The sequence below is a fragment of the Pseudomonas sp. DE0010 genome, from assembly GCF_007680745.1.
Taxonomy (GTDB): Bacteria; Pseudomonadota; Gammaproteobacteria; order Pseudomonadales; family Pseudomonadaceae; genus Aquipseudomonas; species Aquipseudomonas parafulva_B.
The window spans coordinates 50334-106459 of record NZ_VEJQ01000008.1 but is presented as its reverse complement, the minus strand read 5'-3'; the positions used below and the strand labels follow the sequence as shown (position 1 = coordinate 106459).

Genomic DNA, 56126 nt, shown 5'->3' with positions numbered 1-56126 from the left:
GAGATCCTCAAGGTCATGCCGCAGTTACACGGCCCTGTTGGCCGCATGCAACGCCTGGGCGGCGGCGACAAGCCCCTGGTGGTGGTCGACTACGCGCACACGCCCGATGCCCTGGAAAAAGTGCTCCAGGCCCTACGCCCCCATGCCCACGGCCAACTGCTGTGCCTGTTCGGCTGTGGCGGCGACCGTGACCGGGGCAAGCGCCCGCTGATGGCAGAAGTGGCCGAACGTCTGGCCGACCGGGTGCTGGTGACCGACGACAACCCGCGGACCGAAGATCCAATGCGCATCTTCGACGATATTCGGCCCGGCTTTAAGGCGCCGGTCGAGGTGGCGTTCGTGGCCGGTCGCGGTAAGGCCATCGCCCAGCTGATCGCCGGTGCCGCTGCCGACGACGTCATCGTGCTGGCCGGCAAGGGACACGAGGACTATCAGGAGATCAACGCGCAGCGCCATGCGTTTTCCGATTTGACCGAGGCCGAAAAGGCACTCGCAGCCTGGGAGGCCCCCAATGCTTGAGGCGATGACGCTTAGCCAGGTGAGCGCCACCTTGAAGGGTCGCCTGACCGGCGCCGATGCCCGCTTCGATGGCGTCAGCATCGACAGCCGCAGCGTCGCGCCGGGGCAGCTCTTCGTCGCCCTGGCCGGCCCGCGCTTTGACGGTCATGACTACCTGATGGACGTCAAGGCCAAGGGCGCCGTGGCGGCGCTGGTCGAACGCGAAGTGCAGGGCGTCGACCTGCCGCAATTGGTGGTCACCGATTGCCGCCTGGCCCTTGGCCAGCTCGGTGCACTCAACCGGGCGGCCTTCGACAAGCCCGTGGTAGCCATTACCGGGTCCAGCGGCAAGACCACAGTCAAGGAAATGCTCGCCAGCATCCTGCGCACGCGCGGCCTGGTGCATGCCACACGTGGCAACCTGAACAATGACCTGGGCGCGCCACTGACCTTGTTGGAAATCGCCCCCGAGCACAGCGCCGCTGTCATCGAGCTGGGCGCCTCGCGCATCGGCGAAATTCGCTACACCGTGGGTTTGACTCAGCCCCAAGTGGTCATCATCAACAATGCCGGCACCGCGCACGTGGGTGAATTCGGCGGCCCGGAGAAGATCGTCGAGGCCAAGGGCGAAATCCTCGAAGGACTGGGTGAGGGCGGTACCGCCATTCTCAACCTGGCCGACAAGGCCTTCGTCACTTGGCGAACGCGTGCCGGCGATCACCGGGTCGTGAGCTTTGCGCTCGACGATACCCGTGCCGACTTCCATGCCAGTGACATTGGCCGTGACCCCCGCGGCTGCCCGTCCTTCACCCTGCATGGGGCCAGCGAGCAGGCGCAGGTGCAACTCAACGTGCTGGGCGTGCACAACGTCAGGAACGCCTTGGCCGCCGCCGCCGCCGCCCATGCCGTGGGCATCAGCCTGCAGGGCATTGCTGCCGGCCTGGCTGCGGTCCAGCCGGTCAAGGGCCGCACCGTGGCGCAGGTTACCCCGAGCGGCGCTCGCGTGATCGACGACAGTTACAACGCAAATCCCACCTCCATGTGTGCCGCCATTGATATACTCGCCGGCTTTTCCGGACGCACCGTCCTGGTGCTTGGAGAAATCGGCGAGTTGGGTCAGTGGGCGCAGGAAGGTCACCGTCAGGTGGGTGACTACGCCCGCGGCAAGGTCGACGCCTTGTATGCGGTGGGTGCCAACATGGCGCACGCCGTCGAGGCGTTCGGTACCCATGGCCACCATTACGCTACGCAGGCCGCGCTGATCGAAGCAGTCAGTGCCGAAAATGCCGGCGATACCACTATCTTGATCAAGGGCTCGCGCAGCGCTGCGATGGAAAATGTCGTGGCTGCACTGTGCGGTGCCAGCGGGGAGAAACATTAATGCTGCTGCTGTTGGCCGAGTATCTGCAACAGTTCCACAAAGGCTTCGCGGTCTTCCAGTACCTCTCCCTGCGCGGGATTCTCGGGGTGCTTACCGCGTTGTCGCTGGCGCTGTGGCTGGGGCCGTGGATGATCCGTACCCTGCAAATTCGCCAGATCGGCCAGGCCGTTCGCAATGACGGGCCGCAGTCGCACCTGTCCAAGTCCGGTACGCCGACCATGGGCGGGGCATTGATCCTGTCTGCCATTGCCGTCAGTACCTTGCTGTGGGCTGACCTGACCAACCGTTATGTCTGGGTGGTGCTGATCGTTACCCTGGCCTTCGGTGCCATCGGCTGGGTCGACGACTACCGCAAGGTCATCGAGAAGAACTCCCGCGGCCTGCCAAGTCGCTGGAAGTACTTCTGGCAGTCGGTGTTCGGCCTGGCTGCGGCGGTGTTCCTCTACAAGACGGCCCCGACCAGTGTCGAGACCACCCTGATACTGCCGTTCATCAAGGACGTTACCATCCCCCTGGGCATCGGTTTCGTGGTGCTGACTTACTTCGTCATCGTCGGCTCCAGCAACGCCGTGAACCTGACCGACGGCCTGGATGGCCTTGCCATCATGCCGACCGTGATGGTCGGCGGGGCGCTGGGCATCTTCTGCTACTTGTCGGGCAACGTGAAATTCGCCGAGTACCTGTTGATCCCGTACGTACCCGGCTCTGGTGAGCTGATCGTGTTCTGCGGCGCACTGATCGGTGCCGGCCTGGGCTTTCTGTGGTTCAACACCTACCCGGCACAAGTGTTCATGGGCGACGTGGGCGCACTGGCGCTGGGCGCGGCGCTGGGCACCATCGCCGTGATCGTGCGCCAGGAGATCGTGCTGTTCATCATGGGCGGTGTGTTCGTGATGGAAACCCTGTCCGTGGTCATCCAGGTCGCTTCCTTCAAGCTGACCGGCAAGCGCGTGTTCCGCATGGCGCCGATTCACCACCACTTTGAACTCAAGGGCTGGCCAGAGCCACGCGTGATCGTCCGCTTCTGGATTATCACCGTGATCCTGGTGCTGATTGGCCTTGCCACCCTGAAACTGAGGTAGATGCGCGTGTCACTGATCGCTTCCGACCAATTCCGCATCGTTGTCGGCCTCGGCAAGAGCGGCATGTCCCTGGTTCGCTTCCTGGCGAGCCGGGGCATTGCCTTTGCGGTCGCCGATACCCGCGAGCAACCGCCGGAACTGGAAACCCTGCGCCGAGATTACCCGCAGGTGGAAGTACGCTGTGGCGAGCTTGACGTGGACTTCCTGTGCCGCGCCAGCGAGCTTTATGTCAGCCCAGGCCTGGCCTTGGCTACGCCGGCGCTGCAACAAGCCGCTGCCCGCGGGGTCAAGCTGTCCGGCGACATTGAACTGTTTGCGCGCAACGCCAAGGCACCGATCATCGCCATCAGTGGATCGAATGCCAAGAGCACCGTCACCACCCTGGTCGGCGAAATGGCCGCCAGGGCGGGCAAGCGCGTAGCGGTTGGCGGCAACCTCGGCACCCCGGCCCTCGACTTGTTGGCCGATGACATCGAGCTGTACGTGATGGAGCTGTCCAGCTTCCAACTGGAAACCACCGACCAGCTCAATGCCGAAGTCGCCACGGTGCTGAACATTAGCGAAGACCACATGGACCGCTACAGTGGCCTGCCGGCTTACCACCTGGCCAAGCACCGCATCTTCCGTGGTGCACGGCAGGTGGTGGTCAATCGCCAGGACGCGCTCAGCCGTCCCCTGCCGGTCGAAGGCCGCCCCTGCTGGACCTTTGGCCTGGGCGAGCCCGACTTCAAGGCCTTCGGCCTGCGCGAGGTGGACGGCGAGAAGTACCTTGCCTTCGCGTTCCAGGCCCTGATGCCGGTGCGCGAACTCAAGGTGCGCGGTGCTCATAACCAAAGCAATGCGCTGGCCGCACTGGCCCTGGGCCATGCGGCGGGGCTGCCTTTCGAGCCGATGCTGCAAGCGCTGCGTGAATTCACGGGGCTCGCTCACCGCTGCCAGTGGGTACGTGAGCGCAACGGGGTGAACTGGTACGACGACTCCAAGGCCACCAACGTGGGCGCCGCACTGGCAGCCATCGAAGGCCTGGGTGCCGATACAACAGGCAAGCTGGTGCTGATTGCCGGAGGCGACGGCAAGGGCGCCGATTTTGCCGCGCTGCGCGAACCGATCCGGCGCTATTGCCGCGCCGTGGTGTTGCTCGGCCGTGATGCTGGACGCCTGGGGCAGGCCCTCGGCGATGCTGCGCCGCTGGTGCGGGTAGCCTCCCTGGACGACGCTGTGCAGCGCTGCGCCGAATTGGCACAGCCCGGTGATGCCGTGCTGCTGTCGCCAGCCTGCGCCAGCCTCGACATGTTCAAGAACTTCGAAGAACGCGGGCGCCTGTTTGCCCAGGCAGCGGGAGCACTGGCATGATCTTCGGCATCCTCAAGCCCTACCCGTCGCCGCTGATCAGCGGCCGTGGCATCGACCTGGACTTCCCTCTGCTGGCCGGTTGCCTGGCGCTGCTGGGCCTTGGCCTGGTGATGATCACCTCCGCCTCCTCGGAAGTGGCCGCCGTCCAGTCCGGCAACCCGCTTTACCACATGTACCGGCACCTGGTTTACGTCTTCCTCGGGCTGGTTGCCTGTGGCGCGACCATGATGGTGCCGATCGCCACTTGGCAGCGCATGGGTTTCATGATGCTGCTCGGTGCCTTTGGCCTGCTGGTCATGGTGCTGGTGCCCGGCATCGGGCGCGAGGTCAACGGTTCGATGCGCTGGATCGGCTTTAGCTTCTTCAACGTCCAGCCTTCAGAAATCGCCAAGGTATTCGTGGTCATCTACCTTGCCGGCTACCTGGTACGCCGGCAGACCGAGGTACGTGAGAGCTGGATGGGCTTTTTCAAGCCGTTCATCGTGTTGCTGCCCATGGCCGGTTTGCTGCTGATGGAGCCTGACTTTGGCGCCACCGTGGTGATGATGGGGGCCGCGGCTGCCATGCTGTTCCTGGGTGGGGTGGGGCTGTTCCGCTTCAGCCTGATGGTGGTGCTGGCGGTCGTGGCGGTGTTTGTGCTGGTGCAGGCGCAGCCCTATCGAATGGCGCGACTGATCACCTTCACCGACCCCTGGTCCGATCAGTTTGGCTCCGGCTACCAGTTGACCCAGGCCCTGATCGCATTCGGGCGGGGCGAGTGGCTGGGCGTGGGCCTGGGCAACAGCGTGCAGAAGCAGTTCTACCTGCCTGAAGCGCACACCGACTTCGTGTTCTCGGTGCTGGCCGAAGAGCTGGGTGTGGTTGGCTCGCTGGTCACCATCGCGCTATTCGTCTTCGTCACCATTCGCGCGCTTTACATCGGGCTGTGGGCCGAGAAAGCCAAACAGTTCTTCGCCGCGTACATGGCTTTTGGCCTGGCCTTCCTGTGGATTGGTCAGTTCCTGATCAACATTGGCGTGAACGTCGGCCTGCTGCCGACCAAGGGCCTGACCCTGCCGTTCCTCAGCTATGGCGGCAGCTCGCTGGTCATCTGCTGCGCGTGCGTGGGGCTGCTGCTGCGCATCGAATGGGAAAGCCGTACCCATCTGGGCAGCGAAGAACATGAATTCAGCGAGAGCGACTTTGCCGAGGAGCCTGCCCATGGCCGCTGAAGACAAGAACGTATTGATCATGGCTGGCGGAACCGGCGGTCACGTGTTCCCGGCGCTGGCTTGTGCGCGCGAGTTCCAGGCGCGTGGCTACACCGTGCACTGGCTGGGCACCCCGCGAGGGATCGAGAATGAACTGGTGCCCCAGGCCGGGCTTACCCTGCATCGGATCCAAGTCAGCGGCCTGCGTGGCAAGGGCAAGCTATCGCTGCTCAAGGCCCCTTTGACCCTGGTCAAGGCCGTGCTGCAGGCCCGGCGCATCATCCACACGCTCAAGCCTGCCTGTGTGCTGGGCTTCGGCGGGTATGTCACAGGCCCCGGCGGCGTGGCGGCGCGCCTTTGCGGGGTACCGCTGATCATTCATGAGCAAAATGCCCGCGCCGGCACCGCCAACCGCTCGCTGGTACCCCTGGCCGCACGGGTATGTGAAGCCTTCCCCGACACCTTCCCGGCCAGTGAAAAGCGCCGCACCACAGGCAATCCGGTGCGTGCCGAACTGTTCATGGATGCCGAGCGTCCTGCGCTTGGCCAGCGTCAACCGCACCTGCTGGTGCTCGGCGGTAGCCTGGGCGCGGAACCCTTGAACACATTGTTGCCTAAAGCGCTGGCCGAAGTGCCCGAAGCCGTGCGGCCCCAGGTGTTCCACCAGGCTGGTAAGCAACATGCGTCGATCACCGCCGAGCGGTACCGCCAAGCCGGTGTCCAGGCGCAGGTCGAGCCCTTCATCAAGGACATGGCCCAAGCCTATGGCTGGGCCGACCTGGTGGTGTGCCGTGCCGGGGCCCTGACCGTCAGCGAGCTGGCGGCAGCGGGCCTGCCCTCGATGCTGGTGCCCTTGCCCCATGCGATCGACGACCACCAGACCCATAACGCCCATTATCTGGCCCGCGAAGGCGCTGCCTTCCTGATGCCACAAGCGACAACTGGCGCAGCGCAGCTCGCTGAACGCCTGAACGAGGTGCTGATGCAACCCGAGAAACTGACTGTCATGGCCGGTACCGCAAGGCGACTGGCCAAACCTGCTGCAACCAGCACCGTCGTCGATATCTGCCTGGAGGTGGCCCGTGGTTGAGAGCCAGAAAGCCATGCCCCAGCCCAAGATGGGCCGTATTCGTCGTATCCATTTCGTGGGTATCGGCGGTGTCGGCATGTGCGGTATCGCCGAGGTATTGCTGAACCTGGGCTACGAGGTATCCGGTTCGGACCTCAAGGTCTCGCCTGTGACCGAGCGCCTGGAGTCGTTCGGCGCGCAGATCTTCGTTGGCCATCGTGCAGAGAACGCTGCGACCGCTGACGTGCTGGTGGTGTCCAGCGCCATCAACCCGGCCAACCCTGAAGTGGCCACTGCCCTGGAACGTCGCATTCCCGTGGTGCCACGGGCAGAGATGCTGGCCGAACTCATGCGCTACCGCCATGGCGTGGCCGTGGCCGGCACCCACGGCAAGACCACCACCACCAGCCTGCTGGCCTCGGTATTCGCCGCCGGTGGGCTGGACCCCACGTTCGTTATCGGTGGCCGCTTGACTGCAGCGGGCACCAACGCCCAGCTAGGCACCAGCCGTTACCTGATTGCCGAAGCCGATGAAAGCGACGCCAGCTTCCTGCACCTGCAACCGATGGTCGCCGTAGTCACCAACATCGACGCCGACCACATGGCCACCTACGAAGGGGACTTCAACAAACTGAAGAAGACCTTCGTCGAGTTCCTGCACAACCTGCCGTTCTATGGCCTGGCCGTGATGTGCCTGGATGATCCGGTGGTGCGCGAGATCCTGCCCCAGGTCAAGCGCCCGACGGTCACCTACGGCTTCAGCGAAGAAGCCGATATCCGCGCCATCAATGTTCGTCAGCAAGGCATGCAGACGCATTTCACCGTCTTGCGCCGCGACTGCGAGCCGCTGGAGGTTTCGGTGAACATGCCGGGCAACCACAATGTGCTCAATGCACTGGCGACCATCGCCATCGCCACCGACGAAGGCATTCCCGACCAGGCCATTCTCCAGGGGCTCTCCGGGTTTCAGGGCGTGGGCCGTCGGTTCCAGGTGTACGGTGAGCTGCCCGTGGAGGGCGGCAGCGTGATGCTGGTGGACGATTACGGTCATCACCCCACTGAAGTGGCCGCCGTGATCAAGGCCGTGCGTGGCGGCTGGCCAAGCCGCCGGCTGGTGATCGTCTACCAGCCGCACCGCTACAGCCGCACCCGCGACCTGTACGACGACTTCGTCCAGGTGCTCGGTGATGCCAACGTGCTGCTGCTGATGGAAGTCTACCCGGCCGGCGAAGAGCCGATCCCGGGGGCCGATAGCCGCCAGCTGTGCCACAGCATTCGCCAGCGCGGCAAGCTGGACCCGATCTACATCGAGCGCGGCGCCGAGCTGGCGCCGCTGGTCCAGCCGTTGCTGCGTGCCGGCGACATCCTGATCTGCCAAGGTGCCGGCGATGTCGGCGGCCTGGCTCCGCAATTGATGAAAAGCCCGCTGTTTGCCGGCGCCGTGCAGGAGACGTCGAAATGACCAGCGCCTACGACACATTGCCCAGCACCCTGGACGTCAAGGCGTTCGGTCGCGTCGCTGTGCTCTATGGGGGCAAGAGCGCCGAGCGGGAAGTCTCGCTCAAGTCCGGCGCCGCCGTGATTGGCGCGCTCACAGAAGCCGGTGTGGACGTCGTCGCCATCGACGTGGGCGATGACCTGCTTGCGCGTCTGCAAAGCGAAAAAATCGACCGTGCCTTCATCATCCTGCACGGCCGCGGTGGTGAAGACGGCAGCATGCAAGGGCTGCTCGAGTGCCTGGGCATTCCTTACACCGGCAGCAGCATCCTGGCTTCTGCCTTGGCGATGGACAAGCTGCGCACCAAGCAGGTGTGGCAGAGCCTGGGTATTCCTACCCCGCGGCATGCTGTATTGGCCAGCGAAAGCGATTGTTTGCGTGCCAGTACGGAACTGGGCTTCCCGCTTATCGTCAAACCTGCCCATGAAGGCTCCAGCATCGGCATGGCCAAGGTGAACAGCGAGCAGGAACTGGTCGCCGCCTGGCAAGAGGCCGCCAAATACGATTCTCAGGTACTCGTGGAACAGTGGATTCACGGCCCGGAGTTCACCATTGCGGTGTTGCGCGGGCAGGTGCTGCCGCCGATTGCCCTGGGAACGCCCCACGTGTTCTACGACTACGACGCCAAATACATCGCCAACGATACCCAGTACCGCATTCCCTGTGGGCTCGATAGCGCCAAGGAGCAGGAACTGATCGATCTGACCGCCCGCGCTTGCGATGCCATTGGCATCGAAGGCTGGGGGCGGCTGGACGTGATGCAGGACGAGCAGGGCCGGTTCTGGCTGCTCGAAGTAAACACCGCCCCAGGCATGACTGATCATAGCCTGGTGCCCATGGCGGCCCGCGCGGCCGGCTTGGACTTCCAGCAACTGGTGCTGGCGATCCTGGCCGACAGCGTGGCGACGCGAGGTTAATCATCATGCAGGGCGCAATGGTACGTCAGCAGCAACCCGTTACCGGCCGCAGCAAGCCGGTGCCGCGTGGTGCCAGCCGGCTGGTGGCCGACGAGCCCGTATCGGCGCGCCTGCCGCGTCCAAGCCTGGGCGGCCTCAAGCGCCTGCTGTGGCCGGTGCTGCTGGTAGCCGCAGGCTTCGGCGCCTACGAGGGTGCCATACGGCTCATGCCGTATGCCGACCGGCCGATCACCAAGATCGACGTGCAGGGCGACCTGACCTACATCAGCCAGCAGTCGGTGCAGCAGCGCATCGCACCCTATGTGGCCGCAAGCTTCTTCACCGTCGACCTGCCGGCGATGCGCAAGGAGCTCGAGCAGATGCCCTGGATCGCCCATGCCGAAGTGCGCCGGGTATGGCCGGATGAAGTGGTGATTCGCCTCGAGGAACAACTGCCGGTGGCGCGCTGGGGCGATGCCGCCTTGCTCAACAACCAGGGCCAGGCCTTCACGCCGCGCGAACTGGCCAACTACGAGCACCTGCCACAACTGGCCGGCCCCCAGCGGGCCCAGCAGCAGGTCATGCAGCAGTATCAGATATTGAGCCAGATGCTGCGCCCCTTAGGCTTCTCCATCGCGCGCCTGGAGCTGCGCGAGCGAGGCAGCTGGTTCCTGACCACGGGCGCGAGCAGCGCAGGGCCCGGTATCGAGCTGCTGCTGGGGCGCGACCATCTGGTCGAAAAGATGCGCCGTTTCATTGCCATTTACGACAAGACGCTTAAAGAGCAGATCGCCAACATCGCCCGCATCGATCTGCGATATGCCAACGGGCTTGCCGTTGGCTGGCGGGAACCGATTGCACCGACGACGGCCCAACCCGCCGTTGCGAAGAATTAGAGAGAGGCAGGACCATGGCAAACGCGCATAGCGGCAAAATGATCGTCGGGCTGGACATCGGTACCTCCAAGGTAGTGGCCTTGGTAGGTGAGGTGGGCGAAGACGGCACGCTGGAAATCGTCGGGATCGGCACTCACCCGTCCCGCGGCCTGAAAAAAGGCGTGGTGGTGAACATCGAGTCCACCGTGCAATCGATCCAGCGCGCCGTCGAAGAAGCACAGCTGATGGCGGGTTGCCGCATTCACTCGGCCTTCGTGGGCGTCGCTGGCAATCACATCCGCAGCCTGAACTCCCATGGCATCGTCGCCATTCGCGATCGCGAAGTCAGCCTGGCCGACCTTGAGCGTGTGCTCGATGCGGCCCAGGCGGTGGCCATTCCGGCGGACCAGCGGGTGCTGCACACGCTGCCCCAGGACTATGTGATCGATAACCAGGAAGGGGTGCGCGAACCGCTCGGCATGTCGGGCGTTCGCCTGGAAGCCAAGGTTCACGTGGTGACCTGCGCCGTCAATGCTGCGCAGAACATCGAGAAGTGCGTACGCCGCTGCGGCCTTGAAATCGACGACATCATTCTCGAGCAACTGGCATCGGCCTATTCGGTACTGACCGACGACGAAAAAGAGCTGGGCGTGTGCCTGGTCGACATCGGCGGCGGCACCACCGACATCGCGATCTTCACCGAAGGCGCGATTCGCCACACCGCGGTCATCCCGATTGCCGGGGACCAGGTGACCAATGACATTGCCATGGCCCTGCGTACGCCCACACAGTATGCCGAGGAAATCAAGATTCGGTATGCCTGCGCCCTGGCCAAGCTGGCAGGTGCGGGTGAAACCATCAAGGTGCCAAGCGTTGGCGACCGTCCTCCGCGCGAACTGTCGCGTCAGGCGTTGGCCGAAGTGGTCGAGCCGCGTTACGACGAACTCTTCACCCTGATCCAGGCTGAACTTCGTCGCAGCGGTTACGAGGACCTGGTGCCTGCCGGCATCGTCCTGACCGGCGGCACCGCCAAGATGGAAGGCGCGGTCGAGCTGGCCGAGGAAATTTTCCACATGCCGGTACGCCTGGGCGTACCGCACAGCGTGCGCGGCCTGAGCGACGTGGTACGCAACCCGATTTATTCCACCGGTGTGGGCTTGCTTACCTACGGGCTGCACAAGCAGACCGAAGACCTGCCCTTGACCGGCAACAGCAGCAGCAACAACAGCTATGGCGATGAACCGAAGGCCCCAGTGCTTGAGCGCTTCAAGCGGTGGGTACAAGGCAACTTCTAAGTTTCAAAGCAGTAGTGGTAGGCGCGACAACTAGAGAACTGTAAGGAGAGGGAAAATGTTCGAGCTCGTAGACAACGTCCCGCAAAGCCCGGTCATCAAGGTGATCGGCGTCGGTGGTGGTGGTGGTAACGCCGTCAATCACATGGTCAAGAGCAGCATCGAGGGCGTGGAGTTCATCTGCGCCAACACCGATGCCCAGGCGCTCAAGAACATTGGTGCGCGCACCATCCTGCAACTGGGCACTGGCGTGACCAAGGGCCTGGGTGCTGGCGCCAATCCGGAAGTCGGTCGTCAGGCCGCGCTGGAAGACCGTGAGCGCATCGCCGAAGTGCTGCAAGGCACCAACATGGTGTTCATCACCACAGGCATGGGCGGCGGTACCGGTACCGGTGCAGCGCCGATCATTGCCGAAGTGGCCAAGGAAATGGGCATCCTCACCGTTGCAGTGGTGACCCGTCCGTTCCCGTTCGAAGGTCGCAAACGCATGCAGATCGCCGATGAAGGCATCCGCATGCTGGCCGAAAGCGTCGACTCGCTGATCACTATCCCCAACGAGAAGCTGCTGACCATCCTGGGCAAGGACGCAAGCCTGCTGTCCGCGTTCGCCAAGGCCGATGACGTGTTGGCCGGAGCCGTTCGCGGTATCTCCGACATCATCAAGCGCCCGGGCATGATCAACGTCGACTTTGCCGACGTGCGTACCGTGATGGGTGAAATGGGCATGGCCATGATGGGTACTGGCTGCGCCAGCGGCCCGAACCGTGCTCGCGAGGCGACCGAGGCGGCGATCCGCAACCCGCTGCTCGAAGACGTCAACCTGCAGGGCGCCCGTGGCATCCTGGTCAACATCACCGCAGGTCCGGACCTTTCCCTGGGTGAGTACTCCGACGTGGGTAGCATCATCGAGGCGTTCGCCTCCGACCATGCCATGGTCAAGGTCGGTACCGTGATCGACCCGGACATGCGCGACGAGCTGCATGTCACCGTCGTGGCCACCGGTCTGGGTGCGCGCATCGAGAAGCCGGTCAAGGTGGTGGACAACACCCTGCAGACTGCCCAGCAGGCCTACGAGGCATCCAACCCTGCCCCTGCGCGTCAGGAGCAGCCAGCGGTCAACTACCGTGATCTGGAGCGCCCGACCGTCATGCGCAACCAGGCGCACGCGGGTGCGGCAGCTGCGGCCAAGCTGAACCCTCAGGATGACCTGGATTATCTCGATATTCCGGCCTTCCTGCGTCGTCAGGCTGATTAATGAAATTTATCAGGGCTATGAAGGTGATTGGTATTCATCAAAGGTTGGGTCTGGTATTATCGCCAGCCTTTGTTGATAACTGTTCGCAATTTGCGCTGAAGCGGCCAATGCCATGATTAAACAACGCACCCTGAAGAATACCATCCGTGCCACAGGTGTCGGTCTGCACTCTGGGGAGAAGGTCTACCTGACCCTCAAGCCTGCGCCTGTTGACACCGGCATCGTCTTCCGCCGCGCCGACCTCGACCCTGTGGTCGAGATCCCGGCGCGTGCGGCCAATGTCGGCGAGACAACCATGTCCACGACGCTGGTCAACGGTGACGTCAAGGTCGATACGGTCGAGCATCTGCTCTCCGCCATGGCGGGCCTGGGCATCGATAACGCCTACGTCGAGCTCTCCGCCTCGGAAGTACCGATCATGGATGGCAGCGCCGGACCTTTCGTATTCCTGATTCAGTCTGCCGGCCTGGAAGAACAGGACGCAGCCAAGAAGTTCATCCGCATCCTGCGTGAGGTGACAGTGCAAGAGGGCGACAAGCGCGCCACCTTCCTGCCTTTCGAGGGGTTCAAGGTGAGCTTCGAGATCGACTTCGATCACCCGGTGCTTCGCAACCGGACCCAGAGCGCAAGCGTCGACTTCTCCAGCACCTCGTTCGTGAAGGAAGTCAGCCGCGCCCGCACCTTTGGCTTCATGCGTGACATCGAATACCTGCGCAAGCACAACCTTGCGCTGGGCGGCAGTGTGGAGAACGCCATTGTGGTCGACGAGGAAGGCGTGTTGAACGAAGACGGTCTTCGCTACGAAGACGAGTTCGTCAAACACAAGATTCTCGACGCCATTGGCGACCTGTACCTGCTGGGCAACAGCCTGATTGGCGAGTTCAAGGGCTTCAAGTCCGGCCACGCGCTGAACAACCAGCTGTTGCGCAAGCTGATTGCCGAAACCGATGCCTGGGAAGTGGTCACTTTCGAAGATGCCAGCACGGCGCCGATCTCGTATATGCGTCCTGTCGCGGCTGTGTAAGCTCGAACACTCTCTAGTTCATTGAGGCCACCTTCGGGTGGCCTTTTTTATGGGCGGCTTCGTGCAGCAATTGCCAGGTCGTTAGTTGGTAGGGCGCCTGACCAAGCTTCGCAGTCCTTCTGCCTGCTGTCTTGGGCATCGTCTGGCCTGGCCTGCTCCGCACGCCAGAACTGGCGCTCAGTCCTTGGCCTGCGCATGCGCCGCCAGGCGCTCCAGTGCTGCCCGCAGTTTCGCGTCAGTGATGCCTTCGGCCGTCTGCATCAGGCTCTGGGCTGCGCTGTTGGACAATTCGGCCGCATGCCCGCCGCGCTTGGCGGGTACCAGGGGTGGCTGCACCTTGAAAAGAATACGCCTGAGATTGCCGAACGCATCGGTTGCCTGCAATGCCGCCATCAGGCGTTTTTGCTGGTAACGCAGGCGCGTGGCCCAGTGCCCGTCGGTGACCACAAGCAGCAGGGTACCGTCGCGCCATGACGCCACGTGGCAGTGCTCACGTGCAGCCGGTTGCAACTGGCCTTCGACCAGGCGTTGCAGGTGCTCCAGGCGCTCGGCCTGGTTGAGCAGCAGGCGCAGCGGGCGAACCTGGCGCAGCAACGCCGATGGCGGCTGGGCGGGGGAGGGTTTGTAGGCCATGGGTGTACGCATGAGGTTACAAGTAGGGCAGTCTAACACTTCAGCGTCAGTCCCGATCACCTGGCGGTTGAGCCCACTGGCCGAGCGCAGGGCTCGACGTACAGGCGCCAGGCCCTGCAAGGTACCCGGCACAGGCGAGTGTTGAACGCTTTCATCTTTTCAGGTCTTGAACTCAGGGGAAATGCCCCTATCTAAGACACGCCCCTGTAAAAGCGCTGTGCCAGCATCGTGGAATCCACCACTTTCATCACCATCGTTTCCGGGTAGAATGCTCGTTCGCATGCGGCCTTAGGGCTGCACGGGCGACTCATGGGGCCGCCCTCCATCCCTACGTGTGGAAGATCCTGCCAATATGTTTGCGCCTTTGTTAAAGAAACTTTTTGGAAGCAAGAACGAGCGTGAAGTCAAACGCATGCTCAAGACGGTGAGTATCGTCAATGCCTTCGAAGAGAAGATGGTGGCCCTCTCCGACGAGCAGCTGCGTGGCAAGACTGCCGAGTTCAAGGAGCGTTTGGCCAAAGGCGAAACACTGGACCAACTCCTGCCCGAAGCCTTCGCCGTCGCCCGTGAGGCCGGCAAGCGCGTGATGGGCATGCGTCACTTCGACGTTCAGCTCATTGGCGGCATGACCCTGCACGAGGGCATGATCGCGGAGATGCGCACCGGTGAGGGCAAGACCCTAGTCGGTACCTTGGCCGTCTACCTCAATGCGTTGTCCGGCAAGGGCGTGCACGTGGTCACCGTCAACGACTACCTTGCTCGTCGTGACGCCAACTGGATGCGCCCGCTGTACGAATTCCTCGGCCTGTCGGTCGGTATCGTCTCTGCGTTCCAGCCGCCCGAAGAAAAGCGCGCAGCCTACGCTGCCGACATCACGTACGGCACCAACAACGAATTCGGCTTCGACTACCTGCGCGACAACATGGCGTTCAGCCAGGACGAGAAGTTCCAGCGTGAACTGAACTTCGCCGTGATCGACGAAGTGGACTCGATCCTCATCGACGAAGCCCGTACGCCGTTGATCATTTCCGGCCAGGCCGAGGACAGCTCCAAGCTGTACATCGAGATCAACCGCCTGATCCCTCGCCTGACCCAGCACATCGAGGAAGTCGAAGGCCAGGTCACCCAGGAAGGCCACTTCACCATCGACGAGAAGACCCGCCAGGTCGAGCTCAACGAAGCCGGTCACCAGTTCATCGAGGAAATGCTCACCCAGGTCGGTCTGCTGGCCGAGGGCGAGAGCCTGTACTCGGCGCACAACCTGGGCCTGCTGACGCACGTCTATGCCGGTCTGCGCGCGCACAAGCTGTTCCATCGCAACGTCGAATACATCGTGCAGGACGGCCAGGTGCTGCTGATCGACGAGCACACTGGGCGTACCATGCCGGGTCGCCGTCTGTCCGAAGGCCTGCACCAAGCCATCGAGGCCAAGGAAAACCTCAACATCCAGGCCGAGAGCCAGACCCTGGCCTCCACCACGTTCCAGAACTACTTCCGTCTGTACTCGAAACTGTCGGGCATGACCGGCACCGCCGATACCGAGGCTTTCGAGTTCGCCCAGATCTACGCCCTGAACGTGATGGTCATTCCGCCGAACAAGCCCCTGGCGCGCAAGGACCACAACGACCTGGTGTACCTGACCGCCGAAGAGAAGTACGCCGCGATCATCGCCGACATCAAGGAAACCCTGAAGCAGGGTCGGCCGGTGCTGGTGGGTACGGCGACCATCGAAACCTCCGAGCACATGTCCAACCTGCTGCACAAGGAAGGCATCGAACACAAGGTACTGAACGCCAAGTACCACGAGAAGGAAGCCGAGATCATCGCCCAGGCCGGCGCGCCAGGCGCGCTGACCATTGCCACCAACATGGCCGGTCGTGGTACCGACATCCTGTTGGGCGGTAACTGGGAAGCTGAAGTGGCCGCACTGGAAAACCCCACGGACGAGCAGATCGCGCACATCAAGGCCGACTGGCAGAAGCGTCACCAGCAGGTGATCGAGTCCGGTGGCCTGCACGTCATCGCCTCCGAGCGTCACGAATCGCGTCGTATCGACAACCAGCTGCGCGGTCGTTCCGGTCGCCAGGGTGACCCGGGTTCCAGCCGCTTCTACCTCTCGCTCGAAGACAGCCTGATGCGCATCTTCGCCTCTGATCGGGTGAAGAACTTCATGAAGGCGCTGGGCATGCAGTCGGGCGAAGCCATCGAACACCGCATGGTCACCAACGCCATCGAGAAGGCCCAGCGCAAGGTCGAAGGCCGCAACTTCGATATCCGCAAGCAATTGCTCGAATACGACGACGTGGCCAACGAGCAGCGCAAGGTCATCTACCACATGCGCAACAGCCTGCTGGCCGCAGAGAACGTCGGCGACACCATTGCCGAATTCCGCAAGGAAGTGCTCGATGCCACCATCAGCCAGCACATCCCGCCGCAGTCGCTGCCTGAGCAGTGGGACGTGGCCGGCCTGGAAGCCTCGCTGTCCAGTGACTTTGCCATGAAGTTGCCGATCCAGCAGTGGCTCGACGAAGACGACCACCTCTACGAAGAAACCCTGCGCGAGAAACTGCTGCACGAAATCACCACGGCCTACACCGAGAAAGAGGACCAGGCCGGGATGGAAGCACTGCGCACCTTCGAGAAGCAGATCCTGCTGCGCGTGCTGGACGACCTGTGGAAGGACCACCTGTCGACCATGGACCACCTGCGTCATGGTATCCACCTGCGCGGCTACGCCCAGAAGAACCCGAAGCAGGAGTACAAGCGCGAGTCGTTCACCCTGTTCCAGGAGCTGCTCGAGTCGATCAAACGCGACGCCATCCGTGTGCTCTCGCACGTTCAGGTTCGCCGCGAAGACCCTGCCGAGGAAGAAGCACGCCTGCGCCGCGACGCCGAAGAGCTGGCCAGCCGCATGCAGTTCGAGCACGCGCCAGCACCTGGTCTTGAAAGCGAGCAGTTGGCCGAGGAGGGCGCTGAGGTAGCCGTGGCTGCCGAGCCTGTGCGCAATGAGCAGAAACTGGGTCGCAACGAGCCGTGCTGGTGTGGTTCGGGCAAGAAGTTCAAGCACTGCCACGGCCAGATCGAGTGATCTGACCGCTGGGCCGTCACAAGGCGCACGCCGTCTTGTGGGCCGCTCAATGCCAAGGGGCTACTGCGCAGCTCATCGCCGGCACGCCACTGCCGGACTGGGTTGCGCCGATTCAAGCCATACGGTGTGCCTGGTTCGGCCGGGCTTGCCAGAGATGGGCCGCACCGCGGCCCTTTTTTTCACCAAACGTATCTTCTAGGAGCGCTCCAATGGCTGTTGGTCTTGGTCCTTTGCCTACGCTGCACCCTGTCCCGGGTTTCGAACTCGGCATTGCCTCTGCCGGCATCAAGCGCCCGGGGCGCAAGGATGTGGTGGTCATGCGCTGCGCCGAGGGTTCGAGTGTGGCCGGTGTGTTCACCCTCAACGCCTTTTGCGCCGCCCCCGTGATCCTGGCCAAGCAGCGGGTACAGGGCACCGTGCGCTACCTGTTGACCAACACGGGCAATGCCAATGCCGGCACGGGCGCCCCTGGCCTGGAAGCGGCGCAGCGAACCTGCGCAAAACTCGCCGAGCTTGCCGGTGTGCCCGCCGAGTCGGTTTTGCCGTTCTCCACCGGCGTGATTGGTGAGCCCCTGCCGGTCGAGAAGATCGAAGGCGCCTTGCAAGCTGCCCTGGATAACTTGTCGGAAAACAACTGGGCTGAAGCGGCCACAGGCATCATGACCACCGACACCTTGCCCAAGGGCGCGAGCCGTCAGTTCCAGCACGACGGCGTGACCGTGACCGTAACCGGTATCAGCAAGGGTGCGGGCATGATCCGCCCGAACATGGCAACCATGCTGGGCTACATCGCCACCGACGCCAAGGTCGCGCCAGGGGTACTCAAGGACTTGATGCTGGACGGGGCCAACAAATCGTTCAACCGCATCACCATCGACGGCGATACCTCGACCAACGACTGCTGCATGCTCATCGCCACCGGTCAGGCCGACCTGCCGGAAGTCACCCAGGCCAGCGGAGCCCTGTTCGAAGCCCTGAAAAAGGCAGTCTTCGAGGTTTGCATGGAGGTGGCCCAGGCCATTGTCCGTGACGGTGAAGGGGCGACCAAGTTCGTGACCGTGCAGGTCAACGGCGGTGGCAATCATCAGGAATGCCTGGACGTTGGCTACGCCGTGGCGCACTCGCCGCTGATCAAGACCGCACTGTTCGCCTCCGATCCGAACTGGGGCCGCATCCTTGCAGCGGTTGGGCGTGCCGGCGTGCCCGCGCTGGATGTGAGCCTGATCGATGTGTACCTGGATGAGGTGTGCATTGCCAGCCAGGGCGGCCGCAGCCCAAGCTACACCGAAGACCAGGGCGCCCGGGTGATGGCCCAGGAAGAAATCACCATCCGTATCGACCTTGGCCGTGGTCAGTGCAGTGAAACCATCTGGACCACCGACCTTTCTCACGAATACGTGAAGATCAACGCCGAGTACCGCACCTGATGCCGCCGGGGCCGTTCGCGGTCCCGATGTTTCAATGCCAAGGGAGCAAAACCATGAGCTTTATGCCAACCCCATCGTCCATGGTCGGCGTGACAGAGCGTGACCGATGAAACGGGTTCACGTCGTTGCAGCCGTGATTCGGGGTATGGACGGGCGGATACTCATCGCCCGTCGCGCCGACACCCAACACCAGGGCGGCCTCTGGGAGTTTCCGGGAGGCAAGGTGGAGCCAGGGGAAAGCGTCGAGGCCGCGCTGGCGCGTGAGCTCGACGAGGAGCTGGGCATCCAGGTAACCCGCTCGCGGCCCTTGATCAAGGTCAGTCACGATTACCCCGACAAACACGTACTGCTTGAGGTACGCGAGGTCGAGGCCTTCACCGGTGAGCCCCATGGCGCGGAGGGGCAACCGCTGGCCTGGGTCGCGCCGCGCGAGCTGCCGGACCATGCGTTTCCCGAGGCCAACAAGCCCATCGTCACCGCTGCCCGGCTGCCGGATCAGTACCTGATCACACCGGACGGCCTGGACGTGCCTGACATGCTCAAGGGGATCCAGAAGGCCGTGGCCAATGGCATCCGGCTGATCCAGTTGCGTGCACCGGACATGTACGACCCCAAGTATCGGGATGTGGCGGTGGATGCGGTGGGGTTATGCGCTGGCAAGGCCCAGCTGATGCTCAAGGGGCCGCTGGAATGGCTGGGCGACTTCCCGTCGGCAGGCTGGCACCTGACCGCGGCGCAGTTGCGCAAGTATGCCGACAAGGGCAGGCCGTTCCCGGTCCAGCGTTGGCTTGCCGCCTCCTGCCACAACGCCGAGGAGCTTGCCCTGGCCAAACAAATGGGGGTGGACTTCGTCACCCTGTCGCCGGTCCAGCCTACCGAAAGCCATCCACAGGCCGCGCCGCTTGGCTGGGAACAGGCCCAGCGCCTGATTGCCGGGTTCGACCAGCCGGTGTACCTGCTCGGTGGCGTGGGGCCAGAGGCGCGCGAGCAAGCCTGGCTAGCCGGGGCGCAGGGCGTTGCGGGTATCAGGGCGTTCTGGCCGGCTCTTTGACGGCGGGCCAGTGCGGCAAGCGCCAAGGCGTCAGCCCTGAGGTTTTTCGGCGGGCTGCCACAGCACTTCAGCAATCCCTTGCCGCCTGCCAATGATGCGGGCGGCAACGAACAGCAGGTCCGATAGGCGGTTGATGTACGCCAGGCCGACACCTTCCAGTGGCTCTACGGTATTGAGGTGCTGGCAGCGTCGCTCGGCGCTGCGTGCCAGGCTGCGGCACACGTGCGCCTGGGCGACCAGCGCCGACCCGCTGGGCAGGATGAAATTCTTCAATGGGCCCAGTTCGTCGTTCCACACATCGATGGCCGCCTCCAGCCGCTCCACCTCTGCGGTGGTCAGGGCCTGGTAACTGGGCATGGCCAGCTCCCCACCCAGGTCGAACAGGCGGTGCTGACAGGGCGCCAGCACGCGGCTGACTTCGTCCAGACCTTGTTCATCCAGGCCAGCCAGCAACAAGCCAAGCTGGCTGTTGAGGCTGTCCACCTCACCGATGGCTTCGATGCGTGGATGATCCTTGGGCACTCGCCGGCCATCGCCCAGGCCGGTTTCCCCAGTGTCGCCAGTGCGGGTATAGATCTTGGACAAGCGGTAGCCCATGTCATTGCTCCGTGTTGACCGGCAGCGGCGGATGCGGCTGCCCGAGGGGCAGGCGCAGGGTGAAACAGGTCCCCTGCCCAGGTGTGGAATGCACCTCCATCTGCCCCTTGTGGTTATTGGTGATGATGAAGTACGACACCGAAAGCCCAAGGCCGGTGCCCTGGCCGATTTCCTTGGTCGTGAAGAAAGGCTCGAAGGTGCGCTTGCGCACGGCTTCGGGCATGCCCACGCCATTGTCCTCCACCTGGATTTCTGCCCAGGGTGGCGCAAGCCGTGTGCGCAGGATGATGCGGCCTGGCTCGCAAGGTGCCGGGCGCTGGTGGATGGCCTGGGCGGCGTTCTTGAGCAGGTTGAGCAACACCTGCTCCAGTTCGTTGGCGGTGCAGGGCACAGGCCCCAGCGCCGGGTCGAACTGGCGCACGATAGCCTGGCCCTTGAAGTCGAAACCGATGGCCAGGTCGAAGTCGTTGCCTGCTATGTCCACCGCCTGGTCTATCAGGGCAGGCAGGTCGCAGGGCGCCAGTTCGCGCGTGCTGCGGCGGCTGAAACTGAGCATGTGGGTGACGATCTTGGCGGCCCTGGCCCCCGCTTGCTGGATGCCATCGAGCAACTGCGGCACTTCGCGGCTTTGCAGGTAGCCGTTGACCGTGGTCAGGTCGATCCCTAACGCCTGGGCCTGCTCAAGATTGCGCGGCAGGTCGGGTGACAGGCGACGGCGGATGTTCTGCACGTTGTGCAGGATGGCCCCGAGCGGGTTGTTGATTTCGTGGGCCATGCCGGCCGCCAGGCCTCCGACCGAGAGCATCTTTTCCGACTGCACCATCATCTCTTCGAGCGACAGGCGCTGGGTGATGTCATCGATCCGGATCACCACGCCCCGGCCTCCACCGCCGGTGAGCGGGTAAAAGGTCAATGCGTAATGCCGCGGCTCGTCATCCTTGTGCCAGGTGACACGGTCGATTTTTGCCACCCGGTGCCGCTCCACCGTGTCCTTCAACTGTGGCAAGAAGGGTTTGAGTGGCGCGAAGGCCATGAACACCGGCTGGTTGAGCGCCTCGTTGAGGGTCGTGCCGGATAACGCCGTCGCCTCTTGATTCCACTGGGTCACATACAGCTGCTCATCCAGGGCGATCAGGGCAGACGGCATGGAGTCGATGATGCTGTTCAGGTAGTTCTGAAAGCCTGTGAGCTTTTTCTCGATCTTGCTGCGCACCTGCACTTCGAGCTCAAGCTTGCGATTGGTATGGCGCGTTTCCTCGGCCAATCCCTGGGCCTGGTCGTAGGCGCTCTGGAACTCGTCCCGGGCACGCTTGAGCTGGTGCTCCCGGGCTTCGATGCGCGAGAGCATGGTATTGAAGGCATTGGCCAGGCTACCGATCTCGTCGTCGTTGCCGCGTTGGGCCCGCAGCGCATAGCTCTCCTCACGGGTGACCTGGCGGCTGAGTTCTTCGAGCTGGTTGATCGGTTGGGTGATCAGGCGTTTGATCTGCCGTGCAATGAAAAGCCACAAAAGCACGCTGAACACCAGTATGGCCAGACTTGCACTGAGCGTCCCGGTGTAGAAAGCGGTGGGCAGTTCACTGCTGGCCACCAGCAGCAAGTGCGCCGGCGGGCTACCGGCCCGCGGCAGGCGAATCAACTGCGTGCTGCGAAACTCCATGAATCGCCAGCCTTCTATGTTGCGAAAGCGCTTGGGCAGTGTCAGGGGGTCGCCATGCTGCAGCTGGGCGAGCATGCGCCCGTCGCTGCCATACAAGGCGGCGCGCAGCGGCGTATAGCTGTCCAGTTCATCGAGCAGCGCCTGGGCCGAGGCGGAGTCGTCTGCCGCGCGGGTCGACAGCTCGGGGTTGGAGACCAGCCGCCCGATGGTCTGGAGCGCTTGCGGTGCCATGCTTTCCTGGGTGATCCAGTAGGCGGCGCTGATGAAAGTCAGGTTCGCCACCAGCAAAATGGTCACCAGCAAGACCAGCAAAGCTGCCAGCAGCTTCTGCCCGACGGGGAGGTTCTCCAGGCGTTGACGCAGCGTCATGGGCAAGGCGATGTCCGTGTGGGTTCAAGGGCCGCGTCAGTCGCAGGGCAAGCCCCGCGCGCGCAAGTTATCGACCAGGCGTTGGAGCAGGTGTTCCAGATACGGCAAGTGCAGCCCATGTCGGCGGGCTGCCTGGCAGGCATAGCCAAGCAGGTACTGCACTTCGGTGCGCCGCCCAGCCTGTACATCCTGGTACATCGAAGCGTAGTTGCTGGCGGTGGCCAGGAGCACCCGTTGTACGTCCTGCTCAAGGTCCTGAGCGGCCTGCGGCTGGCCGCACTGAAGCAACAGGCTCTCGAGTTCAAGGCACAGTGCCTGCACTTGGTCGAGGTGACCGAGCAGGCCCCCGTTGCGACACTGGTGCAGCACGGTCAGCGGGTTGATCGCGCAGTTGATGGCCAGCTTGCGCCAGAGTCGGCTGAGGATGTCAGGCGTCCATTGGGCAGGGATACCTGCCGCTTGCAAGTCCTCGAGCCACGGCGGTGGTGCAGGATTGCCAGGGTCCCCCAGCCAGTTGTACCCCTGCCCGGCGAAGCGCACCTGCCAGTCATGTTCCCGATAGGCGCCTTCGGTGCTGGAGACGAAGATGCAGCGGGCCTGCGGCACCTGGCTGGCCACCTCTTCCTGGCTACCCAGGCCGTTCTGCAACAACAGCACCTCGGCCCCCGGCACCAGGCGGCCGGCAACGCTGGCCACGGCCGGCGCCGCGTCATAGGCCTTGCAGGCCACCAGCAGGCGGTGGATCGGCCCATTACCCTGGGCGGTCTCGGCCGGGATGGCGTAGTGGGCGGTCAGGTCTTGTTCCAGCAAGCCAAGGCTGCCCACTTGCTGGTAGGCCTGCAACCGCGTGCTGTCACGCAAGATCAAGCGCACGGCCTTGCTGGCCCGCGCCAGACGACAAGCCCACAGGCTGCCCAGGCTACCTGCGCCGAGAATGTGCCAGGTGCTGCTCATATGCGTTTCGCAACCGTTATAATGAGCCCGCATTTTAACCGTCAAACCCAGCGCGCTCCATCTTCAGTCCGAGCGCGCTTTTATTTTGGGAGAGTAACCATGCCTTCGTTCGACGTGGTATCGGAACTGGACAAGCACGAAGTGCAGAACGCGGTCGACAATGCCATCAAGGACCTCGACCGCCGCTACGACCTCAAGGGCAAGGGCAGCTTCGAGTTCAAGGATAAAGAGCAGACCGTCATGCTCACCGCCGAGGAAGAGTTCCAACTCGAGGCGATGCTCGAAATCCTGCGCCTGGCCCTGGTCAAGCGCAAGATCGACGTCAAGTGCCTGGAGACCAAGGACCCCTATGCGTCCGGCAAGGAGAAAAAGCAGGAGGCCAAGTTCCGCGAGGGCATCGACAAGGACCTGGCGAAGAAGATCGTCGCCACCATCAAGGATGGCAAGCTCAAGGTCCAGGCCGCCATCCAGGGCGAGCAGGTACGGGTTACCGGCAAGAAGCGCGATGATCTGCAAGAGGCCATCGCCTTGCTGCGTACCAAGGAATTCGACATGCCGCTGCAGTTCAACAACTTCCGCGACTGACCCGGGCCGCCGGAACCCCCATGCAGTTGCGGCTGTCCATGGGGGCCTGGCCGCTGAAATGCACGCGGCCCGACGTATTGTGCAATCGCCGCTCGGCATCAGGAGATGAATATGGATTTGAGTGCTGAAGTCGATCAGCTGGTCCGCCAATCCGAAACCTGGATTCCCATGATCATGGCGTACGGCAGCCGCCTGCTGCTGGCGCTGGTGACCCTTGCCATCGGCTGGTGGGTGACCAACATCGTCAGCGACCGGCTGGCAAGGCTGGTGGGCCTTAAAGTTCACGACCCAGCGCTGCAGAACTTCATTCGCACGCTGGCCAACATCGTGCTGAAGATCCTGCTGGCCATCAGCGTGGCCTCGATGATCGGTATCGAGACGACCTCCTTCGTGGCGGCCATCGGTGGTGCCACCCTGGCCATCGGCCTGGCGCTGCAAGGCAGCCTGGCGAACTTCGCAGGCGGCGTCCTGATCCTGCTGTTCCGCCCGTTCCGCATCGGTGACTGGATCGAAGCGCAAGGCGTAAGTGGTACCGTGGATAGCATCCAGATCTTCCACACGGTGCTGCGTACCGGCGACAACAAAACCGTGATCCTGCCCAACGGCTCCCTGTCCAACGGGATCATCACCAACACCAACCGCCAACCTACCCGCAAGGTGGTGTTCGACGTGGGGGTGGACTACGAGGCTGACCTGCAGAAGGCGCGCAACGTCCTGCTGGAACTGGCCCAGGACCCACGTGTGCTGGCCGACCCGGCCCCTGTGGCGGTGGTGTCCACCCTGGGTGACAGCTCGATCACCGTCTCGCTGCGTCTGTGGACCAAGACCTCGGACTACTGGGACGTGATCTTCATGCTCAACGAGCAGGCACGTGACCGTTTGAAGGCAGAGGGGATCGACATTCCATTCCCGCAGCGGGTCATTCGCGTGGTACAGGAAACGGCCGCGCAGTAAGGCCACAGTACAAGCTGGCATCGATCGAGCCCGCCCTGCGGGTTCAGCAGCGTCCTTCAAGGGCCTGCTGGGCGCGCAGGGCGGGCTTCGTTGCTCAGGGCGTTCAAGTGACGCGCGCTTACACTTGCTCACAGTCAGTCATTGCGATTTCTGGCATACAGCCTCGTCCCCCCGTCATCTTCGTAAACCATCATGAAACCACTGCTGTACATCACCCCGCTGCGGGCCTTGTTGTTCGGCCTGACACTCGCACTGTTCGAACTGCTGACCTACCTGGCCAGCGACGCCGTCATGCCGGCAATGCCCGTTGTGGTGGGCGAGCTCAAGGCCGGCCCCGAATACATTCCGCATGCGCTCAATCTCTACCTGCTCGGTGGCGTCTTGCTGCAATGGCTGATCGGGCCGTTGGCCGACCGCTACGGCCGCCGACCGCTGCTGCTCATAGGTTGCGCATTCTTCGGCCTGGCGTGCCTGGGCACCTTCTGGGTCCATGACATCGGCCTGTTCAACCTGCTGCGTCTGCTGCAAGGCATCGGGCTAGGGTTTGTGGTCACGGTCAGTTACCCCGCACTCAACGAGGCATTCAGCGAGGCGGATGCCGTGCGCATGATGGCCCTGCTGGCCAATATCGCCTTGCTTTCGCCACTGCTGGGGCCTTTGGTGGGGACGTTGCTGCTGCAATGGCTAGACTGGCGCTGGTTGTTCGTGGCGTTCGCCATTGGCGCCGTGGTCGCCTGGTTGCTGCTGTATCGGTTGATGCCCGAAACCCTGGGGGTGGAGCGGCGCGACGGCTCGCGCCTGGCCTTTACCCCGATCCACCTGCTGCCCTTGCTGGCCGGATACGGGCAACTGCTGTCGAACCGACGCTTCGTCGCCGGGAGCGCCGCCCTGGGCCTGGTTGGCCTGCCGTTGATCGGCTGGATTGGCCTGTCCCCGGTGCTGCTCATCCACGATGAGGGGCTAAGCACGCTCGCCTATGCCCTGTGGCAGTTGCCGGTGTTCGGTGGGCTGATTCTGGGCAACTTGATCATCAACCACATTGCCGACCGCTACCCGCTGCCGACGTTGGTGCGCGGTGCTTTGTGGCCGTATGTGGCCGGGCTTTGCCTGATGGTGGTGGCAACTTGGGTATGGCCGAGCGTCATCAGCCTGGTGGCGGGCCTGTCGCTCTACGCACTGGGCCTGGGTGTCGCCAATGCCGTGCTCTATCGCATGACATTGTTCGCCAGCACGCAAAGCAAAGGCCTGGTCTCGGCCATGCTCGGCATGATCACCATTGCGCTGCTGGGACTGGGCGGGGCCTTGCTGGCCATGATTGGTGCCGGTGCCAGCCTTTTGCACTTTGCCGTGGCGGCCGGTGTGGCAGGGGGGGTGGCCCTATGCCCGCTGTGGTCGCTATTGAGGGCGCGCAGTGCCCAAGCGGCTGTGATGCCTTAGGCCGATACACAGGCCTTGCCCTTGCAAGGCATGCTGTTCAGGGCTGCTCGCGGGCCGGGGCAGGCTGGCTTGCCGGCTGGCCGGGCGTGCCGTCCTGGCGCCACTGCAAGGCGATCAGGATCAAGGTCGGCACCCCAAGCAGCGCGGTGATCAGGAAGAAATCGTGGTACCCGAACTTCTCCACCATGACGCCGGAATAGCCGCCGATCAGGCGTGGCAGCAGCAACATGATCGAGCTCAGCAGCGCATATTGGGTGGCCGAGAACTTCAGGTTGGTCAGGCTCGACAGGTAGGCGACAAAGGCTGAAGTCGCCATGCCTGAGCTGAAGTTGTCCAGGGAAATGGTCACCACCAGCATTTCCAGGTTCGGCCCCATGTCCGCCAGCATCAGGAACAGAATGTTGGTGCCGGCAGACGCCACGCCACCGATGAACAGAATAGGCATGATGCCGAAGCGCACAATGAGCAAGCCGCCCACACCGGCGCCCACCAAGGTCATGATCAGGCCGAAAATCTTGCTGACACTGGCGATCTGGTCCTTGGTAAAGCCCATGTCGATGTAGAACACGTTGGCCATGACGCCCATCACCGTGTCGGACATGCGGTAGGTGGCGATCAGGCCGAGTAACAGCAGGGCTTGCCAGCGGTAGCGCACGATGAAGTCATTGATGGGCGTGAGCACCGGCGCGAGGCCGCGGCGGCCAAGGCTCGACAGGCAAGCCCAGGACAGCAGCACGTACAGGATCAAGCGCAGGAAGGCGCGGTCTTCTAGCAGCAGGTCCAGGGGCGTGGCGTCGCCTGAGATCACGCTCGACCAGCCTGTATTGAACATCTGCGTGAAGCTGGCCGGCACCGACACCAGCAGGATGATGAGCACGAACACCGAGGCCAACTGGTGGGCCAACCCGTAGCGGGCTGCCGACAGTTGGGTGCGCAGGGGCACGGGCGGTTCACGCATGACCAGGGTCGTGAAGAGGGCCGGGAGCATCATGACTGCGAACATGACATAGGTGCCGGCCCACGCCTTGTGCAGGTAGCTGAACCCGGTGGAGCCAAACCATTCTGCAAAGAACAGTGCGCCGGCCGTGGCGAGCAGGGCGGCGACGCGATAACCGGCCATGTAGCTGGCGGCTAGGGCCGCCTGGCGTTGGTCATCGGCGATTTCCAGGCGGTAGGCATCCACGGCGATATCCTGGGTAGCCGAGGCAAAGGCCACCAGGACGGCCAGGGCGATCAGCCAGGAGAGGTGCTGTTGCGGGTCGCACAGGCTCATGCCGACCAGGCCCACCACGACCAGGGCCTGGGACAGCAGCAGCCAGGAACGGCGACGCCCCATCCCGCCCAGAAGCGGTAAACGCCATTGGTCCAGCAGCGGCGACCACACCCATTTGAAGGCATAGGCCAGGCCGATAAGGCTGGCATAGCCGATGGTTTCCCTGGCTACGCCGGCTTCGCGCAACCATACGGAGAGGGTCGAGAACACCAGCATGTAAGGCAGGCCGGCCGCGAAGCCGAGCAGCAAAAGCACCAGGGTTGACGGGCTGGCATAAGCAGCAAGCGCAGCGCGCCAGGTTTTACGGGGCATGGACCAACATCTGCCTCAAGTTTCCAGGACAAAGCGCGCACTCTAACCGCTGTGCTCCATCGGGCGCCAGCCATGGCGCGTCATATCCACGCGATTGTTGGCCACCTGCACACCTTCGGCACGCAAACGGGCCCGTTGCTCATCGCCTGATGGGGTACCCGAAGGCAGGCTCAGGCGCCCGCCTGCGCCCAGCACCCGATGCCAGGGCAAGCGCGTGCCCTGGGGCAGTTGCGACAGGGTGCGTCCCACCCACCGTGCGGCTTTGCCAAGCCCGGCAAGCTCAGCCAATTGGCCGTAGCTCACCACATGCCCGGCAGGCACCTGGCCGAGCACTGAATAAAGTGCCGTCCGTCGGCCCTCTGCAGTTTCCAAGGTATGACCCATCGCGTCGGACACCAGACCCTCCCTGGGGTGTAGATGAAACCTGACCAGCGGCCAGTAAATGAGAGTGGAACTCATCGGCACATTGCAGGTCTTTGCTTGCTCTTGCCGGTTGCATCCGGATAATGCCCGGTTTTCTCGCCAAATCGAACCTGTAGCCTGCTTATGTCCCTCAAATTACTGCTGTCATTGCTTGCCGCGTCCTGCTGCGCATCCCCGGCGTTTGCCGATACCGTCTGGATGAAGAACGGCGACCGTCTGAGCGGCAAGATCAAGGTTTTCGACGGCGGCAAGCTGTTGCTCGAGACGCCTTACGGCGGTTCGATCGCCTTGGACTGGAAACAGGTCAAGACCCTGGAAAGCGACCAGGAGCTGCTGGTCAAGCAGGATGCCTACTCTGGCGAGAAGGCCAAGTCGCTCAAGGCAGCCGAGGCCGGCAAGGTGACCCTGGCCAACGGCGAGGCACCCAAGACGGTGGACCTGGCGAGCATCGAGCAGATCATGAAGCCCAAGCCGGTGGTCGAGGACCTGGTCTGGAAAGGCAATGTCGATGTGGCGCTGGACTACAAGCGGGCCGAGAACGACACCGACGACTACGACGTCAGTTTCAAGACGACTGCCCGTCATGGGCGCTGGCGTCACAACGCCGAAGGTGAATACAACCGCGAGACCAAGGACGATGTCACCACCGCCGACAACTGGAGCGCCGAGTACGCGCTTGACCGCTTTCTGACCGAGAAATGGTTCTGGCAGGGGCGCGCCGAGTACAAGCGTGACCGTATCGAAGACCTCGCCCGCCAGCGCACGGTGGGTACCGGCCCTGGCTACCAGTTCTGGGACGATGAGCTGGGTGCCTTCTCGCTGGGCTCGTTGATCAACCGCACCGACTTCGAGTACCAGGACGGTGACAAGGACAACTTCTATTCCGCTGCCGTGAAGTGGGACTACACCCGCTACCTGATCGGCAAGAAAGTGCAGCTGTTCACCAACGGCGAGCTGGCAAAGCCCCTGGGCAATGTTGCCGACTACTCCCTGGACGCTGAAGTCGGCCTGCGCTACAAGGTCACCGACTGGGCGTCGCTGAACCTCAAGGCCGAGAAGGACATCATCAGTGGCACCCGCGAAAGCGACCTGGACAAGACCCGCTACACTGCAGGCTTTGGCGTCACCTGGTAAGCCGTCGAGGTTAAGCCAGGCGATTGGCGCCAGGCCTGACTTGGTCGTGCTAGTGCCTGTGACCACCGCCTGCTGCCTGCAGGGTTTCATCGAGGGGTTTTGAAGTGAGTGAGAACGCCGTCCGTCCTGCACGGGAATTGTTGCTCAAGGAATACCGCGGAGTCTTGTCGACCCATTCCAAGTCCATGCCGGGTTTCCCGTTCGGTTCGGTCGTGCCCTATTGCCTCGATGCACAGGGCAGGCCGCTCATCCTGATCAGCCGTATCGCCCAGCACACGCATAACCTGCACAAGGACGCCAAGTGTTCGCTGCTGGTGGGCGAGCGCGAGGCGCAGGACGTGCAGGCGGTCGGGCGACTGACCGTCATGGCCGAAGCGCGCAAGTTGCAGGACCCGGCCAGCATCGAGGCAGCGGCCATGCGCTATTACCGCTACTTTCCGGACGCGGCCGACTACCACCAGGCTCACGACTTCGATTTCTGGGTGCTTGAGCCGGTGCGCCACCGGTACATTGGTGGCTTCGGTGCTATCCACTGGCTCGATCAGGTGACCTTGGCCAATCCGTTCGCCGGCAAGGTCGAGAGCGGCATGATCGAGCACATGAACAGCGACCACGCTGCCGCCATCGCGCACTATGTGCAGCTTGCCGAGCTTCCCAGCCACATCCCTGCGCAGTTGGTCGGTATCGACAGCGAGGGGATGCACCTGCGCATCGGCCAGGCAATCCACTGGTTGGCATTTGCGAGCCGTTGCAATACGCCGACACAAGTGCGCGAAGCCTTGGTTTTGCTGGGCCGCGCCGATCACTGGCCGGCCTTGAGCGAAATACCTGCTTGAAAAGCGGAGCACACGCATCCATTTGTAGGTCTTACTGCAAGGGTGTCTTGCGACGAGGAATGCTTTGATGCGTGTTTTTCTACTGCTGCTTCTGCTGTTTCCCGTGCTGGAGCTGTTCGTCTTCGTGAAAGTCAGCGCCGCCATCGGTTTTTTCCCGGCGTTGCTGCTGATAATTGCCGGCTCCGCCCTCGGGGTATTGGTCATGCGAGTTGCCGGGTTGGCCACGGCCCTGCGTGCGCGTGAAAGCCTGCAGCGCGGTGAGCTGCCTGCCGAGGACATGTTCCATGGCATGATGCTGGCGGTCGGCGGCGGGCTGCTGATGATCCCCGGTTTTATCAGCGACGTGCTCGGCCTGCTGTGCCTGTTGCCCTTTACCCGCCAGTTGGCGGCCCGCAAGATGCGCGAGCGTGCCCAGGCCCAAGCGACCCGCCAGCGAGCGTTTCAGGATGACCCGTTGCAGGGCCAGCCCCCGCGGGATGGGGGCCATCGCCCCAATGTAATCGAAGGCGAGTACGAACGCCGCGATCAGTGAGAACAGGGCCGCCAAGCGGCCCTTTTTTTATGCCTTTGCAAAAAAATTTCCCTATCAAGCCTTGTAATCGATTCGGACGGCCTCATGTAGTGGTCACCGCAAGGTTTCTGGTGGCGACACCAGACATGACTCAGGCCGTTTGCTCGTGGCGAGCGGCCTTCCGGCAACGCCGGACAGCATCAACCCGCCGGTGTCGACACCGGCCGATGAAAACCACAATTTGGGAGAGATCGACAATGAAGCTTCGTCCTCTGCATGACCGCGTCGTCATCCGTCGCAGCGAAGAAGAATCGAAAACCGCTGGCGGTATCGTCCTGCCAGGTTCGGCCGCTGAAAAACCAAACCGCGGCGAAGTCGTCGCCGTCGGCACCGGCCGCGTCCTGGACAACGGCGAAGTACGTGCGCTGGCCGTGAAAGTGGGTGACAAAGTGGTTTTCGGCCCGTACTCGGGTAGCAACACCGTGAAAGTCGACGGCGAAGACCTGCTGGTCATGGCCGAAAACGAAATCCTGGCCGTTGTTGAAGGCTGATTTCCACCGACTTCCCGTTACTCCAAAGATTTATCAAGGATTAAACGATCATGGCTGCTAAAGACGTAAAATTCGGCGATTCCGCTCGCAAGAAAATGCTGGTTGGTGTCAACGTTCTGGCTGACGCGGTAAAAGCGACCCTGGGCCCGAAAGGCCGTAACGTGGTACTGGCCAAGAGCTTCGGCGCGCCGACCATCACCAAGGACGGCGTTTCCGTCGCCAAGGAAATCGAGCTCAAGGACGCCTTCGAGAACATGGGCGCCCAGCTGGTCAAGGAAGTCGCTTCCAAGGCCAACGATGCAGCCGGTGACGGCACCACCACCGCGACCGTGCTGGCTCAGTCGATCGTCAACGAAGGCCTGAAGGCCGTTGCTGCCGGCATGAACCCGATGGACCTCAAGCGCGGCATCGACAAGGCCACCTCCGCCATCGTCGCCGAGCTGAAGAACCTGTCCAAGCCATGCGCCGATTCCAAGGCCATCGCCCAGGTCGGTACCATTTCCGCCAACTCCGACAGCTCCATCGGTGAAATCATCGCCGAAGCCATGGAAAAGGTCGGCAAGGAAGGCGTCATCACCGTCGAAGAAGGTTCGGGCCTGGAAAACGAGCTGTCCGTTGTCGAAGGCATGCAGTTCGACCGTGGCTACCTGTCCCCGTACTTCGTCAACAAGCCAGACACCATGGTTGCCGAGCTGGACAGCCCGCTGCTGCTGCTGGTCGACAAGAAGATCTCCAACATCCGTGAGCTGCTGCCAGTGCTGGAAGCCGTTGCCAAGGCCGGCCGCCCACTGCTGATCGTTGCTGAAGACGTCGAAGGCGAAGCCCTGGCTACCCTGGTCGTCAACAACATGCGCGGCATCGTCAAGGTTGCAGCGGTCAAGGCGCCAGGCTTCGGCGACCGTCGCAAGGCCATGCTGCAGGACATCGCCGTCCTGACCGGCGGCCAGGTTATCTCCGAAGAAATCGGCCTGTCCCTGGAAACCGCTACCCTGGAACACCTGGGCAACGCCAAGCGCGTGACCCTGTCCAAGGAAAACACCATCATCATCGACGGCGCTGGCGCTGAAGATGATATCCAGGGTCGCGTCAAGCAGATCCGTGCCCAGATCGAAGAAACCTCTTCGGACTACGATCGTGAGAAGCTGCAAGAGCGTCTGGCCAAGCTGGCTGGCGGTGTTGCCGTGATCAAGGTCGGTGCTGGCACCGAAGTCGAGATGAAAGAGAAGAAAGCCCGCGTCGAAGACGCCCTGCACGCTACCCGTGCAGCGGTCGAAGAAGGCGTGGTGCCTGGCGGTGGTGTTGCCCTGGTGCGCGCCCTGTCTGCAATCGTTGACCTCAAGGGTGACAACGAAGACCAGAACGTCGGTATCTCGCTGCTGCGCCGTGCTGTCGAAGCACCGCTGCGTCAGATCACTGCCAACGCCGGCGACGAGCCAAGCGTTGTGGCCGACAAGGTCAAGCAGGGTTCGGGCAACTACGGCTACAACGCTGCGACCGGCGAGTACGGCGACATGATCGAAATGGGTATCCTGGACCCAGCCAAGGTCACCCGTTCGGCACTGCAAGCTGCTGCTTCGATCGGCGGTCTGATGATCACCACCGAAGCCATGGTTGCCGACCTGCCGGAAGACAAGCCAGCAGGCGGCGGCATGCCTGACATGGGCGGCATGGGTGGCATGGGCGGCATGATGTAAGCCAGCCTTACCCCCGCTGTACCCCAAAGCCCCGGCTCGCAAGAGCCGGGGCTTTTTTGTTCAGGGGTCGGCATTCCATCGGTGGGTGCTGGCTCAGGCAGGGCGGGGCTCGGTGGCTGGCCTGTTCTGCGCGCGTCTGCGGTACAGCACCAGGTAGTAGGCACCCAGGCCGATCAGCCAGCAGAACACAGCCGTCCAGACGTTGTGGGACAAAAAGTGCGCCCCTTGCATCATCCTGCCCACCGACAGCACTGTACCTGCGATCAGGGCTACCGCAAACGCGACGCGCGCAAGACGCGGTTTACGATCACGCAACGCGAAAAACAGCGCGAACAGGCAGAACCCCGTGGTCGCGTGACCGCCCGGCCAGCACAGCCCCGGCTTGTCGGTAGCAGGCCTTGGCTCAAGCAGCTTGCTGTAGGTTTCCGAGCCGCCGAACTGCGTGAGGCTCCAAGGGCACTGCACCTGCGTCAGTTTCTTCAGCGGCGTGACGAAGGCGGTGGATACCCCCAGTGCGAGCACCAGGCAACCCAGTTCGCGGCGCCAGCTGTACAAGCCCTTGACCAAAAAACTTGCCACAAACACAGCCAGTGCCAGGACGCCCAGCACGATTACGCCCTGCTTGACCCGGTCATGCAGGATGTTTTCCAGCAGGTAGCTGTGCCGACCGATGAACTGCCCGGTGGCGGTATCGAAGAACAGGTTGGCCACGTCCATGTCCACCGAGGTCCATTCGAGCGCCACCAGCGCAAGCATGGTGGCCAGTGGAATACCCAGGTACAGCCACAGGTTCAAGGGGCGAGGGCAAGTTGGTTGCTGCATGGCGGCTCCAGGGCACGGAAAGGTCGCGCATTGTCGGGCCGCTCCTATGCTGTGTCCGTGAAGGTTCAGTGAAAAAAACGTCAAGCCGCCTGAATTCATCCAAAGGCTGGCACCCCGCAGGCTTAGGCCTTAAGCTGCGCCTGCCGCGCATCACCGCGAGCAGCGTCGCACAGGAGAAATTCATGCGCATCCTCTTGGTTGAAGACAACCGCGATATTCTGGCCAACCTTGCCGACTACCTTGGCATGAAGGGCTATACCGTCGACTGTGCCCAGGATGGGTTGTCGGGCCTGCACCTGGCAGCGACCGAGCACTATGACCTGATCGTGCTCGACATCATGTTGCCGGGTATCGATGGCTATACGCTGTGCAAGCGCCTGCGCGAAGACGCCCGCCGCGACACGCCGGTGATCATGCTTACCGCCCGCGATCAACTGGACGATCGGCTGCAAGGCTTCCGTTCCGGCGCCGATGACTACCTGCTCAAGCCCTTCGCCCTGTCCGAGCTGTCCGCGCGTATCGAGGCTGTGCTGCGCAGGGCGCAGGGGGGTGGCCGTCGCACGCTGCAGGTCGCCGACCTGAGCTACGACCTCGACACACTGGAGGTCAGCCGGCAAGGCCGCCTGCTCAAGCTCAACCCGGTCGGCCTGAAACTGCTGGCGGTACTCATGCAGAAGAGCCCGCACGTGTTGCGGCGCGAAGTACTGGAAGAGGCCCTGTGGGGCGATGACTGCCCTGACAGCGACAGCCTGCGCAGCCATGTACACCAGTTGCGTCAGGTGATCGACAAACCTTTCGAAAAACCCCTGCTGCATACCGTCCATGGCGTCGGCTATCGCCTCGCCGAGGGTCGCGATGGAGTTTAAACAGAGCCTTGCCCAGCGCATCATCATTGCCTTTGCGCTGATGAGCGCGCTGGTGGCCGGGGCTTTCGCGGTGGGTATCGTTTCCACCGTGCACCTGGTGGAAGAGCGCCTGATTTCCTCGGTGCTCGGCGGTGACCTGCAGCGGCTGTTGCGCATGGACAGTGTCAGCGACTGGAGTCACCGTCCGCGACCGGACCAACTGTTCTACTTCAGTGGTGGGCGGGACGACTTCGAGCTGCCCAAGGACCTGCGCCATCTGGACCGGGGTTTCCACGAGGTCTTTCGCGACCAGCTTTCGTATCACGCCATGGTGGAGATCGTGGACGGTCGTCGTTACGTGCTGTTGCAGGATCAAAGCGACTTCGAGGAGCGAGAGCGGCTGCTGTTCGCCGTAGTGGTCGTAGGGTTCGTATTGAGCCTGGTGCTCGCCGTGATCCTGGGCTGGTTGGTGGCGCGTCGTGTAATGGCGCCGGTCATCCGCCTGGCGCGCCAGGTGCGCCATCGCGACCAGCTGCTTGGGTTGGCGCCACCCTTGGCGCCTGACTACGCCGCTGACGAGGTCGGGCAGTTGGCAGTGGCCTTCGACGACACCCTGGGCCGTCTGCGCGATGCCTTGACGCGCGAGCGCCTGTTCACAAGTGACGTCAGCCACGAGTTGCGTACACCACTGATGGTGCTGGCGACCTCATGCGAGCTGCTCATGGAAAACCCGGCATTGGATGCGCGTTCGCGCAGTCAGGTCGAACGGGTGGCCCGCGCCACCGAGGAAATGCGCGAGCTGGTGAAAACCTTCCTCATGCTGGCCCGGGCCCAAAGGGACGAAGGTGCTGTGGCATCGCGGGCAACCCTGCGCGAAGTAGGGGACGAATTGATCGGGGTTTGGCGCGACACCATCGAACAAAAGGGGCTGACGCTGCATTACGAAGGCCGTGGCAACGCAGGTCCGGTCTTGTACAACGCCACCTTCCTGCAATCTGTCATGGGCAACCTGCTGCGTAACGCCGCCCATTACACCGACAGCGGTTACATTCGTCTGACTCTGCAAGCCACAAGTTTCACCGTGGAGGACAGCGGGGTAGGCATCCCCGAGGAGCAGCGCGAGGCCATGTTCAAGCCCTTCGTGCGCGGGGACGAACGCCGAGGGGAAGGCCTTGGTCTTGGCTTGTCATTGGTCCAGCGCATTTGCGATGACCAAGGCTGGCAGGTCACGCTGACCTCGACCCATCCCCATGGCTGCCGATTTCAAGTGGACCTCAGCAGTACTGTGGTCAAGGGCGAGCTGAATACACTTTCGTAATAGCCTGTAAGAAATATCCTGGTGAAGAACGCTTTTTTCACAACGTCATAACCTGATTCCAACGATTGGCTGCTTAGTCTGGCCGCCATTGGAATCAGGAGATGCCCGATGCGCAGCCCCATCAACCTCGAGTTTTCCCGTAAATACGACAAGGCCCATGCCCAACAGTATTTTTTGAAGCACCAGGCCGGCTTGGCCAGGCGCCTGTCCCATAAACGCGATGAGCAGTTGGCTCGCCGGGCCCTGATGCTGGCGGGCGAACCGGGCTTGGTCTTGGACCTGCCCTGCGGAGCGGGTCGCTTCTGGCCTCTGCTGGCGGAAAAAGCCAACCGCGTGATCATTGGAGCAGACAATTCCGCCGACATGATCGAGACGGCATGCGCGGCCCAACCACCGGAAGTCGTGGCCCGGGTACGACCTTTGCAAACCTCGGCCTTTGCCATCGAGTTACCGGATAACGCGGTGGACAGCATTTTTTGCATGCGTCTGTTTCACCATATTGGCGAAGCGGCTCACAGGAAAGCGATTCTGAAGGAGTTTCAACGGGTTAGCCGAGACAGCGTAATTGTGTCGCTGTGGGTGGATGGCAATTTCAAAGCCTGGCGGCGCAGGAAGCTCGAGCACCGTCGCGATACCGAGCATGGGCCGGACAGTTACCAGAACCGTTTTGTGTTACCTGCCGAAACGGTTGAGACGGAGTTCGCAGCCGCTGGTTTCAGGATCCAGGAACGCCTCGACTTCCTGCCGTTTTATGCCATGTGGCGCGTGTATGTGCTGCGCAAGGGTTAAGGTGCATGACGGTTCACAAGACCTGTACCCCTTGCGCAGGCACCCTCGATACCGGTGCCGCCATTCGTCGTTGAACGGTGCAAAGGCGCCTAGGTTGCACTACGTTTATCAAATGGCGTTTGGCAGCGCTGTCAAAGGGTTAGGGCAATGAAACTAGAAATAGCTCGAACTTTGTTCCTGGTTGGGGGCTTGGCGCTCACCACGGTTGCAGTGGCCGCTTGGGAACAACCGAAAACCGTGGTGTTCAGCCAATCGGAACTGGCTGAGCAATGTGCTTTGCCGCGCGAGGTAAAGCCACAGCAGCATGCCAAGGTGCAGCCTGATCACGACCTGCTGTTGTTCCTGTTCGGCATGCGCCAGGGGCTGCGGCCGTTTGGTTGAGCCGCAGGGCACAACCAGACGCCCGTTTCAGATCACGTGCAGGTGATTGTCCCAGAAGCCTGAAGGCAGGTTCAGGGGCTGGCCGACGAGCTGGTGCTTGCGGCAATCATAGAACCGGCAGCGGCCTTGGCCCGATGTCACCACGAACCCGTCCTTCACCGCGCCAACGCCGGCACAGTCGGGCATGGGCGCATCCAGACGAACCGCGCCGCTGTCCAGGTCCCAGACGAACAGGCGGTTGGCCCGTGGTGCTGTCAGTGCCACCAGGCGCAGTTCGTCGTGTATGGCCACGCTGGCGGTGTATTGGGCCATGGCCTGTAACTGGTGGTGCGGAACTGGGAAGGCCTGGAAAGCCTGGCCTGGTCGTTTGATCGCCAGCAGCTCGGCAGTTTCCGAGGCATCCCCCATGAACTGCTGACACGCGGCAATGGTGCCATCGCGGGCTACCGCCAAGTGACGAACACTGTTCATCTGCTGGGCCAGGGTTTCCTTGCTCAACAAGGTGCCGTCGCGCTGCATCAGCACCAAGCTTGGCTCCATGGCATCAAGGTTCATCTCCACTCGGCTTTCGGCCTCGGTGCGGATACCACCGTTGGCGACCACCAGCGTTTCGCCGTCCGGCAGCCAGGCGACTTCGTGCGGGCCAATGCCATGGGTGCTGAGCTCGCCGGTGCGCACCAGGCGCTCGTCTTCGAAACGGTAGACCCCCAGCACGCCACGGCCAGGGTCTCGGGTATCGTTTTCGGTGGTGTACAGCCACTGACCGTCCTTGTGCAGCACGGCATGACCATAGAAATGCCGGTCAGGCGGCGATACCACCGTCTGCAACAGCTTCCCGTCGCGCAGGTCGACCAGGTAGCTTTCAGTCCCTGGGCGGCGAGCCACGAACAGGGCGATGGGCTGCTCCGGGTGATCGATGATGGCATGGCAACGCTGGGCCACCTGGGTGCTGAACACCTGGGTGCCGTCCAGGCGATAGCCCACGGCGTAATGCTTGCCATCGGCGTCGTCGCGTGCCGACAGCAGCAGGGGCTCGCTGCCTTTTTTGCGCAGAAGACTCCAGCCGCCCAAGGTGAGGGCACTGAGTACAACGCTACCGAGTTTCAAGGCCTGGCGTCGCAGCATGATCAGTCACCGTCGTTGGCGTTGAAGCCCAACTGAATGTTAAGCGCCTTGGCCAATTCACCTTCATGCAGGCGGTGCACGACGTTGAGGCTGTCGTAGATCTGGTTGAGGGTCTGCTGACCTGCATCGTCGGCCAGTAGCTCGCCCAACGTTTTCTGGTTGTCAGCCAGCAACTTCAATGAATTGGCGTAGGCATCGTCTATCTTTTGCGCAAGCGCCTTCTGGTCGCCTGGCAGCAGCCCGCGCAGCCCTTTATTGTCCACACCCACCCACACCGCCTGGGCCGCCTTGAGGCTGGCCTGGAGGCTATTCATGGAGTTGTGGCTACGCCAGGCTTCCGCTTGCAGGGGCTGTGGGATGCCTTTGCTTTGCCGCCCCATGGGCGCACCCAGCTTCTTCTTCAGCGAGTCCAAAGCGGTTACCTGTGCACGCAGCAGGTCGGCGATGGCTTCGTGGGAATCGGCGTAGCGCTGGTTGGGGAACTTGGTCATCTGCGAGAGCATGCCCTCGGTGCTGTTCCAGCCCTTGAGGATTTCCTCGGCCAGCCCCTTCTGGTGCTCGGCGATGGCCACCAGCATCGGGCAGTAACGCGCCTTCTGCTCGGCCGTGGCGATGTCCGGCTTGCTGTCGAACAAGATGTATTCATAGGCTGACAAACCGCGGACCACAACGCTCGCTTTGGCGAGGGAGGCCGCATCGACAGGCTTGTCCCCATTGACCAATTGCTCGACCTGACGGCCGACCAGGTTCTTCTTGTCAGGCCAGAACTGTACCTGCCATGCACGGTTGCCCTCGGCCAGCGGGCCCACCAGCAAGGGTTGCAGCTCGGCCCAGGCCTTTTGCGCATTGAGGAAATCGGCACGCGCCTTTTCCAGGGTCTCCTTGCCTTCACAGAACGCCAGGGCGCTGGCGGCCAGCATGCGGTCGGCTTCGACCCAGCGGCTGTAGGTGGGCAGGATCACCTGCTTGGCGATGGCCGCGGAGGTGACGGCCTGCGGATCCTGCGGGGAGCAGGCGCCAAGGGCCAGGGCAGCGAGGCTGGTAAACAACAGTTTGGGTCGGAACATGGCCGGCTCCTGTGCATGTTTAAAGTGAGTTCAAAAACGCCAGCAGGGCAGCGCGCTGCTCGGCATCGAATGTAAGGACGAAATCGCGTGCTGCCTGCGCTTCGCCGCCGTGCCACAGCACCGCTTCGAGCAGGTTGCGCGCGCGTCCGTCATGCAGAAACTGCGAGTGACCGCTGACCGTTTCGCTCAGGCCGATTCCCCAAAGCGGGGCCGTGCGCCAGTCCTGGCCGTTGGCGGCAAATTCGGTTCGTTCATCGGCAAGGCCGGGGCCCATGTCATGCAGCAGCAGATCGGTATAGGGCCGGATGGTCTGGCCGGCAAGTTCCGGCTCGGCGGCATCGCTGGCGGTGGTGAACTGAGGGATGTGACAACCCTGGCATCCGGCCTCATAGAACAGGTTCTTGCCTGCCAGCACTTGGGGGTTGGCCACATCCCGACGGGCCGGCACGGCCAGGTTGCGGGTATAGAAGGTGACCAGGCGCAGGATGTTGTCACTGACTTCCTTTTCGCCTGCCACGCCGTCGCCATTGGGCGCGGCGCGGCATTCGACCTGAGCCTGGGTGCAGTCGTCGTTGGGCTGCAATGTCGTCGTCAGGCCCATGTCGCCGGCGAACGCATGCGCGTTCTGTTGGTTCACAGTGGGCTGGCCCGCTTTCCACCCAAAGCGGCCGACAACCGTGCGCCCCAACGCATCGTCCCACACGCGGTTGGCGCGCCCCCGAATCCCGTCGCGATTGCGGTCGTCCGGGTCTTCGTTGGCCAATACGTCAGCCTCGGGGATCGCCTCGAGCAGGCCCAGGCCGATCATCGGTGGCGCCACGCGGGCCGAAAAGCGCGTGTCCGGGTGCATGGCCCCGTAGCCCAGCTGGGTGATCTGCAACGCCGGCATGCGCAGCTCGACCTGATGGCCATCCTTGAACGAGACCGTCTGCGCGGTGTAGGTCATGCGCACCTTGCCTTCAGGCGCTACGCCAGGGATGGCCATGTCCTGAAGCTGAGTGCCGTATACAGGTTCTGGTACCACCCCCAGCCGTTCGATGACCTTGGCCAGGTAGGGTTGGTCAGGTATCGACAGGCGTACGAGCATGCCGACCGCATTGCTGGCATTTGCCGCGGGTGGGTGGCCGCGCCCGTCGCGCACATGGCAGTTCTGGCAAGCGTTGGTATTGAACAAGGGGCCCAGGCCGTCGCGCGCCGTGGTGGTGGAGGGGGCGATGACCCAAGGGTTGCGAAAGAAGCTGTTGCCTACTGCAAAGTCCAGGCGCCGCTCATGGGAGAGGTTGGCGGCGGGCAGCGAATAGGCATTGCGGTCACTGCGCAACACGGTCGTCTTGCCACCTGACAGCGCTTCGCCCGGCTCGGCCTGGGTGAAACGCGGGGCGTCGTCACAGGCGGCGAGGGCAAAGACCAGCAGCAGAGGGGCAAGTCGGAACAGCGGCAGGGACATGCAGAATCCTGGGCCTGAACGAAAATCCGGCGTGCAAGCTTATCAGGCCCAGGATCATTGAATAAGAGCAATTTGCGTTTGCTGGATGAAATCGTCGGAGCAGGTGCTCAGGCCATCAAGAGTTTGAACTGGCGGTTGACCAGGCTGACGATGAGGTTCTTGCTACCGCCTTCGCGGTTATCGCCCGGGACCTCCATCACTTCCTCGCTGGCATATTCCATGGACGAGGCGGTCAGGTATTTGACCGCATCCTTGTGGGCGGGCTGCCAGTAATCCTGAAAAAGCCAGATGTTGGCCTCTGCACCTGGCCCCAGAATCAAGCGCAGCGCTTTGTAGTTCTCTTCGGATTTACCGATCCAAGGCACCGCGAGCGAGCCGTTCCAGACGTGCTGGGCGCCAATTGCCAGGCTTTGGCTGCGGTTCTCTCCATCGATCAGTGTCAGGGTATAAGGCGTGTTGTTGGCAATGGAACGCAGGTAGGTAACGCTGGCCATGGTGTATCTCCTTTATGGGTGAGTGCTCGGACGTGGCAGGGGGCCGCTCGGGGCGCGGTATACGTAGGCCGCGAGCAATGTGATTTCATTGAAGGGCGGTTCGAGTGCGGCTGGGTCGAAGCGACCCAAAGGTTGCAGACCATGCGCGTAGGCCACGGCTTCGAATAGTCGTCGGTCGGTTTCGTTGGGGTCGTACAGGTAGACCTTGCCTAACCCTGCCAATACACGGCACATCTCCTCGGCCACCGTGTGGGTGATCGGCGCGCCCATGAGGGTGACATGGGGAACGGAATGGTCGTCGATCGGGAACTTGGGCGCGTCGTACTCGTACACCAGGATCAGGTTGGGGATCGGCCCGCCTGCAAACGGGCCGTTGGAGATACGCTGGCCGGCTTTGTTGAGGTTGTAGGCATTGTGAAATCCTGTGATCAGGTTCGTGCCTTCAATGCGCTGCACGATCCGGCCCTCTCCCCAAACATCGAGAATCTGCAGCATTGGCTGCCTCCCTGTTGGCGATTGAATGATGCGTGCAGAGTGGGCGATGGGCGGCCTGCCAGGCAGCAGGAAACGGTGCCGCAGACATGAAAACGCCCGGCTCAAGGCCGGGCGTCGGGTGCCGCACCAGGGTGGGATCAGAACTCGTGGTCGGCTGTGTCGGGGTTCAGGTTGTCGATGCCCAGTTTGCCGGCGGCCTGTTCGATGGCACCGGTCTGCTTGACCAGGGCTGCAATCGCATCACGCACGATCTGGTTGCCGGCGGCGTTGTCGGCGGCGATCAGTTGGTCATAGTGCTCGCCTTTGAGGGCGTGGTCGACGATCACCTGGATCTTCGCTTCGGTGGCTTCCAGGTCTGCCCGCAGGGTCGCATCGGCAGCAGGGTCGGCCTTGGCCACCAGTGACGACAGGCTAGGCCCGGTCAGCTTGGTACCATCAGGGCGGGTGTACTCGCCCAGGTAGACATTGCGAATGCCCTTGGCGTCGTAGAAATGCGAGTAGTGGGTGTTGTCGCTGAAGCAGTCGTGTTCGTCCTCGGGCGAGTTCGCCTCCAGGGACACCTTCATGCGCTCGCCAGCCAGCTCACCGAGCGACAGGCTGCCCATGCCGAACAGCATCTTGCGCAAGCCGTCGGTGGCAGGCTCGGCTTCGAGCTTGGCGCGATAGTTGTCGGCCACGTTCGGCGCCCAGTTGGCCACCATCTCGTCAAGGTCGGCGACCAGAAGGTCGGTGACAGCCTTGAGATAGGCGCGGCGGCGGTCGTTGTGGCCACCCGTGGCGCCCTCGCCTTCGAGGTAGTCCGACGCCGGACGATTACCCGCACCTGGGCCGGTACCGTTCAGGTCCTGGCCCCACAGCAGGAATTCGATGGCGTGGTAGCCGGTGGCGACGTTGGCTTCGGAGCCGCCCAGTTCGTTGAGGCTGGCCAACTTCTCGGGGGTGATGTCCTTGACGTCGATTTTCTCTTCGCCCACCTGGATCTCGGTGTTGCCGATGATGTTGGCGCTGGCTGCCGGGTTACCCAGGGCGTGCTCGTAGCTGGCGTCGACGTAGTCGATCAGGCCTTCGTCCAGGGGCCAGGCGTTCACCTGGCCTTCCCAGTCGTCGATGATGGTGTTGCCGAAGCGGAACACTTCGCTTTGCAGGTAAGGCACGCGCGCAGCGACCCAGGCGTCCCTGGCGGCCTTGAGCGTCTGATCGTTGGGCGTGGCGAGGAATGCGTCGACGGCGGCCTGCAGGGTCTTGGCGGTGCTCAGCGAGTCGCTGTACACGGCATGGACCATCTCGGCGTAGTGCTTGACCACGGCCTTGGCAGCGGCTTCGTCGACAGCCCCTGGCGTTGCTGCAGGGGTGCTGGCGGCAGCGGGAGCCTGGGCTTGCGGCGCGGCGGCCTTTTCGTCCTTGCCTTCACCGCAACCGGCGAGAGCGATGGCAATGGCCAGCAGACTGGCAGAGGCCAGGGGCATTCGAATCATTGTTGGTTTCCTGCGTCGTGTGGTTGGACCGTGGGTGAATCGTGCGCGATGGCACGCTGAACCGACACATCATGCGAAAGATTTGCATTTGCTGTAAAGGGTCCAGCCTGCGATTCATGTAAAAGCAGGTCACGGCGTGTCACGTGTGCACTCAGAGCACGGAAACCTGATTACGCTGGGCCTGCCTGAGGAAGCTGGTCAGTTCCCGGGCCGACAGCGGCTTGCTGTAGTGATAGCCCTGGCCCTCGTGGCAGCCTTGGGCAATGATGTAGGCTTCCTGTTCGGCGGTTTCCACGCCTTCGGCAATGACCTGCATGCCCAGGCTTTTGCCCAACTGAATGATGGCGCGCACGATGGTCGCGTCATCGTCGTCATCGAGCAGGTCCTGCACGAAGCTCTTGTCGATCTTGATCTTGTCCAAGGGCAAGGACTTGAGGTAGCTCAAAGACGAGTACCCGGTACCGAAGTCGTCGATGGCGATCAGGGCGCCCGAACGCCGCAAGCTCAGCAAGTGCTGGGCCGCAGTACTGATGTCCTCCATCAGGCCGGTTTCGGTCACCTCCAGTTCCAGGCTGCGCGGAGGCAGGCGATAGGCCTGAAGCAAATTGTTCACCACCCGCGGCAGTTCGCTGTGGTGAAGTTGCACGGTGGACAGGTTGACCGCCATGCGCAGCTCGCTGAAGCCCAGGTCGTGCCATTCGCGCAACTGCCGGCAGGCCTGATCCAGCACCCACTCGCCGATCCCGATGATGCTGCCGTTCTGCTCGGCCAGCGGTATGAACTGATCGGGCGGCACCATGCCCAGTTCCGGATGCTGCCAGCGCAGCAACGCCTCGACCCCTACAACGCGATGATCGCGATAGCTGATCTGGGGTTGATAGACCAGGTACAGCTGGTTGCGTGGCAGGGCCTCGCGCAGGTCCTTTTCCAGTTCGCGGCGCCGACGCATCTCAGTGTCCACGCTGGCGATGTAGAACTGGTAGCGATTGCGTGAACGCGCCTTGGCCAAGGTCATGGTCTGCTCGGCTTTTTGCAGGAGCTTCTCGGTGCTGTCGCCGTCTTCCGGGAACAGGGTGATGCCAATGGTGGCGCGCAGGCGGATCTGCTGGTGGTGGTCCAGGTCGAAGGGCACCTCCAGATCATCGAGGATGCTTTGTGCAAGCTCTGCCGCTTCGTAGGGCTGTTCGATGTTGGCCTGCACCAGGGCGAACTGGTCGCCCCCCAGCCGCGCCAGCGCGCCCAAGCGTCCGCTGTGGGCCCTCAGACGATCGGCCAGGGCCAGCAGCAGCTGATCGCCGACCTGATAGGTGAACTGCTCGTTGATGCCCTTGAAGTCGTCAAGGCCTACACAGAGCACGGCCACCCGATGTTGCAGGCGCCCACCGTCCACCAGGATCTTGTCCAGTTGCTGCTGCAGTTGCTGGCGATTGGGCAGGCCGGTGAGGAAGTCGTACTGGGCCATGCGCTGCAGACTGTTCTCGGCCTCATGGCGCAGATGGGTATTGCGTTCGATCGATGCCAGCAACTGGTTGGCGGTGTTCACCCAAAGGCCCAGCTCGTTCTTTTCATGGCCCTTTATCAGTGGGATCTGATGCTGGCTGGGGCGGTCTGGATTGATCTGGGTGAGGTGTTCGATGATTTTGGAGAGTGGCTTGGTCAACAGCCAGTGGTAGACCAGGTACAGCACCAGCCCCATGGCAAGCGCCCGAAGCACGCCGGAGATGAAGATGATCACGGCGTTGATCAGAAAGTCTTCGCCATAGGCGGCCGTGTCGAGGGTGATGTTGAGGTCGCCGTAATATTCACTGTAGGGCCCCCGGCCTACCAGCTGCGTGGTGTAGGTACGCTCCTGGCCAAGAATCAGATCGGTGAGCCAGCGCAGGGGCATGTCCTGCAATGGCCTGGACTTTTCTGCCAGCATGGTTTCGTTGGGGTGACCGATGGAGGCCATTCGCACCGATTCGTCCTGAAACAGACCTTCCATGACCTGCATGCCCATTTCACGGTCCAGGCTGTAGACCGCCTGTGTAGAAGGATCGCGGAACATGTCAAGAATGCGCTGGGCGTCATTGTTGACGGCCTGGCGGGTCTTGTAGGTGTCATAGACGATTTGCGCACAGCTGAGCACGACGCCGACCGCTAGCGCCGCCAGGAGCACGACCCTGAGCAACTTGACCGACAAGCTGTTACGCAATTCCAGCTTCAATGGAGGTTCCTTAATCCATGCAAATGACATTATTTTGCCATCAATCATGACCTTTCACTACGGGACGGTCATTAGCAGTGTATCGGTTGAAGCCCTGGGTAACTTGAGTGGGGCGTCGTCAAGAAACCGGAAATTTGATGTTAGCGCGCTATGCACGCTGAGCAAGTGCGGCATCGTCCAGTAGCAGGCATGAAAAAGCCCGGCACGTGGCCGGGCTTCGAGAACAGTGCTGGACTCAGGCCTTGAAGGTCTTGCCTTCGAACTGCTCAGCCACGAAGGCCCAGTTGACCAGGTTCCAGAACGCCTCGACATACTTTGGACGCAGGTTGCGGTAGTCGATGTAGTAGGCGTGTTCCCAGACATCGCAGGTCAGCAGCGGGGTATCGCCGCTGGTCAGCGGGTTGCCGGCACCGATGGTGCTGGCCAGCGCCAGGGAACCATCCGCTTTCTTGACCAGCCAGCCCCAGCCGGAACCGAAGGTGCCGACGGACGTCTTGGTGAACTCTTCCTTGAACTTGTCGAAGGAACCGAAAGCGGTGTTGATGGCTTCTGCCAGGGCGCCGGTCGGCTGGCCGCCGCCGTTTGGCGACAGGCAGTTCCAGTAGAAGGTGTGGTTCCACACTTGAGCGGCGTTGTTGAAGATGCCACCCGACGAAGAGGTGACGATCTCTTCCAGGGTCTTGCCTTCGAATTCGGTGCCCGGTACCAGGTTGTTCAGGTTCACGACATAGGTGTTGTGGTGCTTGTCGTGGTGATACTCCAGGGTTTCCTTGGAGATGTGCGGCTGCAGGGCATCGTGGGCGTAGGGCAGCGGCGGCAATTCAAAAGCCATGGTAGATCTCCTGATTCAGGTCTAGTTCGCGGTTTGCGCAGGGCCGATCACGGGCGGCCCTATGTGCGTCGGCGAGTTTGTACTCTTTGCGACGCAAGGGCTGGATCATAGCACCAAGCCTTGGCGCATAACCACGCAACAAACATAGGGATTAGAGGTTCCAGGTGCCTTGGCGGGCAGCGACCGGTGGCGGTCGTTTCCAGGCAGGACGGGCAGGGACGTCGCGCGCTGGCACCCTGGGCTCGACTGATCAGTTGAAGATCAGTTGCGCTGCCACGGCAAACATCATCACGGCCACCATCAGGTCCAGCAGACGCCAGGTGCCTGGCCGTGCCAGCCAGGGAGCCAACCATGCCGCCCCGATCGCCAGGGTCGAGAACCATACCAGCGAGGCGCTGGCAGCCCCCGCCACGTAGGCCCCTGGCGCCGTCTGCTGGGCCCCGAGCGAGCCGATCAGCAGCACAGTGTCAAGATAGACGTGGGGGTTGAGCAAGGTGACCGCCAGGGCACTGAGCAGCACGGCCCGCCGTGAACGCATGCCCTGGCCCTGCTGGTGCTGCAGGCTCTGGTCGGAGAAGGCACTGCGCAGGGCTTTGATCCCGTACCAGATGAGGAATACCGCGCCCCCCCAGCGGGCAACGCTCAGCAGCGTCGGATTATGGGCCAAGGCCGTGGCAAGACCGAACACACCTGCGGCGACCAACAGGGCATCACACAGGATGCACAGCGCCGCTACCGGCAAGTGATGCTCGCGGCGCAAGCTTTGCGCCAGAACGAATGCGTTCTGCGTGCCAATGGCCATGATCAGGCCCAGGGCGACCAGTAGGCCATTGAGATAACTCTGCCACATGGAAGACGACTCCTCGAAAGATGCTGGCCAGTGTGACAAGTTGCGGGTTATAAGAAAAATCAATAAAGCTCACCGGTCATTAGGAAAATCGATGTTCGACTACAAGTTGCTCGCGGCCCTCGCTGCCGTCGTCGAGCAAGGCGGCTTCGAGCGTGCAGCGCAGGTGCTGGGCCTGTCCCAATCGGCCGTGTCGCAGCGCATCAAGTTGCTGGAGGCGCGCGTGGGGCAGCCGGTACTGGTTCGCATTGCTCCGCCTGGCCCGACGGAGGTAGGCCGGCAATTGCTCAACCATGTGCAGCAGGTGCGCCTGCTTGAGCGCGACTTGCAGCGCCAGGTACCCGCGCTCGAAGAAGGGGGCATGCCGGAACGTCTGCGCATCGCGCTCAATGCTGATAGCCTGGCCACGTGGTGGGCCGGCGCAGTGGGGCAATTCTGTGCCGAGCACAAGGTGCTTACCGATCTGGTAGTCGAGGACCAGGAAGTAGGTCTCAAGCGCATGCGCGCCGGTGACGTTGCCGCCTGCCTGTGCGGCAGCGAACGCCCAGTGGCCGGCGCCCGCAGCCTGGCCCTGGGGGCAATGCGTTATCGGGCATTGGCCAGCCCTGGCTTCATGAAGCAGCATTTTGCCCAAGGCTTCGATGCCTGCCGCCTGGCCCGCACGCCCGCAATCGTCTACGGCCCCGACGATTTTCTACAGCACCGCTACTTGGCCTCCTTAGGTATGCAGGACGGTTTTCTGCATCATTTGTGCCCCTCTTCCGAAGGCTTTTTGCGCATGACCGAAGCGGGGTTGGGTTGGGGGCTGGTGCCTGAATTGCAGGCCCGCGAGCAACTGGCCAGCGGCCAATTGGTGGAAATCTGCAGCGATACCCCGATCGATGTACCGTTGTACTGGCATCATTGGCGTAACGGCGGGCAACTGCTGGCACAGCTGACCGAACACCTGCGCCACAGCGCCCACCACTGGCTGGTGCCGTTGTAGCGCCGAAGGGCGTCAAAGGCTTCTGAACATCAGGCAAGGCGGAGTGTTACATGCGAATTCTGGTCACTGGCGCGAGTGGCTTCATCGGCGGGCGTTTCGCGCGGCTGGCCCTGGAGCGGGGGCTGGATGTGCGGGTCAGTGGCCGGCGTGCCGAAGGTGTGGAGCACCTGGTGCGGCGTGGCGCGCAGTTCATCCCTGGCGACCTTGGCGACGCGGAGTTGGCCCGGCGCCTTTGCCAGGGCGTCGAGGCCGTAGTGCATTGCGCCGGTGCTGTGGGGCACTGGGGGCCCTATCAGACGTTCGCCCAGGGCAACGTGATGGTCACCGAGAACGTCGTCGAAGGCTGCCTGAAGGAGCACGTACGTCGTCTTGTGCACCTGTCTTCGCCGTCGATCTACTTCAATGGTCGTTCACGCATGGCCATTGGCGAAGATCAGGTGCCCGGCCGGTTTGCCAATCACTACGCCAGGACCAAGTTCATTGCCGAGCAGAAGGTTTTCGGCGCCCAGGAGTTTGGCCTCGAAGTGTTGGCGCTGCGCCCACGTTTCGTCATCGGTGCAGGCGATACGAGCCTGCTGCCGCGGCTGGTGCACCTGCAACGCAAAGGCAGGCTGGCAATTATTGGCAACGGCTTGAACAAAGTTGACTTCACCAGTGTTCACAACCTGAACGAAGCGCTGTACAACGCAGTGTTCGCTGACGGGCGCGCGCTTGGGCAAGCGTACAACATCAGCAATGGCCAGCCCTTGCCGTTATGGGACGTGATCAACTATGTCCTGCGCCAGCTTCAGCTCCCCCAGGTCACCCGCTACCGAGGCTATGGGCTGGCCTACGGCCTGGCCGCGCTCAACGAGGCGGCGTGCGCCCTGTGGCCGGGGCGGCCGGAGCCTACGCTGTCACGCCTGGCCATGCAGGTGATGAGTCGCGATTTTACCCTGGACATCAGCCGCGCCAGTCAGTACCTGGGCTACCAGCCCACCACTAGCGTATGGGCGGCATTGGACGAATTCTGCACCTGGTGGAAACACCAGCCGCCTGGCCGGTAAGCGCTCACCGCGACGTCGGGCATCACCTGGCTGCGCGCGCGGTTTATAATCCCGCTTATTTGCAACCTCTGTGGTGGGATGCTCATGCGCTTTGATGCTCGCGATGATTTCGATGATGTACCGGCCTTGCGCGCAGGGACGCCGGATGACGACGATGAGTTGCTTGCGGCCCATGTCCCGCGCAGTCGCCGCCAAGCGGCCAGGCCACCGAGCACCGGCCCGTTGTGGGCGATGCTGGTGGCCGCGTTCATCGCCCTGGGTTGTCTAGGGTGGTGGAGCTATCGGCAGATCTCCCTGATGGAGCAGCAACTGGTCGCCACCCAGGAGAGCTTCGCGCGCATCAGCGAAGACGCGGCAGGGCGATTGCAGGCGATCAGCGGCAAGGTCGAAGCCAGCGCCTCGTCCAGCAACAGTGGCAGTGAAGCCCTCAAGCAGCAGATCAGCCAGTTGCAGGCCAGTCTGGCCGAACAGGGCAAGCAGCAGGCGGGTGTGGCGGGCCAGGCCGGGGACCTTGGCAAGCGCCTGGAGCAGGTCCTGGCCGACACCCGTGAACAGCAGAGGGCGGTGACCGAACTGCAAACGCAGTTGCAGGCGCAGTTGAAGGCGGTGAACGGCGAGTTGGCAGCGCTCAAGTCGGGCCAGGTCGATGGGGGCAAGCTCGACGGGCAACTCAAGAGCCTGAGCGAGGAAGTGGCGGCGCTGAAAAAACAAGGCAACCCCAAGGCCGCCATCGAAAGCCTGGAGCAGGATGTGCTGGTGCTCAAAAGCCAGCTGGACAACCGCCCCAATACCACGGCCGGCGGTGGCGCATCGGTGCAGGAGTTCGACGCGTTTCGTGGTCAGATGACCCGTAACCTGAACAACGTCCAGAGCCAGTTGCAGAACCTGCAACAGCAGATCAACGCCAAGCCTTGACCGGGAACGACAGGGGCCGGGTCCTGGCCCCTGTCTCAGGCCTTACAGGCGTGGGTAATCGATGTACCCCACCGGACCTTGGCCATAGAAGGTTTCCGGGTGAGCTTCGTTCAATGGCGCATCGCCAGCCAGGCGTGCAGGCAAGTCCGGGTTGGCGATGAACGGCACGCCAAAGGCCACGGCATCAGCCTTGCCATCAGCCAAGGCCGCATTGGCACTGGCCTTGTCAAAACCTTCGTTGACGATATAGACGCCGCCAAATGCTGCTTTGAGTGCAGGGCCAAGGCTGTCTTCGCGGTCACGCTCCCGTGAGCAGATGAAGGCAATGCCCCGCTTGCCCAACTCCCGCGCCACATACGTGAAGGTCTGGGCACGGTCGGCATCGCCCATGTCGTGGGCATCGGCGCGCGGCGCCAAGTGCATCCCGACGCGCTGCGCTCCCCATACCTGGACTACGGCGTCGGTGATCTCCAGCAGCAGGCGGGCCCGGTTTTCCAGCGAGCCGCCGTACGCGTCGGTACGCTGGTTGGTGCTGCTTTGCAGGAACTGGTCGAGCAGATAGCCGTTGGCGCCATGAATCTCGACGCCGTCAAAGCCTGCGGCCTTGGCGTTTTCGGCGCCCGTGCGGAAGGCCTCGACGATGTCGCTGATCTCTTCGGTATCCAGCGCCCGAGGCGTGGGGTAGTCGCTGAGCGGGCGAACCAGACTCACGTGCCCCTTGGGTTGGATGGCGCTGGGTGCGACCGGTAACTGGCCATCGAGGTAGCGTGGATGGGAAATGCGGCCCACATGCCACAGCTGCAAGAAGATTCGGCCGCCTGCGGCATGCACGGCATTGGTGACGTTGTTCCAGCCCCTCACCTGTTCAGCGCTCCATATGCCCGGCGTGTCCGGGTAGCCCACGCCCATGGGGCTGACCGAGGTCGCCTCGCTGATGATCAGGCCGGCACTGGCACGTTGCACGTAGTATTCGGCCATCAGTGCGTTCGGCACTCGGCCGGCGTCTGCGCGGCAGCGGGTGAGTGGGGCCATGATGATGCGATTGGGCAGTTCCAGGTCGCCCAGGGTGATTGGATCGAATAGCGTGGTCATGACGGATACCTGAGAGTCAAAGGGAGTCGCAAAGCTTTAAGTGTTCCGAACAGATAGCCAGACGGTATATCGCTCGGCGGCGATGCATTCCAGGCAAGTGATAGACTGGCGCCATGAATTATCTTGCACACCTTCACCTTGGGGGACCAGCCCCACAGCAGTTGCTGGGCAGCCTCTACGGGGACTTCGTCAAAGGCTCGCTGGAAGGGCGGTTCGCGCCGCAAATCGAAGCGTCCATCCGCCTGCACCGACACATCGACAGTTTCACCGACGCACACCCTGTCGTGCTGGCCTCCCTGGCGCGTTTTACGCAGGTGCGCCGCCGGTTTGCAGGGATTGCGCTGGACGTCTTCTTCGACCATTGCCTGGCGCGCCACTGGCCTGAATATGGGCGCCAGCCGCTGCGTCAGTTCACCCATGGGTTCTATCAGGTGCTGTTGGCCGAGCCCGCGCTGCCGGGCCGGTTGGCCCACATCGCGCCTTCCATGGCGCAGTCTGACTGGCTGGGCTCCTATGCTGACTTCGCCACGCTGGAGCAGGTGTTCGCCGGGATCGCCCGGCGCTTGTCACGGCCTGAAGGCTTGGCAGGGGTCATGGAGGAACTTGATCGCCTGTACGTGCCGTTGCTCGATGATTTCCGCGCGTTCTACCCGCTGGTACAAGCCTTCGCTGCCAGCCATCGGGCACAGGCCGGCCCGCTCGTTGATTGACTGATTTGCTGCGTGATTGGCGCCAGGGCGCTGCGTTCAGGCAGCGGTCGCACACGGCCTGTGAAGTACCGGTGGCTCTGTTGTGCCGTAGAGCGCCTGATGGATCGAACGCTGGGCCTGGAGCGCCAGCAGCGTGCGGCCCTTGCCATGACTTGTCAGTGGCTCGAGCAGGTGAATGCGCACTTGGCCGCGAGGTTGTGCCAGCAACCGCAGCAGGTGTGACACTAGATCGTCATCCCCCACGAAGGGCGCCAAGGAGTCGATCTGGCCCCGCCGCTGGTATTGGATTGCCACCGGTTGCACGGCGACGCCCTGGTCGATGGCTGCCGCCAACAGGCGCCCATGGAAGGTCCTGAGCTGGTGCCCGTCGGTGGTCGTGCCTTCGGGGAACAGCAGCAGGGGGTGGCCTGTGACCAACTGCTGGCCGATTTGCACGCGCAGCTGCTGGCCATCGCTGGCGCCGCGCCTGATGAACAGGGTGCCTGCCTGCTCGGCCAGCCACCCGGCAAGCGGCCAGTGCCGGACCTCTGCCTTGGACAGAAACGACATAGGCGCCAGCATGCCCAGCAGGGGGATGTCGGTCCAGGACACATGGTTGCCGACCCACAACATGGGCGTGCTAGGCAGCTTGCCCGTCACGCAGACTTCGAAGGGTAGCGCTGCGACCAGGCGCCGCATGAACAGCCGGGTCCAGCGTTGCCGGCGTTCGAGCGACGTTTCGATACCAAGGTGTATCCCGATGACGAGCAGGCTGGCCATCAGCAGCCCCAGCACCACCACCAGCAGCATGTGAACCAGGCGCCCCACCTGCCGAAGGCGGCCCCTCACACAGCGGCCTTGAAGTGACGGGCAGCGCCTCGCGCTTGAGCAGGATGAACACATCGGCGACCTGGAAGTCTTCATCCCAGCACGGTTCGCCACAGACTTTGGCGCCCAGGCGCATGTAGGCCTTGAGCAAGGCCGGCATCTGGGCGCTCACGTTATCCGGCAACGTCAGCGGCGGCAGCGGATTGCGGGGTTCGGCACGCAGGTCCAGGGTGCACAGGTGGCGTTCGCGCAGGCGTTGCATGACGGCATGCGCCTGCACCCCGCCGTCCTGCATCGAGATGCTGGCGCAACCCATCAGGTAGCGATAACCGCCTTCGTTGAGTACTTCGGCCAGCTCGCTCCAGAGCGTGGCAATGGTGCCCCCGTTGCGGTACGGCGCGGCCACGCAGGTGCGGCCTACTTCCAGGATGGGGCCCTGGAGTTGCAGCAGCCCCTGCAGGCTGAACCCCTCCTCGCTGTAGAAGCGGCCCAGGCTGCTGGCCGCCTCGTGGTCGAGCAGTCGCGTGGTGGCCACCAGCCGTCCGGTGGTGACATCGCGTACGCCGATATGGCGGCAGTGCGGGTCAAATTCGTCCTGGTCCAGGCCGTGCTCGGCACCCTTGAACCTTGCGTCGAACGCTTCGCTGAAGACCTGATAGCGCAGGGCCTGGGCCTCCTGCAACGCGGCGTGACCCATCAGGCGCTCGGCGTGCAGGCGGGGTCCGGTGCAGGTGTCGGCAACATGAGCGATTCGCGTCATTACGAGTCTCCATAAAACCAGCCATGCGAGGGTGGCCGGTAGGCTTTTATGTGCGCGTTCAGGCTAGAAACACGGGATGTCATGGCGATGAAGGTTCGATGATGCTTGCATGACCCGCCGGTTGGGCGTGGCGGCGAACGTGCTGGCGCTTGCTGTGCCAAAGACCTGCGCGGTAAGGTGAGTCGCCTGCATTTTCGAGACCCCTCATGCTCAAGTCACTCCGCCTATGGCCTGCACTGCTGCTTGCGTTGTGCCTGCCTGCACATGCCAATTGGCACCTTGACGGCGAGTCGTCTCGCCTGTCGTTCATCACCGGCACCAATGGCGAAGCGGCGCAGGTGCACCGCTTCCTGGTGCTGCATGGCACGGTGGACCGCAAGGGCGCCGCGAGCCTTCGTATCGAGATGGATTCGGTCAGCAGCGGCGTCCCGCTGCGTGATGAGCGCATGCGTGACGCGTTATTCGACGTCGCACGGTTTGCCGAAGCGACCGTGCAGGCGCAACTGGATCTGCGCCCGATCAACGACCTGGCCAACGGTGCGCAGATCGAGTTGCGCCTACCGCTGACGGTAACGTTGCACGGTCAGTCCCATCGCTACGACGCCTTGCTGTTGGCCACTCGCCTGGACGAGCGTCGGTTCCAGGTCGTCACCCTGGAGCCTCTGGTGCTGCGCGCCGAGGATTTCGGCCTGATGCCGGGGCTGCAAGCCCTGCGCAAGTTCGCCAACCTTACGGCAATCAACCCGTCCGTACCGGTCAATGCGGTACTGATCTTCACTGCGCGCTGACATGCCGGGCCCGGTCTTCCCCTGGCGGGATGGCAACCAGTTCGAGCTGCTGATCGATGGGCCACAATTCTTCCCCCGCATGCTGTCGGCCATTGAACATGCCCAGAAGCAGGTCGACCTGGAACTGTACCTGGTCGAGTCCGGGGCCTGCGCCGAGGCTGTGGTCCAGGTGCTGGAACAGACCGCCCGCCGCGGGGTGCGGGTGCGCTGCCTGTTCGATTATTACGGGTCGCTGGCCTTGAGCGCCAAGCTGCGGCAACGTCTGTTGGATGCCGGCGTTTACCTGCGCTGGTACAACCGGCTGCATTGGAAACGCGGGCTGCGCAACCTGTACCGCGACCATCGCAAGTTGCTGGTGGTCGACGAGCAGTGGGCGGTGGTGGGCGGTACCGGGGTTACCGATGAGTTCTGGCAACCGGGCCAGCCCAGCAGCGAATGGCACGAGGTGATGGTGCTGATGCAAGGCCCGGTGGTGAGCGACTGGCAATTGCTGTTCGATCGCCAGTGGCAGGCCAACCATCGCCGCACCGCCTGGCGCCCTGCCGAGGGCTTCGGCCTGCCGCGCCTGCCCAAGGTGCCCGCGCAAGGGCAGGGCATGGGCCGGGTGGCCTATGCCGACGCCCGCCAGCATCAGGACATCCTGCATTCGTTGGTACGTGCCCTCAACAGCGGCAAGCAGCGCATTTGGCTGGCCACGCCTTACTTTCTGCCGACCTGGAGCGTGCGTCGCTCGCTGCGCCGCGCAGCTGGCAAGGGCGTCGATGTGCGGTTGCTGCTCACCGGCCCGCGCACCGATCATCCTTCGGTACGGTATGCCGGTCACCGGTACTATCCACGCCTGCTGCGCGCTGGCGTGCGTATTTTCGAGTATCAGCCGTGCTTTCTGCACCTGAAGATGGTGGTGGTGGACGATTGGGTCAGCATCGGCTCCTGCAACTTCGACCATTGGAACCTGCGCTTCAATCTGGAGGCCAATATAGAAGCATTGGACCTGCCGCTGACGAGCGCGGTGGTCGAAAGTTTCGAGCGCGATTTTGCCCTGAGCGAGGAAGTTGACCTGGCGCATTGGAACGCCAGGCCGTTCTGGCGACGGGTCAAACAGCGCATCTGGGGATGGCTGGACCGGTTGGTGGCCAACGTGCTCGACCGGCGCGACTGAGCGCAGCTATCGTGCAATGACGGTTCACAGGCAATCGAGGGAGTGGATGCGATGACGGCTAAGAAGATACTCATGCTGGTGGGCGATTACGTCGAGGACTACGAGGTCATGGTGCCCTTCCAGGCGCTGGGCATGGTCGGGCATACCGTGCACGCCGTGTGCCCGGAAAAGGTGGCGGGCCAGACCGTGCGCACGGCTATCCACGACTTCGAAGGCGACCAGACCTACAGTGAGAAGCCGGGGCACCAGTTTGCCCTGAACCAGGACTTCGTCCGGGCCCGCGCCGAAAGTTACGATGCACTGGTGATCCCGGGCGGGCGTGCCCCGGAATACCTGCGCCTGAACGAGAAAGTGCTCGACCTGGTGCGAGCGTTCGACCAGGCAGGCAAGCCCATCGCCGCCGTGTGCCATGGCGCCCAGTTGCTGGCCGCTGCCGGGGTGCTCCAAGGCCGGGAGTGCAGTGCGTACCCGGCCTGCGCGCCCGAAGTGCGCTTGGCCGGCGGCATCTATATCGACATTGCGGTGGACCAGGCCCATGTGGACGGTAACCTGGTCACCGCGCCCGCCTGGCCGGCACACCCTGCGTGGTTGGCGGCGTTTTTGAAGGTGTTAGGCACCCGTATTCTCTGACCCAGCCGGCCGATCAGCCCATGGGTCAGCCGACTTGCTCGACCCAATCGTTGAGGTTGTAGTAGTTGGTTACGCGGGCGATCTTGCCGCAATGGATATAGAAGAACGCGCCGGCCGATCAGCCCATGGGTCAGCCGACTTGCTCGACCCAATCGTTGAGGTTGTAGTAGTTGGTTACGCGGGCGATCT

The 56126-nt window shown here is 62.8% G+C and carries 52 protein-coding genes and 2 pseudogenes (1 of these 54 only partly in view); 35 read left to right on the top strand and 19 right to left on the bottom strand.

The window, feature by feature from the left end; genetic code table 11:
- The 12 genes from FS767_RS08655 to lpxC form a co-directional block, all read left to right on the top strand.
- Positions 1–519, top strand: the final stretch of a protein-coding gene (locus FS767_RS08655; RefSeq protein WP_144964869.1) for a UDP-N-acetylmuramoyl-L-alanyl-D-glutamate--2,6-diaminopimelate ligase. 969 nt of this gene lie to the left of the window's left edge; the window shows 519 of its 1488 coding nt (coding positions 970–1488); its start codon lies beyond the left edge, outside the window; the stop codon is at positions 517–519.
- On the top strand, positions 512–1879 hold the full coding sequence (gene murF, locus FS767_RS08650) for a UDP-N-acetylmuramoyl-tripeptide--D-alanyl-D-alanine ligase (RefSeq protein ID WP_144964868.1): 1368 nt from the start codon (positions 512–514) through the stop codon (positions 1877–1879). The genes FS767_RS08655 and murF overlap by 8 nt, the downstream gene beginning before the upstream one ends.
- Entirely contained in the window at positions 1879–2961 is a 1083-nt protein-coding gene (gene mraY, locus FS767_RS08645; RefSeq protein WP_015271711.1) for a phospho-N-acetylmuramoyl-pentapeptide-transferase, read from the top strand. Before murF ends, mraY begins: the two co-directional genes overlap by 1 nt.
- Positions 2962–2967: 6 nt before the next feature.
- Positions 2968–4314: a UDP-N-acetylmuramoyl-L-alanine--D-glutamate ligase gene (murD, locus tag FS767_RS08640; protein ID WP_144964867.1), complete on the top strand. Its 1347-nt coding sequence runs from the start codon at positions 2968–2970 to the stop codon at positions 4312–4314.
- Positions 4311–5525 (top strand): putative lipid II flippase FtsW, encoded by a 1215-nt coding sequence (ftsW, locus tag FS767_RS08635; protein WP_058637160.1) that lies wholly within the window; start codon positions 4311–4313, stop codon positions 5523–5525. Before murD ends, ftsW begins: the two co-directional genes overlap by 4 nt.
- On the top strand, positions 5515–6594 hold the full coding sequence (murG, locus tag FS767_RS08630; protein ID WP_144964866.1) for an undecaprenyldiphospho-muramoylpentapeptide beta-N-acetylglucosaminyltransferase: 1080 nt from the start codon (positions 5515–5517) through the stop codon (positions 6592–6594). Before ftsW ends, murG begins: the two co-directional genes overlap by 11 nt.
- Before the next feature lie 13 nt (positions 6595–6607).
- The gene (murC, locus tag FS767_RS08625; RefSeq protein WP_178091270.1) at positions 6608–8035 is read left to right on the top strand and encodes a UDP-N-acetylmuramate--L-alanine ligase; all 1428 of its coding nucleotides are present in this window, start codon (positions 6608–6610) and stop codon (positions 8033–8035) included.
- Positions 8032–8988 (top strand): D-alanine--D-alanine ligase, encoded by a 957-nt coding sequence (locus tag FS767_RS08620; RefSeq protein ID WP_144964864.1) that lies wholly within the window; start codon positions 8032–8034, stop codon positions 8986–8988. Before murC ends, FS767_RS08620 begins: the two co-directional genes overlap by 4 nt.
- Positions 8989–8993: 5 nt before the next feature.
- Positions 8994–9863 (top strand): cell division protein FtsQ/DivIB, encoded by an 870-nt coding sequence (locus tag FS767_RS08615; RefSeq protein ID WP_027914483.1) that lies wholly within the window; start codon positions 8994–8996, stop codon positions 9861–9863.
- Between the two features lie 14 nt (positions 9864–9877).
- A complete protein-coding gene (gene ftsA, locus FS767_RS08610) occupies positions 9878–11137 on the top strand; it encodes a cell division protein FtsA (RefSeq protein ID WP_023534383.1) in 1260 nt (419 codons plus the stop codon).
- Between the two features lie 55 nt (positions 11138–11192).
- Positions 11193–12389, top strand: coding sequence for a cell division protein FtsZ (gene ftsZ / locus FS767_RS08605; protein ID WP_012274054.1), 1197 nt, complete (start codon positions 11193–11195; stop codon positions 12387–12389).
- A 112-nt stretch (positions 12390–12501) separates the two neighbouring features.
- The gene (gene lpxC / locus FS767_RS08600) at positions 12502–13413 is read left to right on the top strand and encodes a UDP-3-O-acyl-N-acetylglucosamine deacetylase (protein ID WP_023534425.1); all 912 of its coding nucleotides are present in this window, start codon (positions 12502–12504) and stop codon (positions 13411–13413) included.
- 177 nt (positions 13414–13590) lie between these two features.
- Here the strand turns inward: lpxC and FS767_RS08595 are convergent, their stop codons facing one another.
- Entirely contained in the window at positions 13591–14046 is a 456-nt protein-coding gene (locus tag FS767_RS08595) for a DUF721 domain-containing protein (protein ID WP_144964863.1), read from the bottom strand.
- Positions 14047–14398: 352 nt separating this feature from the next.
- Between FS767_RS08595 and secA the strand changes: the two genes are divergently transcribed.
- The 3 genes from secA (at position 14399) to FS767_RS08580 (ending at position 19612) form a co-directional block, all read left to right on the top strand.
- Positions 14399–17134, top strand: coding sequence for a preprotein translocase subunit SecA (gene secA, locus FS767_RS08590; protein ID WP_058603294.1), 2736 nt, complete (start codon positions 14399–14401; stop codon positions 17132–17134).
- 209 nt (positions 17135–17343) lie between these two features.
- Positions 17344–18561 (top strand): bifunctional glutamate N-acetyltransferase/amino-acid acetyltransferase ArgJ, encoded by a 1218-nt coding sequence (gene argJ / locus FS767_RS08585; RefSeq protein ID WP_058603293.1) that lies wholly within the window; start codon positions 17344–17346, stop codon positions 18559–18561.
- 106 nt (positions 18562–18667) lie between these two features.
- Positions 18668–19612: a Nudix family hydrolase gene (locus FS767_RS08580; RefSeq protein ID WP_058603292.1), complete on the top strand. Its 945-nt coding sequence runs from the start codon at positions 18668–18670 to the stop codon at positions 19610–19612.
- A gap of 30 nt (positions 19613–19642) precedes the next feature.
- On the opposite strand, the gene FS767_RS08575 is transcribed toward FS767_RS08580, so the two are convergent.
- Genes FS767_RS08575 through FS767_RS08565 form a run of 3 tightly spaced genes read right to left on the bottom strand, consistent with a single transcriptional unit; the run spans position 19643 to position 23192 of the window.
- Positions 19643–20209, bottom strand: a complete 567-nt coding sequence (locus FS767_RS08575; protein ID WP_100850934.1) for a cob(I)yrinic acid a,c-diamide adenosyltransferase — start codon at positions 20207–20209, stop codon at positions 19643–19645.
- A gap of 1 nt (position 20210) precedes the next feature.
- Positions 20211–22238 (bottom strand): ATP-binding protein, encoded by a 2028-nt coding sequence (locus FS767_RS08570; RefSeq protein ID WP_144964862.1) that lies wholly within the window; start codon positions 22236–22238, stop codon positions 20211–20213.
- Between the two features lie 36 nt (positions 22239–22274).
- Complete coding sequence (locus FS767_RS08565; RefSeq protein ID WP_144964861.1) at positions 22275–23192, bottom strand: putative 2-dehydropantoate 2-reductase; 918 nt, start codon at positions 23190–23192, stop codon at positions 22275–22277.
- Positions 23193–23291: 99 nt separating this feature from the next.
- On the opposite strand from FS767_RS08565, the gene FS767_RS08560 reads away from it, so the two are divergent.
- From FS767_RS08560 to FS767_RS08550, 3 genes are all read left to right on the top strand, one after another.
- Positions 23292–23777, top strand: coding sequence for a YajQ family cyclic di-GMP-binding protein (locus FS767_RS08560; protein WP_144964860.1), 486 nt, complete (start codon positions 23292–23294; stop codon positions 23775–23777).
- A 111-nt stretch (positions 23778–23888) separates the two neighbouring features.
- The gene (locus FS767_RS08555; RefSeq protein ID WP_023534305.1) at positions 23889–24731 is read left to right on the top strand and encodes a mechanosensitive ion channel family protein; all 843 of its coding nucleotides are present in this window, start codon (positions 23889–23891) and stop codon (positions 24729–24731) included.
- A 192-nt stretch (positions 24732–24923) separates the two neighbouring features.
- Entirely contained in the window at positions 24924–26168 is a 1245-nt protein-coding gene (locus FS767_RS08550; protein ID WP_144964859.1) for an MFS transporter, read from the top strand.
- Positions 26169–26205: 37 nt separating this feature from the next.
- Here the strand turns inward: FS767_RS08550 and FS767_RS08545 are convergent, their stop codons facing one another.
- Together FS767_RS08545 and FS767_RS08540 are read right to left on the bottom strand one after the other, a co-directional pair.
- Positions 26206–27753, bottom strand: coding sequence for an AmpG family muropeptide MFS transporter (locus FS767_RS08545; RefSeq protein ID WP_058637151.1), 1548 nt, complete (start codon positions 27751–27753; stop codon positions 26206–26208).
- A gap of 42 nt (positions 27754–27795) precedes the next feature.
- The gene (locus FS767_RS08540) at positions 27796–28137 is read right to left on the bottom strand and encodes an MGMT family protein (protein ID WP_144964914.1); all 342 of its coding nucleotides are present in this window, start codon (positions 28135–28137) and stop codon (positions 27796–27798) included.
- A 162-nt stretch (positions 28138–28299) separates the two neighbouring features.
- Here FS767_RS08540 and FS767_RS08535 point away from each other — a divergent pair, with 162 nt between their 5' ends.
- From FS767_RS08535 to groL, 5 genes are all read left to right on the top strand, one after another.
- On the top strand, positions 28300–29310 hold the full coding sequence (locus FS767_RS08535; RefSeq protein ID WP_144964858.1) for a DUF481 domain-containing protein: 1011 nt from the start codon (positions 28300–28302) through the stop codon (positions 29308–29310).
- Between the two features lie 104 nt (positions 29311–29414).
- Entirely contained in the window at positions 29415–30146 is a 732-nt protein-coding gene (locus FS767_RS08530) for a HugZ family protein (protein ID WP_144964857.1), read from the top strand.
- A 67-nt stretch (positions 30147–30213) separates the two neighbouring features.
- Positions 30214–30678: an FxsA family protein gene (locus FS767_RS08525; protein WP_144964856.1), complete on the top strand. Its 465-nt coding sequence runs from the start codon at positions 30214–30216 to the stop codon at positions 30676–30678.
- Between the two features lie 236 nt (positions 30679–30914).
- Positions 30915–31208, top strand: a complete 294-nt coding sequence (locus FS767_RS08520; protein WP_003251905.1) for a co-chaperone GroES — start codon at positions 30915–30917, stop codon at positions 31206–31208.
- Positions 31209–31258: 50 nt separating this feature from the next.
- On the top strand, positions 31259–32902 hold the full coding sequence (gene groL, locus FS767_RS08515; RefSeq protein WP_144964855.1) for a chaperonin GroEL: 1644 nt from the start codon (positions 31259–31261) through the stop codon (positions 32900–32902).
- Positions 32903–32995: 93 nt separating this feature from the next.
- Here the strand turns inward: groL and FS767_RS08510 are convergent, their stop codons facing one another.
- Entirely contained in the window at positions 32996–33724 is a 729-nt protein-coding gene (locus tag FS767_RS08510; RefSeq protein ID WP_144964854.1) for a phosphatase PAP2 family protein, read from the bottom strand.
- Positions 33725–33906: 182 nt separating this feature from the next.
- On the opposite strand from FS767_RS08510, the gene colR reads away from it, so the two are divergent.
- The 5 genes and pseudogenes from colR to FS767_RS08485 all read left to right on the top strand — a co-directional run bounded on the left by colR (position 33907) and on the right by FS767_RS08485 (position 37057).
- Positions 33907–34590: a two-component system response regulator ColR gene (gene colR / locus FS767_RS08505; RefSeq protein WP_023534349.1), complete on the top strand. Its 684-nt coding sequence runs from the start codon at positions 33907–33909 to the stop codon at positions 34588–34590.
- Positions 34580–35887 (top strand): HAMP domain-containing sensor histidine kinase, encoded by a 1308-nt coding sequence (locus FS767_RS08500; RefSeq protein ID WP_058603278.1) that lies wholly within the window; start codon positions 34580–34582, stop codon positions 35885–35887. Before colR ends, FS767_RS08500 begins: the two co-directional genes overlap by 11 nt.
- Positions 35888–35995: 108 nt before the next feature.
- Positions 35996–36676 carry a class I SAM-dependent methyltransferase gene (locus FS767_RS08495; RefSeq protein ID WP_144964853.1) on the top strand — a complete coding sequence of 227 codons (681 nt, stop codon included), beginning with the start codon at positions 35996–35998 and terminating at the stop codon, positions 36674–36676.
- Positions 36677–36734: 58 nt separating this feature from the next.
- Positions 36735–36827 (top strand): annotated as a pseudogene (locus tag FS767_RS23330) (InaA protein); the annotation flags it as partial.
- Positions 36824–37057, top strand: coding sequence for a hypothetical protein (locus FS767_RS08485; protein ID WP_058603276.1), 234 nt, complete (start codon positions 36824–36826; stop codon positions 37055–37057). The pseudogene FS767_RS23330 and the gene FS767_RS08485, both read left to right, overlap by 4 nt.
- 27 nt (positions 37058–37084) lie before the next feature.
- On the opposite strand, the gene FS767_RS08480 is transcribed toward FS767_RS08485, so the two are convergent.
- The 9 genes from FS767_RS08480 to FS767_RS08440 form a co-directional block, all read right to left on the bottom strand.
- Positions 37085–38182 (bottom strand): DUF1513 domain-containing protein, encoded by a 1098-nt coding sequence (locus FS767_RS08480; RefSeq protein ID WP_144964852.1) that lies wholly within the window; start codon positions 38180–38182, stop codon positions 37085–37087.
- 2 nt (positions 38183–38184) lie between these two features.
- Positions 38185–39249 carry an imelysin family protein gene (locus FS767_RS08475; protein ID WP_058637143.1) on the bottom strand — a complete coding sequence of 355 codons (1065 nt, stop codon included), beginning with the start codon at positions 39247–39249 and terminating at the stop codon, positions 38185–38187.
- Between the two features lie 19 nt (positions 39250–39268).
- Complete coding sequence (locus tag FS767_RS08470) at positions 39269–40696, bottom strand: di-heme oxidoredictase family protein (RefSeq protein WP_144964851.1); 1428 nt, start codon at positions 40694–40696, stop codon at positions 39269–39271.
- Positions 40697–40803: 107 nt separating this feature from the next.
- Positions 40804–41190, bottom strand: coding sequence for a hypothetical protein (locus tag FS767_RS08465; protein WP_144964850.1), 387 nt, complete (start codon positions 41188–41190; stop codon positions 40804–40806).
- A 12-nt stretch (positions 41191–41202) separates the two neighbouring features.
- Entirely contained in the window at positions 41203–41685 is a 483-nt protein-coding gene (locus FS767_RS08460; protein WP_144964849.1) for a hypothetical protein, read from the bottom strand.
- Between the two features lie 137 nt (positions 41686–41822).
- Entirely contained in the window at positions 41823–43160 is a 1338-nt protein-coding gene (locus FS767_RS08455) for an imelysin family protein (protein ID WP_144964848.1), read from the bottom strand.
- A gap of 151 nt (positions 43161–43311) precedes the next feature.
- The gene (locus FS767_RS08450; protein ID WP_167338512.1) at positions 43312–45366 is read right to left on the bottom strand and encodes a bifunctional diguanylate cyclase/phosphodiesterase; all 2055 of its coding nucleotides are present in this window, start codon (positions 45364–45366) and stop codon (positions 43312–43314) included.
- 235 nt (positions 45367–45601) lie between these two features.
- The gene (locus FS767_RS08445; RefSeq protein ID WP_023534404.1) at positions 45602–46198 is read right to left on the bottom strand and encodes a superoxide dismutase; all 597 of its coding nucleotides are present in this window, start codon (positions 46196–46198) and stop codon (positions 45602–45604) included.
- A 250-nt stretch (positions 46199–46448) separates the two neighbouring features.
- Complete coding sequence (locus tag FS767_RS08440) at positions 46449–47048, bottom strand: LysE/ArgO family amino acid transporter (RefSeq protein ID WP_144964847.1); 600 nt, start codon at positions 47046–47048, stop codon at positions 46449–46451.
- Positions 47049–47139: 91 nt separating this feature from the next.
- On the opposite strand from FS767_RS08440, the gene FS767_RS08435 reads away from it, so the two are divergent.
- The 3 genes from FS767_RS08435 (at position 47140) to FS767_RS08425 (ending at position 49991) form a co-directional block, all read left to right on the top strand.
- A complete protein-coding gene (locus FS767_RS08435; protein WP_144964846.1) occupies positions 47140–48030 on the top strand; it encodes a LysR family transcriptional regulator ArgP in 891 nt (296 codons plus the stop codon).
- A 50-nt stretch (positions 48031–48080) separates the two neighbouring features.
- Entirely contained in the window at positions 48081–49076 is a 996-nt protein-coding gene (locus FS767_RS08430) for an NAD(P)-dependent oxidoreductase (RefSeq protein ID WP_144964845.1), read from the top strand.
- An 84-nt stretch (positions 49077–49160) separates the two neighbouring features.
- Positions 49161–49991, top strand: a complete 831-nt coding sequence (locus tag FS767_RS08425; RefSeq protein WP_144964844.1) for an ATPase — start codon at positions 49161–49163, stop codon at positions 49989–49991.
- 42 nt (positions 49992–50033) lie between these two features.
- Here FS767_RS08425 and FS767_RS08420 read toward each other — a convergent pair whose 3' ends face one another.
- Complete coding sequence (locus FS767_RS08420; protein ID WP_144964843.1) at positions 50034–51083, bottom strand: alkene reductase; 1050 nt, start codon at positions 51081–51083, stop codon at positions 50034–50036.
- A gap of 113 nt (positions 51084–51196) precedes the next feature.
- On the opposite strand from FS767_RS08420, the gene FS767_RS08415 reads away from it, so the two are divergent.
- Positions 51197–51793, top strand: a complete 597-nt coding sequence (locus tag FS767_RS08415; RefSeq protein ID WP_144964842.1) for an ACP phosphodiesterase — start codon at positions 51197–51199, stop codon at positions 51791–51793.
- A gap of 36 nt (positions 51794–51829) precedes the next feature.
- On the opposite strand, the gene FS767_RS08410 is transcribed toward FS767_RS08415, so the two are convergent.
- A complete protein-coding gene (locus FS767_RS08410) occupies positions 51830–52582 on the bottom strand; it encodes a 1-acyl-sn-glycerol-3-phosphate acyltransferase (RefSeq protein ID WP_144964913.1) in 753 nt (250 codons plus the stop codon).
- 35 nt (positions 52583–52617) lie between these two features.
- Positions 52618–53360: pseudogene (locus tag FS767_RS08405) on the bottom strand (GNAT family N-acetyltransferase).
- A gap of 206 nt (positions 53361–53566) precedes the next feature.
- On the opposite strand from FS767_RS08405, the gene FS767_RS08400 reads away from it, so the two are divergent.
- Genes FS767_RS08400 through FS767_RS08390 form a run of 3 tightly spaced genes read left to right on the top strand, consistent with a single transcriptional unit; the run spans position 53567 to position 55937 of the window.
- Positions 53567–54148: a YceI family protein gene (locus FS767_RS08400; RefSeq protein ID WP_058603260.1), complete on the top strand. Its 582-nt coding sequence runs from the start codon at positions 53567–53569 to the stop codon at positions 54146–54148.
- A gap of 1 nt (position 54149) precedes the next feature.
- Positions 54150–55307 carry a phosphatidylserine/phosphatidylglycerophosphate/cardiolipin synthase family protein gene (locus FS767_RS08395; RefSeq protein ID WP_144964841.1) on the top strand — a complete coding sequence of 386 codons (1158 nt, stop codon included), beginning with the start codon at positions 54150–54152 and terminating at the stop codon, positions 55305–55307.
- A 51-nt stretch (positions 55308–55358) separates the two neighbouring features.
- Complete coding sequence (locus FS767_RS08390) at positions 55359–55937, top strand: DJ-1/PfpI family protein (protein WP_144964840.1); 579 nt, start codon at positions 55359–55361, stop codon at positions 55935–55937.
- Positions 55938–56126 lie beyond the last annotated feature (189 nt).

What these genes read in the sequence shown, in the direction of transcription:
- FS767_RS08465 (WP_144964850.1), bottom strand. Translation starts at nt 41,190, where the DNA reads ATGGCCAGCGTTACCTACCTGCGTTCCATTGCCAACAACACGCCTTAT.
- FS767_RS08425 (WP_144964844.1), top strand. Translation starts at nt 49,161, where the DNA reads ATGCGCTTTGATGCTCGCGATGATTTCGATGATGTACCGGCCTTGCGC.
- FS767_RS08410 (WP_144964913.1), bottom strand. Translation starts at nt 52,582, where the DNA reads ATGCTGCTGGTGGTGGTGCTGGGGCTGCTGATGGCCAGCCTGCTCGTC.
- FS767_RS08400 (WP_058603260.1), top strand. Translation starts at nt 53,567, where the DNA reads ATGCTCAAGTCACTCCGCCTATGGCCTGCACTGCTGCTTGCGTTGTGC.
- FS767_RS08390 (WP_144964840.1), top strand. Translation starts at nt 55,359, where the DNA reads ATGACGGCTAAGAAGATACTCATGCTGGTGGGCGATTACGTCGAGGAC.
- FS767_RS08545 (WP_058637151.1), bottom strand. Translation starts at nt 27,753, where the DNA reads ATGCCCCGTAAAACCTGGCGCGCTGCGCTTGCTGCTTATGCCAGCCCG.
- FS767_RS08565 (WP_144964861.1), bottom strand. Translation starts at nt 23,192, where the DNA reads ATGAGCAGCACCTGGCACATTCTCGGCGCAGGTAGCCTGGGCAGCCTG.
- FS767_RS08420 (WP_144964843.1), bottom strand. Translation starts at nt 51,083, where the DNA reads ATGACCACGCTATTCGATCCAATCACCCTGGGCGACCTGGAACTGCCC.
- colR (WP_023534349.1), top strand. Translation starts at nt 33,907, where the DNA reads ATGCGCATCCTCTTGGTTGAAGACAACCGCGATATTCTGGCCAACCTT.
- groL (WP_144964855.1), top strand. Translation starts at nt 31,259, where the DNA reads ATGGCTGCTAAAGACGTAAAATTCGGCGATTCCGCTCGCAAGAAAATG.
- ftsZ (WP_012274054.1), top strand. Translation starts at nt 11,193, where the DNA reads ATGTTCGAGCTCGTAGACAACGTCCCGCAAAGCCCGGTCATCAAGGTG.
- FS767_RS08555 (WP_023534305.1), top strand. Translation starts at nt 23,889, where the DNA reads ATGGATTTGAGTGCTGAAGTCGATCAGCTGGTCCGCCAATCCGAAACC.
- FS767_RS08475 (WP_058637143.1), bottom strand. Translation starts at nt 39,249, where the DNA reads ATGTTCCGACCCAAACTGTTGTTTACCAGCCTCGCTGCCCTGGCCCTT.
- FS767_RS08445 (WP_023534404.1), bottom strand. Translation starts at nt 46,198, where the DNA reads ATGGCTTTTGAATTGCCGCCGCTGCCCTACGCCCACGATGCCCTGCAG.
- FS767_RS08415 (WP_144964842.1), top strand. Translation starts at nt 51,197, where the DNA reads ATGAATTATCTTGCACACCTTCACCTTGGGGGACCAGCCCCACAGCAG.
- FS767_RS08510 (WP_144964854.1), bottom strand. Translation starts at nt 33,724, where the DNA reads ATGCAGCAACCAACTTGCCCTCGCCCCTTGAACCTGTGGCTGTACCTG.
- FS767_RS08485 (WP_058603276.1), top strand. Translation starts at nt 36,824, where the DNA reads ATGAAACTAGAAATAGCTCGAACTTTGTTCCTGGTTGGGGGCTTGGCG.
- FS767_RS08455 (WP_144964848.1), bottom strand. Translation starts at nt 43,160, where the DNA reads ATGATTCGAATGCCCCTGGCCTCTGCCAGTCTGCTGGCCATTGCCATC.
- FS767_RS08595 (WP_144964863.1), bottom strand. Translation starts at nt 14,046, where the DNA reads ATGGCCTACAAACCCTCCCCCGCCCAGCCGCCATCGGCGTTGCTGCGC.
- FS767_RS08520 (WP_003251905.1), top strand. Translation starts at nt 30,915, where the DNA reads ATGAAGCTTCGTCCTCTGCATGACCGCGTCGTCATCCGTCGCAGCGAA.
- FS767_RS08615 (WP_027914483.1), top strand. Translation starts at nt 8,994, where the DNA reads ATGCAGGGCGCAATGGTACGTCAGCAGCAACCCGTTACCGGCCGCAGC.
- lpxC (WP_023534425.1), top strand. Translation starts at nt 12,502, where the DNA reads ATGATTAAACAACGCACCCTGAAGAATACCATCCGTGCCACAGGTGTC.
- ftsW (WP_058637160.1), top strand. Translation starts at nt 4,311, where the DNA reads ATGATCTTCGGCATCCTCAAGCCCTACCCGTCGCCGCTGATCAGCGGC.
- FS767_RS08495 (WP_144964853.1), top strand. Translation starts at nt 35,996, where the DNA reads ATGCGCAGCCCCATCAACCTCGAGTTTTCCCGTAAATACGACAAGGCC.
- FS767_RS08435 (WP_144964846.1), top strand. Translation starts at nt 47,140, where the DNA reads ATGTTCGACTACAAGTTGCTCGCGGCCCTCGCTGCCGTCGTCGAGCAA.
- FS767_RS08570 (WP_144964862.1), bottom strand. Translation starts at nt 22,238, where the DNA reads ATGACGCTGCGTCAACGCCTGGAGAACCTCCCCGTCGGGCAGAAGCTG.
- FS767_RS08525 (WP_144964856.1), top strand. Translation starts at nt 30,214, where the DNA reads ATGCGTGTTTTTCTACTGCTGCTTCTGCTGTTTCCCGTGCTGGAGCTG.
- FS767_RS08580 (WP_058603292.1), top strand. Translation starts at nt 18,668, where the DNA reads ATGAAACGGGTTCACGTCGTTGCAGCCGTGATTCGGGGTATGGACGGG.
- FS767_RS08550 (WP_144964859.1), top strand. Translation starts at nt 24,924, where the DNA reads ATGAAACCACTGCTGTACATCACCCCGCTGCGGGCCTTGTTGTTCGGC.
- FS767_RS08535 (WP_144964858.1), top strand. Translation starts at nt 28,300, where the DNA reads ATGTCCCTCAAATTACTGCTGTCATTGCTTGCCGCGTCCTGCTGCGCA.
- argJ (WP_058603293.1), top strand. Translation starts at nt 17,344, where the DNA reads ATGGCTGTTGGTCTTGGTCCTTTGCCTACGCTGCACCCTGTCCCGGGT.
- FS767_RS08440 (WP_144964847.1), bottom strand. Translation starts at nt 47,048, where the DNA reads ATGTGGCAGAGTTATCTCAATGGCCTACTGGTCGCCCTGGGCCTGATC.
- FS767_RS08460 (WP_144964849.1), bottom strand. Translation starts at nt 41,685, where the DNA reads ATGCTGCAGATTCTCGATGTTTGGGGAGAGGGCCGGATCGTGCAGCGC.
- secA (WP_058603294.1), top strand. Translation starts at nt 14,399, where the DNA reads ATGTTTGCGCCTTTGTTAAAGAAACTTTTTGGAAGCAAGAACGAGCGT.
- FS767_RS08470 (WP_144964851.1), bottom strand. Translation starts at nt 40,696, where the DNA reads ATGTCCCTGCCGCTGTTCCGACTTGCCCCTCTGCTGCTGGTCTTTGCC.
- FS767_RS08575 (WP_100850934.1), bottom strand. Translation starts at nt 20,209, where the DNA reads ATGGGCTACCGCTTGTCCAAGATCTATACCCGCACTGGCGACACTGGG.
- FS767_RS08480 (WP_144964852.1), bottom strand. Translation starts at nt 38,182, where the DNA reads ATGCTGCGACGCCAGGCCTTGAAACTCGGTAGCGTTGTACTCAGTGCC.
- murC (WP_178091270.1), top strand. Translation starts at nt 6,608, where the DNA reads ATGCCCCAGCCCAAGATGGGCCGTATTCGTCGTATCCATTTCGTGGGT.
- murF (WP_144964868.1), top strand. Translation starts at nt 512, where the DNA reads ATGCTTGAGGCGATGACGCTTAGCCAGGTGAGCGCCACCTTGAAGGGT.
- FS767_RS08430 (WP_144964845.1), top strand. Translation starts at nt 48,081, where the DNA reads ATGCGAATTCTGGTCACTGGCGCGAGTGGCTTCATCGGCGGGCGTTTC.
- FS767_RS08500 (WP_058603278.1), top strand. Translation starts at nt 34,580, where the DNA reads ATGGAGTTTAAACAGAGCCTTGCCCAGCGCATCATCATTGCCTTTGCG.
- murG (WP_144964866.1), top strand. Translation starts at nt 5,515, where the DNA reads ATGGCCGCTGAAGACAAGAACGTATTGATCATGGCTGGCGGAACCGGC.
- FS767_RS08560 (WP_144964860.1), top strand. Translation starts at nt 23,292, where the DNA reads ATGCCTTCGTTCGACGTGGTATCGGAACTGGACAAGCACGAAGTGCAG.
- FS767_RS08395 (WP_144964841.1), top strand. Translation starts at nt 54,150, where the DNA reads ATGCCGGGCCCGGTCTTCCCCTGGCGGGATGGCAACCAGTTCGAGCTG.
- mraY (WP_015271711.1), top strand. Translation starts at nt 1,879, where the DNA reads ATGCTGCTGCTGTTGGCCGAGTATCTGCAACAGTTCCACAAAGGCTTC.
- FS767_RS08620 (WP_144964864.1), top strand. Translation starts at nt 8,032, where the DNA reads ATGACCAGCGCCTACGACACATTGCCCAGCACCCTGGACGTCAAGGCG.
- ftsA (WP_023534383.1), top strand. Translation starts at nt 9,878, where the DNA reads ATGGCAAACGCGCATAGCGGCAAAATGATCGTCGGGCTGGACATCGGT.
- FS767_RS08540 (WP_144964914.1), bottom strand. Translation starts at nt 28,137, where the DNA reads ATGGGTCATACCTTGGAAACTGCAGAGGGCCGACGGACGGCACTTTAT.